The following is a 57,671-nucleotide window of genomic DNA, read 5'->3' as shown; positions in this document are numbered from 1 at the left end:
AACGAAAGCCAATTAACCATGATTGTTAGTGATGATACCCCTGGCGTGATCACTGACATCAACATAGAAATTAGCGAACTGCCAAGCGTTACAACAGGTATTAATAATCGTGCTGAAGGTTTGATAAATATCACCACAAATGGCGATCCTATCGTAGATATTAAGTTCAACCTGTTAGATGGTAGCTTAGTAACTGATGAAGATGGCAATACTCTTACACAAAATGGCCAAGATATCCGCTGGGTTATTACAAATGATAGCGCTACGGCTGAAGGCCAATTAGATGATGGTACAGTCATATTCAGAATGTCTTTACCTGAAAATATTCAGATCAACCCAGAAAGCAGTGCACAAGTTGCTTTTGATATGCGACTTCTTAGCCCAATTGATAATAATACCGGTGATGGCACCTCAACAACAATCGATGTCGGAATTATTGCGATCGATAGTGATGACACTGAAATCAATGCCAATATCAATATTGATATATACGATGGCGAATTCCCAAGCCTCCCGAATGCGTTGAATATTAACGTTAATGAAGGCGAATTAGTCGATAGCAATAGTGTGTTAAATAGTGCCGAGTTAGAAATCGATAACGGCAGTGACGATGTGGTCAATATCGCTCTTGTCAGTGGTTTCGCTTTTGATGGTTACACCAGTAACGGAGAGTCTATTGCACTGAGTAGTAATGCCGATGGTAATGGTTGGTATAACGCTATTCGATCAGGGGATAGCAATACTGTATTTAGGATCCGATTTAATGCCGATGGCAAAGTCGAATTCGAGCAATTCGAAGCTGTCGATCACCCATCAGCCGATGGTGAAAATAACCTGACGATGAGTTTTGAGGTCATCGCCACCGATGCTGATGGCGATCAGACAAATACTCAAACCATTAATATCAATATCCAAGATGATGTGCCTATTCAAAAAGACTCATCACTGACCTTTACCGAAGAAGATAACACTGACTACAGTGTCCAACTGTTTAACCAAAAACAACAGGGTGCGGATGGCGCAACCGTCAGTAAGTTTATCTATGACGGTCAAGAATACTCAGCGGGTGACTCAGTTGAGCTTTATACTGACACTGGCGTCAAATACGGCACCTTGACTATCTCTGCCAGTGGTAATGCCGTGGTGAGCAGTAAAATCTTTGATTATAACCAACCTTTATATAGCGAAGTCGTTCAGGTATATGTCACTGATAAAGACGGCGATACTGTAATCGATAACCTCACTATTACAGCCAAAGATAAATCAGGTTCAATAAGGCTATTAAATGCAAACTTTACTGAAGATACTGCAGGCAGTGTGATTGTTTCAGCCTTCCCTGGAGATCTCGATGAAGGCGAAGTGATTCAAAGTATCATATTTGATATCGATACTTTAGGCGGAGGCACACTGACATTAGATGGTATTCCGGTACCAACAGATGCCGATGGTAATTACATTTTGGAAGGCGCCAATTTATACATTAATAATTTTGGGGTGGCGATCCCAAGCGGCGACTTACAATATCACCCAGCCGAAGATTCATCCGATGCGACTCAATCTCTTGAGTTTGCTATCACTGTTAACATTAGTAATAAACCTTCTATTACCACCCTATTCCCGGTGACTGTTGAGTCGGTGGCCGACACGCCAGAATGGGATGTTAGTAGCCAATTTAGCTATGACATTAATGAAGATGCTGGTGAAGTTGATGTTGATTTATTGGCAGCATCTAAAGATTTAGTCGCAGCAGATGCACAAGGATCTGAAGTCATCACTTATGTGGTCTCCAATATATCACTTGGGCTCAGTTTAACCGTACTTAATAGCAGCGGTGCTCGAGTAACTGTCGCTAATGGGCAGATCTTAACCGCGGACGAACTCACCGAATTAAAAGCCACTGTTGGAGATAATCTAGCGGGTCAATTTAGTTTTGATATTCAAGCAACCACCACTGAACCAGATAATGGCGATACCGCGGTTAGCACGATTGAAACAATTACCTTAAATGTAAGTCCAGTCGCAGACCTACCTACTCTCACTACAAGAGATATTGTAAGTAATGAAGACAGTGCCATTATTATCAGTGACATAATTAGTGGTGAGCTTAGTGATAACTCAGGTTCAGAGTCATTATTTTTTGAAATAATTTTACCATCAGGATGGATAGTTGATGCACCATCCGCCCATTATGCGGCTGGCGGTTACTGGTTTGTTTCTGCTGAAGACTTAGCTGGCTCTCCTCCAGCCACCATTATCCCATTGGCAGATGCGAGTTCGGCAAATTTCGGTGATATTACGATACAAGTACGAAGCTTTGCTCAGGAATCCACTCAAGATGGTATTGATCCCATCGATACCATCGTTCAACCAGATCCTCACTATAGTGAAAGCCAAACGTTAACAATTAGCTTAAGGGGTGTTGCCAACGACGCCCCCACAATTACCTCTGACCCAGCAGTATGGGAATTAAATCCTGATGGCAATATTAATAGTGTCGTGCCATTCAATGAAGATACCGATATCCCGCTCAGCTTTACCCTAGTGACGTCTGATGACGATGGCTCTGAAACGCTCAGTATTCGCTTAGTGGGCTTACCAGAAGGTGCCAGTTTCATTGATGCAAATGACCAAACGGTTAACTTACCTGTAGTTGGGTTTGAAGCTGGCGAGCCTGTATTCAGTGTCACTGCAGACTTATTGTCAACATTATCAATTCGTCCCCCAGAAGACTTTAGTGGCCAAATCAATCTATCTTTATTTATTGAAAGTACCGAACTAGACGGAGATACAGCGGAATATGAGCTGAATCTCAATATTGATATAGCACCTGTGGTTGATGAAACCGCAACTTCACTTCGCACCACCAGCTATGGTCGAGAAGATCAACCTGTTGTACTGAGTCTACTGCCTGCTTTAATGGCTGATATTGACGGTAGTGAAACTATTTCAGAAATGACTATTTACCCTTCTAGTGAAGGGATGATATTGCTATTCGATGGTTCAGAAATTCCAGTCAGCGAATTTGGCTTATTACTCACTGAATTAACCGATGAGAATAGCCCAACGCTCATTGAGCTTCTTTCTTCTGGTCGACTTGCCGTGTTACCGCCGCAAGATGCCGATGGTGACTTTAGTCTTGATGTCACTTATCAAATTAAAGATACCTCAGAGACTGGGGAAGTCGTTTACCAAGATATTGATACTCAACTCACCGTTGTCGTCGATGCTGTGGTCGAAATTATCACTCGATTGCAAACCAATGACCAAGTCATCCAAAGCACAGACGGCACTCCGCTTGTTCTCAGTGACGAAGTGGTATTCTTTGATGCTGATATCGATGGTTCAGAAGTACTCGATTACATAGTCGTTATCATGCCTGATTCAGATGGCTGGTTTGTCACTCACCCAAATGGTGCAATTCATGATGGTGACGGACGCTGGCTCATTCCAACTGATGGCATGACCAGTGATACCGTTCAAGAGCAATCTTTGAGTATTCTTGAAGGCATGACTATATCCAGTGATCACATTACTGGACTTGAAACCATTACAGTCGAAGCGCGGGTATTGGATAGAGACGATCCAGAGATAATCTCAACCAATATTTTTGTGATTTTTGACCAACCAACATCCACATCTACCGCTTCAACGGTGACCACGCTTCAAGCTTCTACTATCGATGCTATTGAAGATACAGTGATAAATTTTGCAGGTCATTTAAACTTGTCTATTACCAATGATGGTAATGATGTCATCAGCTTTAGAGTGCTTGCTAGCGACCTACCTGAAGGTGGTTACTTTACCGGTACAGATGTTATCGCGCTTTATGATAATAGTGGCGTCAATATCATCGAATATGTATTTACCAGCGCTTCTTTATCCAATTTAAAACTGCACAATATTAGTGATGATTATGCTGGTGACCTGACCATCCCCATCAGAATCATTGCTACTGATTCACTTAGCGGTGATACCGTTATTGATGAAAGCCAAAGCTTTGATATTAATGTCACTCCAGTTGCTGATGGGCTTAGCCTTACTGCGACCGTCGACACAATGAATGAAGATCAGCCTGTATCGTTAGGTTTAACGCTGTCATACATTGACACTGATAGCACTGCAGATACTGGCGGGGTAGAGACCGTCATCTTGGACGATCCTGCTAATGTATTTACGATTCAGCTATTGGATGGCGGTAGTTTGGTTGATCCAAGTGGGTTGTTCCAGCTCAAAGCCGGCACTACTGACACTTGGGAGTTCACCGGTAATACCCAAGCGGGATTGAACAGTGCGCTGACCTTTATTAAATTCTCCCCTCCAGAACATTTAAGCGGCGACTTTAGACTAAAGGTTTCTGGTAGTGTCATCGATACTGCCGATATTGATGGTGGCGATATCACCGACTCTCTTGCATTCAGCGACACGATTACTATCAATGTATTACCAGTCACTGATGCCGCCGATATCCCGGTAGATACTGTTGTTATTTTAGGCACTGAAGATACAGATATCGCCTTAACAGGTCTTGACAGTAATGTTTTGGGATTAATCGATTTAGATGGCTCCGAAGTCATGTACATCACCTTAAATGGCGTCCCTGACGGGGCGACTGTTTATTATCAAGATGCTGGCGGCACGTTACACATTTTACCAAATGATGGTCCAGATGGAGGTCAACTCGATGGCTCACCCACTAATTATTGGACTGTTACCCCCGATCAACTCGATAGCCTAGTGATAAAGCCTCCACAGAATTTTAACGGTGATATGCCACTGACACTTTCTATCATCACCCAAGAATTAGGCACTGACGACTATGTCACAACCCATATGGATTTGATGGTAGGAGTAAGCCCAGTTGCAGATGGTGTGCAAATTGTTTCACCACCACAAGCGCAATATGATGCTGTTGAAGGCGATATCATCGATATCGATTTAGATGCTGAATTAATCGACCTTAATAGTCATGAAGTCTTGTTTGTCGAAGTGATTATTACCTCTGCAGATGCTGCAGCACTAGTTGAATTGTCAGGGATCCAAATTGGCAGTCAATTTGTTGCCTTAACCAGTGATGGAAATGGTGGCTTTACCGCCAGTTTATCTGTCGCGGCTAGTGAAATTAACACCGTAAGTATTTTGCCTGGCGAATTAGCCTTTGGCACATTAAATGTCGAAATGAATGTTTCTAGCATTGATTCTGCCGAGGTATTAAGCACTCAAGAAACCGATCAAAGCAGTGCTCAAACGGTTAATTTTGATATTGAATTAACCCCTGAAGTTGATGCACCTATTTGGACTCAGTTAGCAGACATCGATGCAACCACAACCAATAATATCGCCCTCAACCTTGGGCTTGAGTTACAAAACCCAGCACCAGGTGAAACCGCAACCTTAACCATTTTAGGCGTGCCAGACGGTGCAACTTTATCGGCGGGAACATTACAAGGAAATAAATGGGTGGTACCCATTGCTGATGTTGCCAGCTTAACCATCAGCGGCGTTACCGCAGGAACCAGTTTTGAATTAACTCTAGACCCAACAGCCACCCTGAATGGTGAATCTGCTGACGGAGTGTTAGAAACGATAACCGTAACAGTGGATCCTGCCGCAATAATGAGTAGTGCAGCAGTTATGGCTAACTTTGGTGCCTTAAATGCTAATGCTCCTATGATTGCTAATGAGCTAATACTGGCTAATGAACCTGTGCAAGATAATGCCAAGGTTTACGATGTTCAGTTTGAAGATTTACAGCAAGAAGTAATGCAAGAAATGTATCAACGAATGCAGCTTGAGCATATGCAACAGTACGACACTCATTATCGTTATTTACTGCCTATAGACCCTATTGACTCGATATTACCAATAGAAATAGGACTAACTGATGCCGAAGTAAGCCCAAGCGCCTCAATTGAAGACATTGCACCTTCTACTGTGCAGCAAACGAGTATTAAATTCGAAGCGATACCTGCAGATACTGAGCACATGCAGCCACGTCATATAGCTGATAGCGCTAAACCTGAGTATGGCTATCAAGATCCAATAGCAATTGACGATGCTATTCAGCCACAACTTGTGCCGACAGAACCGCTTCCTGTAGAAGTGTCTTTTACTGAAGTAGCTTCGCTATTGCCTGAGCAGGTTTCTGTATTAACACCTGAACCGGAGTTAATGAGTGTTATCAGCGCAACTCAAGATCCTGAGCTATTACTTGTGAGCATAGATCCCCATGTAGGAGACAAATTCGTTGAGCAACCTGGATTTGGTTACATACAACCTGTTCCTGAAACGGTTACGCAAACGGCTTCTCAAACTCTTGCAGCACAAATAGTAAAAGATGGTTCAGAAGCAGAAGGACATACTTTAGCTTCGCTCACCGATGCCATCAAAGAATCGATATCAAACCAAGATTCATTAATCACTAACGTTGAAAGTGAAAGCTTTTTGAATCAATCAGAACTCGATGAAATAAACCAATTAGCACAGCAACAAGCGCTATTGAATCAGAGCTAAACATGAAATAACCATAAATTTAAAAATGCAGTAAAGTGATTAAGCTAACCCCAGAAAATACGGTTAACTCACTGATAAGAAATGATGCAAAGGATAAGCAGTCAATAATGTCAGAAAATAAAAGCACTACTCAGCAAGTCAGTAATAATGAGTCATTAATCAGTTTACTTTCACTGATTAAGGAACATTTTGGCCTGCCTATTACGCTAGAAAATCTTTCTCAGATTGTGGCTTCTTCTGCCAGCAACAAAAATATGGGGGCATTAGCAGAGCAAGTGCCTCAACTGCTCAAACAGATTCAAATTGATAGTGCCTCACAGGCAATTAACTTCAAACATATCGCCTTACCAGCCGTGTTAATAGATCAAACTAATCAAGTCTATTTTGCGATTGAAAAGCAGCAAGGCGCTTTATTACTGGTTGATACTCAAGGACAACACACACAACTGGATGAAAGCCAGTTTGCAGACCAATTCTCAATAAAAAAGGCACAACAGAAACCACAGTGTTGGTATATCAAACCCATAGAGCAGCTCGATGAGCGCGGAACAGAACACCACAAAGATAACCGTAGACATTGGTTACTGGCAGCATTTGATGAAGTAAAACCTTTCTATGGCAGCTTTTTAATTGGCTCCTTAGCAATCAACATGTTGGCACTCGTCACACCACTGTTCACGATGAATGTGTATGACCGCGTAGTGCCAAATCAAGCTATCGACACATTATGGGTGCTTGCCAGTGGTGCCTCTATTGCCATCGTATTTGATTGGTTACTGCGTCAAGCACGAACTCGATTAGCTGATGTTGCAGGTAAACAAGTCGACATAAAACTGTCGTCGACACTATTTGAAAAAGTCATAGGCATGCGCCTCGAAAACCGTCCTGCATCGTCGGGCGCGTTCGCTAAACAACTGCAAGAGTTTGATAGCATCCGTGATTTCATCACTTCTGTAACGCTAGTCACCGCGGTTGATTTACCCTTCACGCTGCTGTTTTTATTACTGATAGCTTGGTTAGGCGGAGTCATGGTTTTTGTACCACTGACTTGCATGGTTGTGCTTATTCTACTCAGCGTATTTATGCAAAAACGCCTATCAGTCACTATTGAAGAGTCCTCAAAGCTCTCAACACAACGTCAAGCACACCTAGTTGAAAGTCTGAATATGCTGGCTGAAATCAAACAAAATAACGGCCAAGCTAAAGCGTCACGTATCTGGAATGAAACGGTTAGTAGTCTTGCTGACTGGCAAAATGAATCTCGTATCAGCTCTAACACATTAAGCCACAGTGTGATGAATTGTCAGCAGCTAGTATCTATTGGTTTGATCATCACAGGGGTTTATCAAATACACCAAGGAAATTTGAGTATGGGTGGCTTAATCGCCATCGTGATGCTGAGCGGCAGAGCATCAAGTGCCATCAACCAAATCGCTATGTTACTTCTTAAATATCAGCAAACTCGCTCAGCAATTACTTCGGTGGAATCAATATTAGAGCTACCCCAAGAAAACCAACATCAATCACTTAATGTGGCGCAGTTTCCATTTAATGGCAGTTTAAACCTTCGTAGTGCGAGCTTTAGTTATCCAGAACAACCACTGTCAGCATTTAATGACGTATCACTTGAGATAAAAGCAGGTGAAAAAGTGGGTTTCTACGGGCCTGCTGGAGCGGGTAAATCAACTCTCATGGCATTAATTGCAGGTCAATATCAGCTCAGTGAAGGTCAACTATTTTACAATCAATTGGAAGCCCAGCAATGGTCAGTGGCAAGGTTACGTGAGCACATTGGCTATATGGGGCAACAACCCAGTTTAGTTTACGGCACTGTACTAGATAATTTGCTTTACGGGATAGGTCAAGTCGATGAAACGCTTCTCGCCAAGACGATGATGAGCACGGGTATCGATAAACTCATGGATAGATTGGGCAGCGGGCTCAACAGCCAAGTGGGTGAATTTGGCCGTCAGTTATCAGGTGGGCAACGTCAAGCCATTGCACTATGTCGTACCCTACTTCGTCAGCCCACATTGCTCATTCTTGATGAACCGACTAGTGCTATGGATGAACGCAGTGAAAATCAAATTATCAGTAGTTTAAAAGCCAATACTCAAGACTGCACCTTATTGATTTCGTCTCATAACCCCAAAGTACTCAGTCTCTGTGACCGCATTATTGTCATGGACAAAGGTGTCATCATTGGCGAGAAATCCGCAAGTGAATTACTTGAGCCAACTAAGCGCCGCATCAAAGCCGTGAGTGTCAAAAGTCAATCGGACAGACACGCAGATAACACTAATATGAGTAAAAACAGCGAGGTGCAATCATGAGCGCCAACATGCATATCAAACACCTCGAAGGTGCTAAACGCGCCAACATTGTTATTTTGCTTACCTTTGCCCTCATTTGTGCCACCATCATTTGGGCCGCTTTTGCCACTTTAGAAGAAGTTGTCGTCGGCCAAGGGAAAGTGGTTCCAGCGACCGCAGTACAGCAAATCGAGAGCCTAGATGGCGGCAGTTTGAAAGAAATCCTAGTGAAAGAAGGTGACACAGTAACTGCTGGTCAAACTCTTCTGGTAATTGATGAACTGAGATTTGCCTCAGCATTTCATGAAGCAAGACTAAACAGTTTTGCCCTTAAAAATCAGCTCACTCGACTCGAAGCATTACTGCAAAGTGTCGCAATTGATGACAACCAACCTTTATGGTTTTCACAAGTACAAGTGACACCACAACAATTTGAAATTATCGATCCTGCAGCTAATCGCCGTGCACAAGCCATTTATAGCTCGCAACTATCACAATTAATATCTCAGCTAGATCAAACCGCACAAGTCGTTGAGCAAAAACGCCAAGCCAAAGAAGAAGTGAATATCAATATTAACGCCCAACGCAGCGGCCTTAATATGGCGAAACAAGAGATACGCATGACCCGTGAAGCGGTAGGTGAAGGCGCTGTCGCTGAGTTAGAGCTATTAAAGCTTGAACGTGACGCAGTAAGACTCCAAGGGGAGTTATCTGCATCACAGGCCAGTGAAAGACAGTTGCAAGCGGCAATAAGCCAAGCTGTGGCTGAAAGACGCAATGTGGCCTTGGACTTTATCAATCGCGCCACTGATGAGCGCAATAAAACCAGTAATGAATTATCAGCACTCACCGAAAACATGAAAGCGCTCGCTGATCGCCTAGAGCGAACCCAAATTACTACGCCAGTTGCTGGCAGCGTCTCCAACATATTGGTTCGTTCAGCCGGCCAAGTAGTAGAGCCTGGACAAGTAATAATGGAAATTGTTCCTCAAGATGATCAACTCATTATTGAAAGCCAAATAGCCCCTAAAGATATCGCTTTTGTCCGTAAAGGCCTAAAAGCCATGGTTAAGTTTACTGCCTATGACTTTGTCATATATGGTGGTATCAAAGGTGAAGTGATTTATGTAAGCCCTGATGCACAGCAACTTGAAGATGGCACGACTTATTACGAGGCCCACATTCAAACGGACGAAACCCAACTTAATGGCTGGCCCATTATTTCTGGTATGCAAGCATCAACAGATATATTAACAGGCAACAAAACTGTACTAAATTATTGGCTGAAACCGCTATTGCGAGCCCGAGCTAATGCGCTAAGAGAACCGTAAGGTAAGATAAAAAGGTAAGGATACTATGCAAAAACTGCTATTCATTTCTGCTTTAGTGATATCAACTCAAGCCCAGTCGCTGACGTTGGAGCAATCGGTTGCAGAAGCGATAAATCACCACCCTAGATTACAGCAAAAGTACGCCAGTTTTGAAGCGGCTGTTAGATACAAAAAAGCAGCGGTAGGCGACTACTTACCCCAAGTGAAACTCTATGGAGGGGTCGGCTATGAAGAGGTTCGCTATAACAGTGGCCAGCGAGTTGATACTGATTTAAACCGCACCGAACTTGGCGTAAAAGTATCACAGCTACTATTTGATGGGTTTAGAACAACCTCTGAAATTGATCGTCTTGAGTTTGAGCAAGAAGCTGAACGTTTTGGGTTAATTTCAGAAGCTGAAAACCTCTCCTTAGAGGTTGCCACCGTTTATTTAAACCTGATGGAATCTAACCGTATTGTTGGTCTCGCAGAGCGACATATTCAAGAGCATAAAGATATCCTCAAGGATATTATTCTACGCCAGAATAAAGGCTTAAGTAGCGAATCTGATGTCGCTCAAGTAAAAGCCCGAGTCGCGACCAGCCAATCAGGTTATCTTGCAGCTCGAAATCAACAAATGGATTTACAAGCGCAATATTATGATCTTGTCGGTCAATTACCGGTTGATTTACATGACGCAAAACCGGACTTTACTTATGTACCAACCTCATTAAAACTCGCGCTAGAACAGGCCGTTAAAAATCATCCAGAAATTGATGCCGCGATTAACGACACTCAAGCCGCAACGTCTCAATATGAGCGTGAAAAAAGTGACTACTGGCCTAAGCTATCTATCGAGTTACAAGCCAATAAAAATGACAATATAGGTGGTATCGAAGGCCCTGATGAAGATGCCCGCGCAATGTTAATGCTCAGCTATGATCTCTACAATGGCGGTTCCACTAATGACCGAGCAGAAGCCGCAGCTTGGCAAGTTCAACAAGCAAAATCGATTCGTCAGCAAACAGAGAAACAAGTCATCGAAGGCACACGACTCGCTTGGAACGCCTATGAGTTTGTCGGTCAACAACGTAAGTTTTATCAAGTCAACGTTGACCAAGCTGTTCAAGCTGAACAAGGCTATCAACGTCAATTTGAACTAGGACGTCGCTCTTTACTCGATGTATTAGATGCAAAAGTAGAGGTGTACCTTGCACGTAAAAACTACCTCAGTGCTTATTATAATTACCACGTTGCTTCATACCGATTAATCAACGCCACAGGCCAGTTGATCGAATCCTTTAGAGTCGATACCCCTACCCAATGGCAAGAGGAGAAGTAATATGAAAGTCATTAATATACTGCCACTGTGTTTACTGACCATGACACTTAGCGCTTGCATCGAAACTCCTCGCCCTGCTCTTGTTGAGCAGCAAAGTCGTGATTTAACCGATATCGATACTGATGGTGTCATCACCGCACGCGATCTCTGTCTGACCACCCCTGATGGCTCTGTGATTAACAATGATGGCTGCGAAAGCTCAACCACAGTTGATAAAAAAGCCAGCCGCGTCGTGATGTTTGAATTTGATAAACATACCTTAACCACCTATGAATCAGACCGATTGGCTAAAATGGTTAATGCAGTTAAACACTACACTGATGCTAAAATTTACCTGATTGGTGATACTAGCCCTGAAGGAAGTGATGCTTATAACCACGAACTAGCTAAAAAACGAGCTGCGGAAATTACTCGATTAATCGTTGCCCAAGGGATCAGTGAGGATCAAATCACATCACAAGTGTATTTCGAATCAAATATGATCCCTGCATCAATTAGAGGTCGTGAACATCGCTTAGTGGCGGTAGCAAAGTGGCAAGAGTCTGGAATTGAAAAAGCATGGCATATTTTCTCCACCGAAAAAGCTGCCAAACCTAAGCTAAAACCTGCTACTGGCATATGATATGAATATAAAATCTTACTCATCATTATCTAAATATGAGTGATTTTAGGAATAATGGGCGAGTTCAAAGTTATCTTTGAATTATTGCCCATCTGAGTGATCTAGCTAACACGTCGAGCATATTCGACTTCACTAACTTACGCCGAAATGATTGAATTATTGTATTCTTCATTCATGAGGCTTTATCATGCATAAAACCGTTAAAACATTACTAGCCACAACCGCTCTATTTTTTGGTAGCCATTTGGTTACAACTACAGCCATAGCAAATAGCGGCTGTGCATTTGACGAAGAGCAATCAGGCTTCATGGCAACATGTAGCGAGGAGAAACAAGAAGTGATTATCACTGGCATTGTTGAAATTTCAGCATTAGAACAAGATTTACCTGGCTATGCAGACGAGTATGAAAACTACCAAGCAGATGCGGCTACAATTACAGCGCTTAAAGCTGTGACCACCCCAACAAATGTTGTGGTTATTATTGGTACTTGGTGTCCAGACTGTCATCGTGAAACGCCTCGTTTCATGCGCTTGATTGAAGAAGTTGCCAACCCAAACATCACCGTCACCTACATTGGTGTTGATCGCAGCAAGCTTGATCCAGAAGGGTTAGCAGCTAACTATGAATTCAGCCGTATTCCTACCTTCATCGTAGAACAAGACGGTAAAGAAATTGGTCGTATCGTAGAAAGTCCTGAAGTGACACTAGAGCAAGATTTACTGAACATCGTTAAGTAATTCATGTCTTAGCGGTAATAAAGCGACATAAAAAACGGGAGACTCATATGAGTCTCCCGTTTTTATTTATCTTGTTTCAATCTTAACTGCTAACAGCTAACTGCCTAGCTCACCTGCAACCACTCTGTCCGCCAGCATTTGCAGTACCCCTTCACGAAGTGCCCCACCTGATAAGTTGAGCGACTCAATATCCAATAGCTCAAACAAGGCTATTAAAATGGCAATGCCTGATGCAAACGTTGGCGCTTTTTCTTCAGATAATCCCTGAATATGATGTAAGCTCTCATTTTTTTGCACTAATACTTCATCGCGAAAACGATACAGTACTTTCAAAGTGATGATTTCAGAGAGTTCGCGATGATTTAGCACAGACACAACGGATTGTACTGCACCTGAAGCGCCCACAACCCCTTGCCAGCCAAGTTCTCTCAATAATTCAGTATGGGGAAGTAATGCATTTGAAACAGCTGCTTTAGCTTGTTTGAAGTGATGATTTTGATAAGGGACTTGATTGAAAAATTGCTGATTAAAGCGCACGCAGCCAAAATCTAAACTGGTTTTAAATAGCACTTCATTGCCATTACCAATAATAAACTCGGTACTCGCGCCGCCAATATCAATCACCAGCCGCTGACCATTACCTTGGGTGGTTGCTGCCATGCCTTGGTAAATCAGCTCTGCTTCACGCAGGCCGCTAATCACCTCAATAGGATGACCTAAGATGGGTAAAGCACGTTGATGAAATTCATCCGCATTAGAAATAACGCGTAGGGTTGCTGTTGCTAAAACAGCGACGTATTGCTGAGATACTTGATGCTTATCAAGCATATCAGCAAACATCTGCAAGCAATCTAAACCTCGTTGCAAGACATCTTCAGCTAAGCGATTATCCTCGCCAATACCTTCAGCCAAACGCACTTTTTGCTTATATTTAGCAATAATCGTTGGTTGGCCATCCAATGTTTGGGCAACCAACATATTAAAGCTATTTGAGCCAAGCGTTATCGCGGCGTAACAAGGTAATGTAGCTGAACCAGTCATTTACGAGTGTCTGCGATTCCTTTGTGGTGGACGACCACCGCTGCGGTGTGCACCGTTACGATTAGCACCATCACGACCACGAGTCGTTGGGTGTTTACGATGAATACGCACTGGAGGCGGTAAATCTTCAAGTAACGCTTCACGGTCATAATTCGTCACTGGAATTGAGTGATGAATATAGGTTTCAATTGCAGGTAAGTTCAATGCATATTCTTCACATGCAAAGCTAACCGACACACCTTTTTGACCAGCACGGCCAGTACGGCCAATACGGTGAACGTAATCTTCACAGTCATCTGGTAAATCATAGTTATATACATGAGATACATCAGAAATATGCAAGCCACGTGCAGCAACATCTGTCGCCACTAACAAATCAAGTTGGCCAGATGTGAATTGCTCAAGAATACGAATACGTTTCTTTTGCGGCACATCGCCCGTCAGTAAACCAACACGATGACCATCACCTTCTAACCATGACCATACCTTTTCACAGCTGTGTTTGGTATTTGAGAAAATAATGGCTTTTTCAGGCCAATCTTCTTCTAGTAAGGTCAACAACAGACGCATTTTATCTTCTGTTGATGGATAGAAGATTTCTTCTTTAATGTTCTTAGACGTTTTCTGCTCAGGGGCAATTTCGACTTTTACAGGATCATTCATATGATCGTAAGCAAGCTCTTGCACCTTCATCGACAAGGTTGCCGAATAAAGCATGTTTAAACGTGACTTAGCATCAGGCATACGTCTGAATAAGAAACGAATGTCTTTAATGAAACCTAAATCAAACATGCGATCTGCTTCATCAAGTACTACCGCCTGAATTGAGTTCAGACTGATCACACCTTGACGAACGTAATCGATAATACGGCCTGTTGTACCAATTAAGATATCAACACCAGCATCAAGCACTTGACGCTGTACATCGTAACTTTCACCGCCATAAACGATACCGACTTTAAGGCCTGTATGTTTTTCTAGTAATTTGGCATCTTTTGCAATCTGAATCGCTAATTCGCGAGTCGGCGCCATGATAATTGAACGTGGCTGATTGATTTGTCGCCCTTCTGGTACGGCAACAGATAAAAGGTGGTTAAAGGTAGCCACTAAAAAAGCCATTGTCTTGCCAGTACCTGTTTGTGCCTGACCTGCAATATCTTTTTGTTGTAATAAAATGGGGAGAGATAACGCCTGAATTGGCGTACAAAATTCAAAGCCATTTTCGTTTAAAGCCTGAATTACCTCTGGTTTCAAAGGGAAGTCAGCAAACTTTTGGGTAGATAAATGTGTTTCGCTCATAGCTCAAGCATACTCGTTAAGTGTTGCAAAAAAAGACTCAATCGTTTGAAATAGCCCACACGTTTACTTGAAAACTATTTAACCGCCCCAATATACATGGTAAGCCATTAATAAACTAGCAATGGTGCCAAATCTGGAGATTTACATGAGCGATAAAATTGTATACCTAAGCGATGACAGCTTCGAAAATGACGTCATTAACTCAGAATTGCCTGTATTGGTAGACTTCTGGGCTGAATGGTGTGGTCCTTGTAAAATGATTGCCCCAATCTTAGACGACGTAGCTGAAGAGTACGCAGGTAAGATTACTGTAGCTAAACTTAACGTTGACCAAAATAATGTATCACCAGCTAAGTACGGCGTACGTGGCATTCCTACATTATTAATGTTCAAAGGCGGCGAGTTAGTTGCTACTAAAGTAGGTGCACTTTCAAAGACTCAATTAAAAGAGTTCATTGACGCACAAGCTTAATCAAGCCTCTCATTAAAATCACAGCTTATCGGTTTAAAGTTGAATTTTATTCATATGGAGCTAACACAGTTAGCTCGATATTGTTTATAAACTAACAATATTTAGTTAACTCAACCGACACTCCATACGGTAAAGCTGCGCATTTTAAGCTTGAATAGTGATTATCGGCACAATATGTGAACAATTTGTGCCGTTATTTCGCTAAAATTCTGGACGTGCAGTCTATATAGTGCTAATTTATTCAGCAGATTTTCCAACTAAACTCCTACTCGCTTATCAATCACACATTTCAATATTGTTATACCCTATGATTGATTGCGGTAAGCATCGTCGCGTAATACAAGACCCCCAACATGAATTTAACTGAATTAAAAGACACGTCTATATCAGACCTAGTTTCACTAGCAGAAAGCATGAAATTAGAAAATATGGCCCGTGCTCGCAAGCAGGACATCATTTTCTCCATTCTGAAAGCCCACGCCAAAAGCGGTGAAGATATCTTTGGTGGCGGCGTATTAGAAATCCTCCAAGATGGATTCGGATTTTTAAGAAGTTCAGATGGTTCTTATTTAGCTGGCCCAGATGACATTTATGTCTCACCAAGCCAGATCAGACGCTTCAATATGCGTACCGGTGATACCATTTTTGGTAAAATCCGCCCACCAAAAGACGGTGAACGCTATTTTGCTCTGCTAAAAGTCAACGAAGTTAACTTCGACAAGCCTGAAAATTCTCGTTCTAAAATCTTATTCGAAAACCTTACCCCACTGCATGCTGAAGATCGTCTGCGTATGGAACGTGGTAACGGTTCTACTGAAGACATCACTTCACGTATTCTTGATTTATGTTCTCCGATTGGTAAAGGTCAACGTGGTTTGATCGTTGCTCCGCCAAAAGCAGGTAAAACATTACTACTGCAAAACATGGCGCAAAGCATTACCCATAACAACCCAGAAGTGGTGTTAATGGTATTGCTAATCGACGAACGTCCTGAAGAAGTAACCGAAATGCAGCGCATGGTTAAAGGTGAAGTTATTGCTTCTACTTTCGATGAGCCAGCATCACGTCACGTTCAAGTGGCAGAAATGGTTATCGAAAAAGCCAAACGTTTAGTTGAGCACAAAAAAGACGTAGTCATTTTATTAGACTCAATCACTCGTCTAGCACGTGCATACAACACAGTAATCCCATCATCAGGTAAAGTTCTTACCGGTGGTGTTGATGCTAACGCACTTCATCGTCCAAAGCGTTTCTTCGGTGCAGCTCGTAACATCGAACACGGCGGCAGCTTAACTATTATCGCAACAGCACTAGTTGATACTGGTTCTAAAATGGATGAAGTTATTTACGAAGAATTTAAAGGTACAGGTAACCAAGAGTTACACCTTTCTCGTAAAGCAGCTGAAAAACGTGTTTTCCCAGCGATTGATTTCAACCGCTCAGGTACGCGTCGTGAAGAAAAACTTACCACGCCAGATGAACTTCAGAAGATGTGGATTTTACGTAAAATCCTTAATCCAATGGATGAAGTCACCGGTATGGAATTCCTTATCGATAAATTGGCAATGACCAAAACAAACGATGAGTTCTTCACTGCAATGAAACGCGCTAAGAGCTAATAGGTTTTTAAAACAAAATTCAAAAATGCCGTTAACTCCATTGAGTTAGCGGCATTTTTTATGGAGCATTTTTAGTGAAAGGATTTTAGTGGATTGATTTTTAATGAATGAAATAACGTCTATAAAATCGCACCGCAAACTTTCAGACTGTTTTTAAATAATAAAAGCCGCTTAACATTACTGTTAAGCGGCTTTTTTATTGCGTCTGATTTATATCAAACTCATCTATTTTTTGAGCAAGCTAGCTGATATAACTCTGGCCTGCGTATACCACGAAGTGTCTAAGTGCCAATACACCAAGAATAGTGCTACACGATACTGTGACCAAGAAGCCTTTAGTATGGCGCCATGACTTAGGTGATATTGTGCTAGCCAGTACTGGTACCACTAAGCCTAAGCCAACAACCCCTATCCAAAATACACTCGCCCACGTACCTGTGGTAATCGCCGCTGTTGCCGCTTGTGCCGCTGGGCCTGAAAAGTTAAGTCCAACAAACAATAAGACTAAACATAAGGCTTCGTTAAAGGCCACTGGATATTCAATGCGGTGAACTTGTTCAATGCAGTCAGATTCTTTCTTACTGAAAAACAAAGTTGCCACTAAAACATTACCTGCTGAACCGACCGACAATGCTGATGCCAAGAACAATGCAGGTAATACTGCCGTATTCAAAATCGGATAGCTAATCAATGCTGAAAGTAAGAAGCCGGTGTAAATCCCGACGCCTATAGCCAGTACAAAAATCAGTTTGTTCAGACTATTCTCAAGTTTACGACAAATGTTAACCACACCTGATAACCAAGGGGCATATTTGAGTAATTGCTTTTCAAATATCAAACCGGAAAATACAAACACCAGAGGGATATAAAACAATAACGCTAACACCCCCCAAGCCATTACCGAAGTAAAGTTGTAATTCAGTAGAATATGGTAAAACTCAAATGGCTTAGTCAAATCAAGCATTAACAGCGCCATACCGACACAAATAGATATCGGTCCAACAACGGCTGCGGCCTTGATAACGGGTAAGCCTTCAGTGGGCAAGCCACGACTTTGTCTATACCATTTAAGCCCGATAGCCACCATCATAGAACCAGCAGATAGACCTGCCATAAATAAATAAACAGCGATTATCCAGTTCCAGACAACTGGATCGTATTGCTCCATTGAGCCCCAGATATTATTCATACTTTGATCCCTCCTTTACGGCTAGGAATACGGTAAACCCTTGGCTTTGTGCCTAAGTTCACTTTATGTTGGTAATGATTCTTGGAGTCCAGTAATTGGCTCACTTCTGAAGTTAAATCATTGGCATCACCAAAGGCCAACGCTTGAGTAGGACACACTGCGACACAAGCAGGGTCTTCCCCACGGGCTAAGCGGCTTTCTTTACAGAAATCACACTTATCAGGTACACGAGTTTCAGGGTTAATAAAGCGCACTTTGTAGGGACATGCAGCGATACAATATAGGCAACCTACGCATTTCTTTTCATTGATAGACACAATGCCATCATCATTAACGTAAGCCGCTCCTGTTGGGCACACTTTGACACAAGGTGCGTCTTCACACTGCTCACACGACACGCGATTGTATTTAAAATGAAGGTTTGGAAAATTGCCATAAGGCCCTTCGATTCGTACCTGAATTCGGGTCACCGACTCAGGGACATTATTTTCACTGCGACAAGCGACATTACACGCTTGGCAGCCAATGCACTTGTTTTCATCGTGCACAAGGACATAACGTTTAGTCATAATGAACTCCGATTAAATCTTGGCTATTTTGACGCCGGTTGTATGTAAGTTCATACCTGTAACCGGAGACGTAACGTGAGGAAGTAAGTTGCCGCAATGAATACCTTTACCGGTAGCACGTGCAAGCTCTTTGTTTTTGGAACCGCAGCCCATATAAGCAAATACAGTGTCAGGACGAATACCTGGCGTAACCAGAGCATGACCCTCTTCACTACCTGTATCGTTATAAATGCGAATTTTATCGCCGCTAGAAATACCCATTAGCCCTGCGGTAATAGGATGGATCCATAGGGCGTTATCAGACATCAAGTTGGCAAGCATTGGTACATTTTGGGTTGCACCATTGGTGTGAACCGCCACTTTACCTTGGATGAAAAACAGCTCGTCGGCTTTTTTCATATTCACTTCGCGGTATTTAATCACTCCGCGACCTGGTGCCATTTTCTCTACTTTGCTCGAGCTTAATTCAATTTTTCCTGACGGCGTTTTAAAGCTCATATGACTGGCATAAGTGGCATCTTCATCAGGGGTAATAGCATTGGGGTATTCAGACACAAAGGTATTGACCATGCTTGGTTCGCGCAGCATTAACGGTTTACCGTAGCTAACCCAACCATCACGCTTAATCTTGTCTAATAATTTAACGTCTTTGTTCACTTGGAACATTTGTAAGGTTTGCATGTTATCCCAAGGGAAATACTCGCCTTGTCCTAACTTGTCTGCGACGTCTTTCCAAATTTGCCAGCTAGGCTTAGTGTCACCAATAGTATCGACCACGCGTTGACGTACATAGTAAGCTGGGTTTTTACCTGACTTATCTTTGATCTCTTCATCACGTTCAAGGTAAGTCGATTCAGGAAGGAACACATCGGCATAAGCTGCACTTTCAGTGATGTATAAATCACAGGCCACAACGAAATCCAGTTTCTGCATCGACTCAACAATACGCGCTCTATCTGTCATGGTTTGCATTGGATTCGTACGGCTCATCACCCAGCCATGAAGCTGATAAGGAACAGCATTAAGTGTCGCGTCTAGTATGCTTTGATAAACGCCGCCAGATGACCATAACAATGAGTACTGTTCATCCACCATATCAATGCGTTTAGCATCAATTTTTGGCAGATTTTTAACCCCTGGTTTAGACAGCGTAGGCGCTACACTTTCGCCAGCAAACTTATTATATTTCGATGCTTTTTTACCGAAATACAATCCGCCTTTTCGCTCAATATTGCCCACTAATACGTTGGCAGCATATAAAGCGCGGCGCATTTCAAACTCTTCAGTGGTGAATGAAGCACGGTGACCGAAATCCACTAACGCATGAGGCGCTGCGGCGGCATATTCGTGAGTAATGCGGCGGATATCTTCAGCAGGTACATCACTGATGGCTTCAGCCCATTCAGGGGTGTAGTTTTTAACTTCTTTAGCAAACTCATCAAAGCCTTCAACGTAACGCGCTACAAAGTCTTTATCGTATAAGTCATCAGCAATAAGCGTGTGACACATAGCTAAAGCAACCGCGACATCGGTACCGGGTTTAATGGCGTACCATTCGTCAGCTTTGTCTGCCACGATAGAAAAGCGTGGTTCAAATACCACTAGCTTGGCGCCTTTTTCCATTTGGGCGTTCATCATGCCGCGAGTTTCAGACATGTTGATGCCTTCATACAAGTTATGGCCGAAGTTGATGATGTACTTTGAGTTGCTTAAATCGCGTTTAATCTTGCCGCCGAATATGGCTTTGGCTGCAACCACATAACCCGCTGGACAGGTTGATGCATGAGTAAAGGTATTAGGGCTACCAAAGGTTTTAGCAAGATGAAAAAGATGACCTTCAAGAGAACCAGATTTTGATGAGAATGCTACCGACTCTGCGCCATGCTTAGCTTTAATTTTATTGAGATTTTCAGCAATCAGACTATAAGCTTCATCCCACTCAATTTCAGCCCACTTGCCTTCGCCGCGTTCACCCACTCGTTTAAGCGGCTTAACAATACGCTGCTTATCGTAAAGTAAACTATGACCTGCACCACCGCGAGCACACACAGCGCCACCGAATGATTTGGCATTTTTGTTACCTAAGATAGACACGTTTTTGCCGTTAACGACACGGGCAGAAATAGGACAACGTGTAGAGCACATTTCGCAGCTGCTCGCCACAGACTCTTCACTTCCTTGGACAGTGACACTGCCTAACGCAGCAATCGAGCCTGGCAGCGCAGCCAATGCACAACCTGCGGTGCCTGCTCCTGCGCCTTTGATAAAGGTTCGCCGATCTAGTTTCATGGTACTTCTCCCAATTGACAACGATTCCCAAGATCCTTAATCGACGTACTTTCAATCCAATAAACTGAATTGCATCGCGGTTAAGTAGTTCTAAGGTTTTCATCATTCTCAAACAGGAGGAGTCAATTGAATATTGTGGTAAACCACATTTCGATATTACGGTATCTTGGTTTGTGACTATGTTCACGGTTTAAAAAACCACCAACACAGCCATTATTTTTTAGCTATTGTGGTAAACCACATTTCGAGCAAACACATTTCGAATAAACATAAAAAAGACTGCCAAAATGGCAGTCTTTAATATCGTAAAATCATTATCTTACTTACATCACATTTGGTGAATAATCTGACGTGAGCGATCTTAAGTCAATAACCTTACTTGCGTAATCTAGGAATCAAACAAGCTCAAATTAACTCATCACTTTTTGCTCACAGCCTCTTTTTTTCAGACTAATTTTTGCAATACAGCCAGATTGAACATCTTGACGATTTTTAAGACTGAAAACACCATCATGCTCTTTAATCACTTCATTGCAAATCGCTAACCCTAGCCCTAAACCATTTTCTTTCGTGGTGTAAAAGGTTGCCATTAAGGCATCGGAGGTTTCTGGTAATCCAGGACCATTATCAATAATAGACACATCAACTTGATGCTCTTTAAAGTCCATTGCGATGACAATTTTTCTGCGCTTAACCTCTTGCGTTAAGTTAGGGTCACTGATTGCATCAATACTGTTTTTGACCAAATTGATCAGCACTTGCATCAAACCCACCCTGTCAGCAGTAATAAAAAATGGCTCTCCTTTAGTGCTATTTTCGATACTGATGTCATGCCTTGCTAATTCAAGTTTTAATAATGAGACGCTTTCATCCACTAAACTTAAAATATTAACGTCCACCATCACTGCTTCTTTACGCTTTAATAGTCCACGGATGCGATGTACCACTTCCCCGGCTCGGGTCGACTGTTGATGAATTTTAGTCAGTAGTTCAGTGGCTTTTTGTTGATTAAATGGCTGCTGACTTTCTATCCGCATTAACGCGCCTTCGCTGTAACTGGTTATTGCTGCAATCGGCTGATTTATCTCGTGGGCAAGCCCCGCACCAATCTCACCGATAATCGCAGCACTTTGGAGCTTCTCTAAGGCGAGTTCTTGCTGTTTTAACTGACGCTCAGATTCAATTAATGATTCACTTTTTTGATGAAAGCGGTATTCAATCCACAAGTGATAGATAGTCGCGACAAGAAACAATAATATAGCTAAACCGCCCCAGTGGCGGTTGTCATTTAGCCAGCGCAGTAAGGTATCCCAGCGATTCACTTCCGAGTTTTCGACATGTAATTCACTGAATAATTGAATCACAGCTAATTGGCTTATTGGCGATGTCCAACCCTTCAGCTTTGCTTGTATCGCTGCAGGATGCTCCGAAGGTAAATCCATAAGTGCTTGAGTGATTTGCTTACTGAGCTCAATATCTACGCTTTCGTTAGCCGCAAACGACCAATTAGGGTAAAGCTTGGTACTACACTGACAATCAAAACCTTCAGGGCGGCTAGGGTTTAATATGCGAAACTCATCCTCTTTGATAAGCCCACGTTCCACCATATCTTCAAAGGTACATAAGGGCGTGATTGCCGCATCGACATTGCCATCACGCACTTGATACAGGAGAGGATCGAGAGGAAACCCGAGGAATTTAATGTCTTTAAAGTAGTTATTGGTGTCCATCCCCAGTTTATGCATTAAACCTATTGTGGCTTGATATCCGCCTAGTGCATGAGGGTCGCTGGCAGCAATGGACTTCTGTTTTAAGTCATACAGGGTGCGATAATCACTATCAGCTCTAACGATAATTGCCGAGCCAATCGCCGATGTTGCCCCGTTATGTCGTCTTGAGCGCATAGTGGCCAGCCAAGACAAAGGAAACTGATTAGAAAGGTAAAGGTATTGGCCTGGGTTGGTGATAATAAATTGGATTTTACCGGTTTCCATGGCCTGATTTAGTGCCACAAAATTGCCAGGATAAACATGAAAGTTTGTATCTGGCACCTGCTCATTCAAATAATCCATCATGGGTGTCCACCGAGAAATCGCTTGCTGGTCGCCCCAATTAGCTAACACGCCGACATACAGCTCTTGTGGCTTAGCATAAACAGGTGATAAAAAACTGATGGCTATAAGAAGCAATAATATCCGCAGCACAGTATAAACCTTCATTAGAAAAGTATAATAAGCTTACGACGAGCCACTCTGGCGCAACGTGATGCATTTCATGGTTTGTGTAAAATAAGTTCGCTTATCGTTTCAAACTGAGATACTTATCAATTAAGCATTCGTTTCGAGTAAGGAATTACTGTGCAGCAAAATACTATGGGGCCTGTTTATCTAGTGGATGATGACGATGCCATCATCGACTCAATCACCTTTTTAATGGATGGCTTTGGTTATCAAATCGAGAGCTTTAATTCTGGTGACCGCTTTTTAGCGAATGTTGATTTATCACAGGCTGGTTGCGTTATTTTAGACGCCAGAATGCCAGGCCTCAGTGGCCCAGAAGTGCAACAATTACTGGTTGAAGCAAAGAGCCCACTATCGATTATTTTCCTCACAGGTCACGGTGATGTGCCTATGGCGGTGGATGCCTTTAAACAAGGTGCGTTTGACTTCTTTCAAAAACCAGTTCAAGGCAAAGTGCTAGCCCAATCCATAGAAAAGGGGCTGCAATACAGCACACGTCAACATTGGAAAATGGATAACTTAGCCTTAATTGATAGCTTGTCAGAGCGCGAGAATCAAATCTTCAAACTGGTTATTGCTGGTAATACCAACAAACAAATGTCGAATGAATTATGCGTAGCAGTCAGAACCATCGAGGTTCATCGCTCAAAATTAATGGAAAAGCTGGGTGTGCAAAATATTGCCGAGTTAATGAAGTTAGCGCCCTTGGTTTAGTTATCTAGTAATGTCTTCAATGGGTAAAATTAGAAACTCGTTTTTGGACATAAATGATTTAAAAATCAGTAGGTCTGAAGTTAGTTCTTTCTGTGGACACACTTCTGCTTTTGCCTAATTTCAGAATTGTTCTGATTATTTTTTCACCACCACTCTCGATAGTCTCTATAGTTGCAATATCTTGCTTTGTACTACTCAAAAACTCAGCACGGCTATGCTCAATTAAAAAACAAAGTAACCATCGCTCTAGTTCAGGTGTTGCTGTGATATACCATGGCCAAGGGTACTCATCCGCCTTCTGCGCTAATATAACTAGGCAATCTGATACCGTGAGTGGAACGACGGTTAAAGGTTCACCATTTACGCTAGTGAATATATTGCACGTATCTGGTAGTAAGATAGCTTTTTGGGGAGAACGAACAAGCACCCATTGGTTATCAAATAGTGGCTTCGATAGATTTCGATACACTTCATGATTGTTGAAAATACTTTCATAAATAAATTGAACATGCTCAGTATCATTAGCTTTTTCCACACCATAGTGTTGCTCTATGATTGGTTTTAACTTTTTATTATGTGACTCGATAAACACTGGGTTTCTAATGTATTGAATAACTATAAAACCAACCAACGCCAGCTTCTGTGGTGTATTGAGAGGCTCTACTTTTAAAACTTTTTGTATGGGGATAGCAGCATCTCCTTCAATTAACCCGAAGTATGCCTCCAACTTATTCGAGTACAGATTTTGAACAAATCCCCACGTACCAAATGAAGTATCTTTGTAATTAACTGTTCCTTTCGATATTGAATTCTTTCTGATTAGCCCTTCCTCTGACCAATACCTTTTAATAAATGATTTTGGGATAAAGTGATTATATGTCACCTCATTAATCTTTAATGGCTTAGATACAGGGGGAGTATTCTCTTTTTTAAGGGCAGATCTTGTTTTTAGCTTCCAACGGTTATGATATTTTTCTAGCCATACATTTTCCGCTAGAATTTTTCCAGTATTCAAGATTTTTTGTTTTCCGATGTCACCTAGACAATGCTCTCTCTCAACTTCTAAATCAATGTCATTTGGTAGTCGTTCTGATGTTTGTGCTTCAATGACCTTAGATTCAATGTGATGCCTCAACTTAGCAAATTCGAGAATCATCTCTTCTCGTAAGTTAATGTGAAGTTCTGTTATTTGCGGTTTGGAGATTCTATCCATCTCATGAAATATCTGATCGACTACCTCTCCCCAAATATCGGCTAATGCTTGACCTTGTTTTTCCTTGGTATCGGGAAATAATTCACATAAGCGTTTTTTCATAAAACCTCTAACGAATAACGTTCAACACACTTATGATTATCACATAGAAATGATTGAGGGAAATGGGAATAATTATCTAGCAACATTGTGAGGCTTGTAACTCATTTTGGGGCATAAGTGAGTTACGGGAACCAACACTATAATTCATTTATATTTATTCAATTATCGAAGACCATCACTTCAATCTAATCCGTTGCCTGCCGCAGGCTTATGTGCAGATACAACTGCGAGACGCTGCAAGTACATCCCTGTAAGCTCTGCCAAAACATCCATGTTTTGGAAGCTCGCTGCTGCATCTGCACTGGGATTATTGTCTCTTCGATTTGACTGTATTGTTGACAACTTAAAAAACTAAAAAGATCAGGGATCTATTCGGTCTACAAACGAAGTTCAAATTGAGCATTCAAGCCTAAGAATAATTTCAGGAAATAATTATAGTTACAAATGAACCTGCGGGCTCAATAGCCTCCGTTGGAAGTGTCCGAATGCGTTGAGCTAATTTGCGTGATGGAGGCAGGACGCCGACATAGCCTCAGATTGAGCCATGGACGGCGAATCTGAGGCGATAGCAAATTCGCTCTATAGCATGAGGAAGAACACTTCGCCGGAGCGGCAAGGGATATCGAAAAGGGAAATGCTGTTGTTTCCCTTTCGTCGGGTGTGGGCGAAGCGCCACGATTTTGATTCAATCCAAACGGAGTTTGGAAATGAAACTACTGAACCACCACCTTCAGCAACTAAATATCTACTAGGTTCTCTCCTAATTAGTGATAAAATCTCCCCATCAGAATTACCGAAAAACTAGGTATTTATAGAAATGTTTATCCATCATGTTAACGACATCGACTGGCTAGTGATTACAGCTTTTGAAGAACTGAAAACGATGTTTATCGAAGAAGCAGGTGCTATCCCCTCTTACTTCTCAAGCGCCAGCGAATTGAGCTTGATTGATCAAGCCAAGCGCAGTTATGGATATTTGCCTTCATTCAGCGGCGTAATCACTGATACCGGCACATTTCAAAGTCAGGATAACGAAGAAGATTTGAACCCACAGCTTGCCTGTTTAGTTGAGGGCCGAGGTCGGGTGTTTATCTATCACGGCGGTTTTGTGGCTTTTGTGAATGACGAGCAAACCTTCATTACCCGAATGGACTGAAAATGATTCTATAGGCTGAAATCGGCATCCATAGCAAGAAAATAGCGCATCTCTACCAAGGAATAAGACAAAGCTTATTTCATATGCCAACCGTTAATTAATCAAATAGTTAACAGCCAAACCAATCAATAAAAAAGCCGCTAAACTTTTATGTTGAGCGGCTGTTTAGCGGCTTTTTTAATATTTACCTATGACTTAACAGCTCACAATCGTTTGCGCCATTTTACGTCTCAGGTAAGCAATTTGCTGCATGTGCGGTAAGTCTTTCGGGCAAGCATCTTGGCAGCCTAATAAAGTCATACAACCAAACACGCCATCTTGATTACCAATTACATGATAGAAATCTTCAGCGCTACGGGTATCACGGCTGTCCATTTCAAATCGAGCAATTTTCATCATCCCAACCGCGCCAACAAAGGTGTCTTTCATTTGCTTGGTGGCACACGCTGACACACAAACACCACATTCAACGCAGCGTTCAAGCTCATATAATTTAGCTGCTTCCGCTGGATCCATTGGTGTTTCTAAACGATGAATATCGATATCGTTAGCATCGGGTTGCAGCCAAAGCTGCAGGCGCTCTGCCAGCTCGCGCATAAACTTACCGGTATTCACTGATAAATCACCAATCAGCTCAAAACCAGGCAATGGCATTAACTTGATTTTCCCATCAGGGAAGTTAGCGGTTAAGGTGCGACATGCCAGTGTTGGCTTGCCATTAATCACCATGGCACAGCTGCCACAGATACCTGCACGACACACAAAATCAAACTGCAACGATGGATCTTGCTGCTCACGTAACAAGTTCAATGCAATAAACACTGTCATACCTGGCGCTTCGGTGATCTCATAAGTGACCATTTTTGGCTTATCGTTCGGATCTTGTGGATCATAACGAAAGATTTCAAAACTGATAGTACGTGGGCTGCTCATTACTTCTCTCCCGACACTGCAATCGTGTCACTTAATCTTTCATTACGAGGGCGTAATGTTTCAGGTAAATCAAATGGCATAATGGCCGCTTGTTTTTCAAAACGATCAGCATCATCACCCAGCTCTGCAAGAATGCCTGCAATTTGTGCTTCACGGGTCGCTGTATCAGGATGCGCTACGGCGTTATCGTTACCGTAACCACGGTACCCCGGCGGCAGCTCCATCTTCATTACATCTAGCTGCTCATAACTTAACTCAGGCTCTAACGCGTTTTCATCAGGCCAAGTTGATAATGTGCGGTTTAACCACTCTTTGTCATTACGCTGCGGGTAATCTTCACGGGCATGTGCACCACGGCTTTCTGTACGCGCATTTGCGCCACAAGCAACGGTTAATGCAACTCGCAACATACGCGGTACACGTAATGCTTCCACCAGCTCAGGGTTGGCATGACGTTTCTTACATTTAAGGCCGATATTTTTACTGCGTTTAAGGAGGTCTTTTAATTCAGTAACGGCTTTTTCAAGTTCAGGGCCATTACGGAAAATACCGACGTAACTCATCATAATGCGCTGCATGGCTAGCTTGATATCGAATACGTTTTCAGTGCCTTTGCCCACTAATAACTCATCAATTTCTTGCTGCATCTTGGTCATGCTGGTTTCAATTTCGCCAGTGTTGATTTCAAGGGTATTTTTTTCACAAAAATCGGCCACATACTTACCGATGATCATGCCACCAACTACTGTTTCAGCTAGTGAGTTACCGCCTAAACGGTTAAAGCCATGCATATCCCAACAGGCCGCTTCACCAACACTGAACAAACCTGCCAATTGCGGACTTTCACCGGTAGCATTGGTGCGGATACCGCCCATTGAGTAATGCTGGGTTGGTCTAACTGGGATCCAATCTTTCGCAGGGTCGATGCCGAGGAAGTTTTCACAAATCTCTTTTACTTCACGTAAGTTGGTTTCAACGTGCTTACGACCCAGTAAGGTAATGTCCAGCCATAAGTGTGGTCCGTAAGGGCTATCGACTCCCTTTCCTTTACGCATATGCTCTGTCATGCGGCGCGACACTACATCGCGTGAAGCAAGCTCTTTTTTCTCTGGCTCATAGTCAGGCATAAAGCGATGACCATCTTTGTCGCGTAGCAATCCACCGTCACCACGACAACCTTCTGTGGTTAAAATGCCCACAGGCACGATGGCTGTTGGATGAAATTGCACTGCTTCCATATTACCTAAGGTGGCGACACCCGTATCAAGGGCTAATGCTTGGCCAACTCCTTCGCAAATAATCGCATTGGTCGACACTTCGTAAATACGGCCATAACCACCTGTGGCAATTGTGGTGGCTTTACCTATGTAAGCGCGAAGCTCACCAGTGACAAGACAACGTGCAATCACCCCATGACAACGTTTGCCGTCATGGATTAGCGATAAGGCTTCAATTCGTTCATGGACCGGAATGTCCATTTCGATGGCTTTGTTATCTACGGCATACAATAAAGAGTGACCTGTACCATCTGCGGTGTAACAAGTACGCCATTTTTTGGTGCCACCAAAGTCACGAGCATTAATTAAGCCATGGGCTTTTTCAGCTTCAGTAATAGTGACTTTTTCAGCATTGACGACCACTTGGCGATCGCCAGCAGTAATACGAGACCAAGGCACACCCCAGTTTGCTAATTCGCGTACCGCTTTGGGCGCACAGTGAGCAAACATGCGTGCCACATCTTGATCGCAGCCCCAGTCGGAACCTTTCACAGTATCTTGGAAATGCACATCTTCATCATCACCCATACCTTTTACGGTATTGCCAAGGCTTGCTTGCATGCCACCTTGGGCAGCTGCAGAGTGAGAGCGTTTAGCTGGGATAAGCGATAACACTACGGTATCTAAACCGCGTTCTTTTGATGCAATTGCAACGCGCAAGCCAGCAAGACCTGCACCAACGACTAATGAGTCTGTATAAATTATTTTCACGGGTACTCCTTAAATTCGATACGAGGTTAATGGCTTATATGACTCATTAACCTAAAACTCTAAGCCTTTAACTCGGTACAAAAGGAGTAACGGGTAGCTCTAATGATTGACCAATAACGATATAAGTCATCAAACTAGCAATGCCGATAATCATCAAATAAACCACCATCACTTTGGCAAGTTTTAATGCAGCCATACGCTTAGTAGTAATGCCCCATTTCACTGCGACGCGATATAAACCAAACATGGCGTGAATAACCACAGCTGGCAGTAGCAATACGTAAAGCATCCATACATCTTGGTGATAAACACGCTCAGCTGATAGATGAGGGCCAATAGCAGGGTTAGTGATCATGTCGTATAAGTGCACTGGCGCGAGGAAGAATAATAAGAAGCCAGTAATTAACTGCCAAAACCAAATTTTAGTGTCTTGATGCGGCATAATCGTCATTTGACTGCGCAGCGCTCGCCATTGTTGAATTTGCGCAGGAAAGCGTCTTAATGCAAATGCCGCATGAACAACAACGACTAATAGCATAAATGCTGAGATGAATTTGGTTAGCACAGGGAAACCATGACCGGTTTCACTGAAAATCCCGCCTTCTAAAAAGTGACCTACATGATAGAAGGCCTCTTTACTGATCAAAATGCTCGACTCAAAGTGCAAGTGCATAATGATGAAAAATCCCAACAGCAATCCGGTAGCACTTTGTAATTTATCGGCTCTGGCTGCCCAAATCGGGTTCAAATACCCTTTTGACGAAACGTCATGAATCTTTTGTGTTTGAGTTTGCGATGAAGCAGTCATAGTTTCCATGCCTATATGACATATTTCTGGTGAAATCAGCTTATCAGCTATCCTTATTTATCCTCGTTTCAGAAAATTAAATCGTGATCAAGCTCACTCTGCATTCATCGTCTTTTAGAACTTGATCACAATCACATATTGTTCAAATTTAAGAACTCAAAATTTTACTTATCTTTCATTAATTTATAGTGATATTCAAACAAGGATCGTCAGGCATTGATTTCACTTGGTTATTAATAGCTTAAAGATTAATCAGTCAGTAAAAGTGCTAAAACAACCCTTTCAGTGCATATAAGCAATATTTCCATATCAAATGCTGCTGTTTTAGCCGCCAAGCAGGTACAATACGCCATTAAATTATTCTCATAGGAAAAACTCCATGCCTTGGATTCAACTTCGCATTAGTACTAACAGCGACCATGCCGATGCGCTCGGTGACATTTTAATGGAGCAAGGTTCAGTATCAATAACCTATGAAGATGGTAAAGACACCCCGATTTTTGAGCCTAAGTTAGGTGAAACACCTTTATGGCAAGACACGATTGTCATTGCCTTGTTTGACGCAGGCACCGATTTAAGCCCAACGGTGAGCTTTTTAGAAACGCTGCCTTATTTAGGTAAAGGTTTTAAGCATAAAATCGAGCAAATTGAAGACAAAGATTGGGTTCGTGAGTGGATGGACAGCTTCCACCCAATTAAATTCGGTCAACGCTTATGGATATGTCCAAGCTGGCGCGATATTCCTGAGCCAGAAGCAGTAAACGTCATTCTTGATCCTGGTTTAGCGTTCGGTACAGGTACCCACGCTACTACCGCTTTATGTTTAGAGTGGTTAGACGGTTTAGATTTATCAGATAAAGAAGTCATCGACTTTGGTTGTGGTTCAGGCATTTTAGCCATTGCAGCCCTAAAACTTGGCGCAAAGACTGTCACTGGTGTCGATATTGATTATCAAGCCATTGATGCATCGACTGCCAATGCCGAGCGTAATGGTGTTGCAGACAAACTGGCACTGTATTTACCAGAGAACCAACCAGAGAATCTGCAAGCTGATATTTTAGTTGCTAACATTCTTGCGGGCCCACTTCGCGAGTTAGCACCACTGATTGCAGAGAAAGTGAAAACTGGTGGCAAACTTGCTTTATCAGGTCTATTGCAAGAGCAAGCAGAAGAAATCTCACAGTTTTATAGCCAATGGTTCATCATGGATGAAGCGGCTCATAAAGAAGACTGGACACGTTTAACAGGCACACGTAAATAGTATAAATTTCCTGCAAAAGACGTGTAATTTATAGCTGAATGATAAAATTTACATTCGTTATACGCACGTCTATCTCAACTATTACCTTGCTGTAACACGCATTAACTCGCCAAAATAGCATTTCTTTGAGCTAAATCGGCATAATTGTGTCAATTCGTTGCCTGAGATCAAAAGTCAAGTAAAAAAGTTTTATTTAGGTCATTTATTGACCTTTTCAAGCCAGCCAAAAAGGGCTAATATAGCGCCCCTTTGACGAGCAAGGTGATTAACTCAATGCAAATTGGCCCTTATCAACTGAGCAATCAGCTGATCGTGGCACCAATGGCAGGTGTCACCGATCGCGCTTTCAGAAATCTCTGCTTACGTTATGGCGCAGGTCTAGCCGTATCAGAGATGCTTTCGTCTAATCCTGAAGTTTGGGATACCGACAAGAGCCGCCAGCGCATGATGCATTCTGGTGAAGAAGGTATTCGCTCAGTACAAATCGCAGGTGCAGATCCTGAGTTAATGGCAAATGCAGCCCGGTTCAACGTTGAACAAGGTGCGCATATCATTGATATCAATATGGGTTGCCCTGCAAAAAAAGTAAATAAAAAGCTCGCAGGTTCAGCATTAATGCAAGATCCCCAGCTAGTGAAAGTGATTTTACAAGCTGTTGTTAGTGCAGTTGATGTCCCTGTGACACTGAAGATCCGCACAGGTTGGCAACCTGAACATCGTAACGGTGTTGAAATTGCCCACATTGCAGAAGATTGTGGTATTGCCTCTCTCGCCGTTCACGGTAGAACGAGACAATGCATGTATAAAGGTTTTGCCGAATACGACACTATTAAAGCAATAAAACAAAATGTCTCAATCCCTGTTGTTGCCAACGGAGATATCGACAGTCCAGAGAAAGCTAAGTTTGTCTTAGATTACACTGGCGCCGATGCTTTGATGGTAGGACGAGGAGCCCAAGGCAGACCGTGGATTTTTAGAGAAATCCACCACTACTTGGAAACAGGTAAAAAATTACCGCCAGTTGAGGCGAGCGAGCAACGAGAAATCATGCTCGAACACCTTAACAAATTGTACGAATTGTACGGCGAATACAAAGGTGTCCGATTTGCCCGAAAGCATATGGGATGGTACCTAAACCAAGAAGAACAGCGACAGTTCCGTGCTGACTTCAATCGGCTTGAAACCGCTGAACAGCAATATTCCTTAGTGGAATGTTACTTTGATGAATTAGTAAATTTTTAATATAAAGAGCAGAATAGAATGTTTGATCAGACAACTACTAACACAGAAGTTCACCAGCTAACCGTAGGTAAGATTGAAACCGCTAACGGTACTATCAAGCCACAACTATTACGTGACGCAGTAAAGCGTGCAGTAACAAACTTCTTCTCTCAGTTAGACGGTCAAGAAGCGTCTGAAGTATATGAAATGGTTTTAAGTGAAGTTGAAGCACCATTACTAGACATCATCATGCAACACACTCGTGGTAACCAAACACGTGCTGCGAACATGTTAGGTATCAACCGTGGTACTTTACGTAAGAAATTAAAAAAATACGGCATGAACTAAGAAGCGATTCTTAATTTATTGTATTTAAAAGGGTTAATCAGCAATGGTTAGCCCTTTTTTGTTGATATAAAGTGGTTAAAGCACACTCAAATTCTAGTGCATAGAATGATAGTTTTTCTTTTATATAAGGAAAGCTAAAAACTATATACTTAAGCGTAAATGTTTGTCGAATTATAATTCTATTTAAAAGTACTATCAAAACTACTACGCCACTTACACATAATTGTTAACATTTTCATTAAAACCCGATAATACAGAACCTTACAAAACCTCTTCAATCTTCAGCCATGCTTGGCTAATGTAAAAAAAGATAGATTGCTAAGGTAGCAACTAACAAAAAGATGCAGTTGTATCCCCCAGCAAACACTCCTTAAGCAAGGTTTGCACATAAGCCAAAAGTCTTGTACATTCCATTAACAACAATAGGTTAACCACTATTGTTCGATATTTACAATGGAATGTAACTCTTAAGGAAATCATGAAAAAATTTACCCTTACTTTTATCGCAGCAGCTCTTCTTGTTGGCTGCGGTGGCTCTGACTCTACTTCAGAAACTCCCAAGCCAACTCCAACACCTATACCTTCACCAACTGCAATTTCCGATATAGGAATTGCCCAAAACAACCTAGCAGTAACACTCGATGTGCTGGCCAATGACACCGATAACAGTGGCAATGGTCTTACTATCACTTCTGCTTCAGAACTCGATTTTGGTAGTGTTGAAATAGTAGACAACAAGCTGGTTTATACGCCGGAAGAAGACACCACAGGAGTTGCTTCGTTTACTTATGAACTTACTGATGGCACTAATACGGCAACTGGTGATGTCTCAGTCACGGTTAATCACACCATGACCATCTCTGGCCAAGTGACCGATAACCCTATTGCTAACGCTGAAGTAACCGTTTCATTAGGCGGCGAAAGCCACATGGCAACAGCTGATGTAGAAGGCAACTACTCGCTACCTCTGACCATCAATAACCTTGATGAAATGATTAAAATCACCGCGATGGGCTCAGCTGAAAACGAACAACAAAATGTTGAGCTCATTTCTATTGTTGGCCAAACGGGGGCTTTACTAAAACAGCTTGATGATCAGCGTATAATTGGTACTGAACAGACCAAAGCACTTAACGCCACACACTTATCGACAGCCGCTTACTTAATTGCAATGAATCGAAACGGAAAAACAAAATTCACATCATCTGAAGAATTTAAAGCGGTACTTGAATCTGCTCCTGCAGAACAGATCCTTGAAACTGCCGGTTTCATTAAGTTGCTGGTGGACAATAGCGCCTTTGATATCCCTGAAGGAGAAACCACCGTTAGCTTGTTGAGTGACGAAAAGATGGACACGCAGCAGACCATCAAAAAGTACCTGACTGATAACGAATTGCTTGATGAAAGCGGCAACCCAACAGAAGCCTACTCACAAGCGCTAGAAGAAGCCATTGAACAAACACTAGCTGATCCAAAGGTTGTTGATAGCTTCAGCAATGAAATGTTCATGGACAAATCAATGACCTGGCTTGTTGGCGCTCAGCCTGGTTGGTTGGAGTTTAGTGGTGACAGCATCAATTTCAATGCCAGCGGCAGTGGCTCGCTGTACAGCAAGAGCTACTTCTCCGACAACGAACTACCGATTGCCAAAGGTTTTGAATGGTCAATCGAAAACGGCAAGGCAATGCTTCAGTACGACAACAAAAGCCATGTATCATACGAATCCTTTCAGTACCCATACACAGATCTTAAGGAGCGATATGGATTCTCTGATGAAGTCGTTCAAGCGTTTGTCACCGCACACGACCAAGGACTATATTACGACAGTCAAATAGCACTAAACTTTCGTGCCACCAGCGACGTCATCACACTACTTCAAGCTAATGACTACTCTTACCAAGTTAACATCGACGCTACTGAAGAAGTGAGTATCGAAATGCCCGAGCAGTTCTCATGGGTAGGTGACAATCCTAAAGTAACGATGACGAACCAATCACAACAGATACTTCAGCACACTTACGAAAATCAATTTGCGGGATTCACCCTTGAAGACTTTAACGGCAAATGGGTACTCCCAATCGAAAGTGAGTTTTTAGGCTTCCCAAACTATAACCACTCTACAGACGAGTATGATGCCAACCCTGTCTCTGGGGTAAAAGCTGACATCTTTACCATTAACAACGGCCAAGCCCAAAGCCAAATCGGTGAACAGTCTTTCGTTATAACACTCAGCGATGAAGTGCTGAAGTTGAAAAATGGCGATACCCACTTTGAATATCTACCATATGCGAATATGGGTGATGAGTACCTAGTTTTAGTCTCCAAGTATCAAGGGAACGCATTCCAATACTCTACTTCTGAACGAATGGTCAAACACACGGCTAGCGACTTCGTCGTTGGAAACCAACTGGTGACAGAACTTCCTGAAATGTCACTATCAAATATCAATGCCTACCAACCTTCATATTGGGATGGCGATCAACTTGCTGTTAGTGGTATCTGGGGGCGCCTATTTAAAGCAGATGGTACTTTTAATCATGGGATCTATGGGTTGGAACCTGGCGACTGGAGCAATACGCTGCAACAGAACACTGATAAACCAATGTTTGAGTTAGGTTTCCTAGAAGGTGCATGGACAAGTGCCGGGAATAAAGTTGACCTCCTTATTTCGCAAGATTATATTTTGAGAACACGCCATCGAGAGTGGGAAGTCGTTTCAGTTGATTCAGAATCTGGTCGTATGATCGTAATTGAATACTCAAATTGGCATGTAGATATGAATGGGGACGGAGTTCTAGAAGATGCTGAGCGCTACACTATCATTCCTCCGAGAGTCAACTATGTTTCTACTATTGATCTAAGTGAGTGGGGAGAAGCTTGGAAAAATTCTCAAGATTTAGGCTCTATGCAAACCAACACTACAACACCAGCACTTAACTCTAAACCAATTGCATCAAAGGTGAGTAGCTTAGATAAACAGTCCGTCAAGAAACTATTTGTGGAACCAAACAACTGACAGAATAAGTAATGATGTAACACTTTAAAGCAAAAAATAATAAATCCGTAAGCTTGCCAAGGCTGCGGATTTTTCTATTTGATAAACAGTCTTTTTGTTACTCAAATCAGTTTTACCAACTCAAATTACTTCTTAAGCTTAAATCGATATCGCTTCATCACAAGGTTCTCAATCACCCAATACACACCAGATAAAGACAATAACAGCATCATTAATCCAAATACCCAGCTAAACGGGTTATTAAAACTGCCTTGATGTGAATAATCCATAAAGTGCAGCTTAAACATCAAATCGGCTAAATCAGTGTGGTCATTTTTATGGCCAACCAATCGTCCATTAACGCCATTAATGTAAATTCGGGTATTCAAATCATCATTAATGCTGACTTGCCACAGTGGATTACATTCTTTGGGCCACTCTTTAAAACGTGTAGATAATTGCCTATGACTCTTTATCTCGCCTGAACCTGTATAACTTTGCAAAGCGATTGATTCAGCCAAGTCGGCATCAATAAGGACTTCTTTGCCGCTATAAGCATCGACCAATACTTGCTGTTGGCAATTGTGTTGATAGCGCTGCACTTGCTCATCGAGTAAATACACCGGCCGGTTATTAAGCACGATAGTACTCACCTGCTCCATCGGTTTAAATCGCTCAAGAATTGAGGATAATGGCTCTAAATCATGGCTGCTAAATGAAGTTAAATCGAGCGGCGCTATACTGCGATAATAATGGCTGCCTTTGAGGTTTTCACTTGGCGTGATATTGAAATAAATCCCAGTCCCTAGCCAGATTAATAATTGAATACCAACAATTGCTCCCAGCCAATAGTGACAAACCTTTAGCCAACGTTTTATCTTTTTAGTTTTCATTAGCTATACCTCTTACGGCGCTGCCACAGCAGAATAACGCCAGAAAACACAGCAATGAAAGATCCAATCGCGCTATAGAACAGTAAAGCGTTATCGATGGTTTCACCGTCGTCATAATCCATGATGTGCCATTTCCAAAACAAATCGAACCAACGCCAATATTCATGACGCTTTGTCACCACCGATCCAGTTTGCGCGGAAATGTATAAAGTCGATTTAGCCATGTCATCAAATACCAGCTGCCAGACGGGTAAATATCTTGAAGCTAACTCAGATGGGGCTTTCGAAGTGAGTAAATTTGCAGTTGCGATACTTGCAGAAGGTGAAATTGCGCCTTGATGCTGTAAAGTGTGGGCTATCGTCTTTGCTTGTTGCTCAGAAATAGCATCCAATTGCATGCCAGATTGCGCACTAATTAATACTGACTCACCTGGCAGGTTAATTTGATATACAGTTTGCTGCAGCAGTGATTTTAGGGTGACTTTTTTAGCCTCAGGAAAATCCTGATAGACCTGCATTATGGGATAAGACACGGAAGATGCTGATACTTTATCGGTTTGCTCAACGACTATATGGTCGCTACGAATAAAGCCCATATCCATCAACACAAAGTAGCTCCCAGTAAAGCCCCAAATGACTAGAGGGATGGCAAATATCAACATGAGCCAGCGATGAACAAACTGAGCAGAAGAGATTTTCTTAAATGTTCTTTTAGGGTTCAAAGTCAAAGCTTGCCTATTTTTATTGTTCTTTATGGCGTGTGGTACACTCTTTATTCAAGTAAATCAGCTAACTTGTCACATCAGCACATGCTAACTTACCTCAAACTTCCAAGATTTAACAACACCTTCGCTAAATTGCATCCAAACTTCACTTAACGATATCAACAATTTCAACCAACAGAAGCCCGGTTTGATTTACTGCTTACGGGTCAAATGTGTTTAAATGTGCATGACTAAAAATAGAATAAAAATAATAGAGATAAGAATTAAAAAGGATTGAGAATGAGTCGATTTAGCCAACTGCAACTGGGCGCTGTTGCTTTTGTTTCAGCAACAAGCATGTTTATTGCACCTGCAAATGCAAGCTACCCCGCTTTACCTGAAGGCGTGTCCAATAACGCGGTTGCTAAAGTAAGCACAGTAAAAGGTGATTACTTATTAAGTTTTACCGGACTGGCAGATGGGAAAGATTACCAAGCGGTGCATAACAAAGTCTGGGGCGTTAACCTTTCTAACCCTGACTCACAATGGCAACCAATGAAAGCTTTACCCTTTGTAGCCCCTTTAGCTGGTCGCTTGGCTTCAATCGCCATTGGACTTAAAGATAAAGCTTACGTTTTCGGCGGCTATACCGTTGCTAAAAACCATGAAGAAATCAGCACTGTCGACAACTATCGTTTTGATGTGATAACCAATCAATACCAACGCATCGCAGATATGCCTGTGGCCGTTGATGATACTTCTGCCAGTATCTATCAACAGCGCTATATCTATTTATTTGGCGGCTGGCATAACGATGGCAACGTCAATTTAGTCCAAGTATACGACACGCAAACAGACACTTGGGATCAAGCAAGTCCTATCCCTGCACCCGCAGTTTTTGGCCAAGCTGTTGCAATGACTGATAATAAAATCGTCTTATGCGATGGAGTAAAAGTACAAGCCAATATTGGCAAACGTCGTAACTATCAGTCATCACCCGTTTGCTTGTATGGCGAAGTGAACCCTGACAACCATTTGCGTATAAGCTGGCAATTATTGCCTCACTACTCAGTGACTGACACTCAGACAGTGGCTAATACTCAGACTGTGGCTAAAACTCAGAAAAGTCAGCCTGTATCAGACGTAACCCCTGTGGCACATTACCGTATGGCTGCAACTGGAATAAAACATGAAAATGGCGGGCAAGCTGTCTTTATTGGGGGGAGTAATAATCCTTATAACTACAGCGGTATAGGCTATAACGGCGAACCTAGTGAGCCAAACAATCAACAATACACCTTTGATTTTACCAGTATGCAATGGCTTAAGCCGATTCAGTTAACCACACCAAGCATGGATCATCGCGGCTTAATATGCCATCAAGGCTCATTACTACGAGTCGGTGGAATGCTATCGCACCAAAAACTGAACTCACAGATACTCTCGACTCCTTTGCGAGCTGAGCAATCTTGTACTCAGTAAGAGATATTTCAGTTGATGTTTTGTGATCTAGTTAGCATTTAGCTATAGATTTGATTGCCCCAACAAAAGATGTATTTAAAATATATGTATTGAATTAATTGCATCTTTTGGAGTCAACATGTCATCAGCTATTTTTGAGCAATTACAAGCCTTACCAATTCCAGCTTTGATCGATTACCTTGAAGCAACCCATCATCAATACGTTCGTGAAACCGCGCCACTTTTAGTTGAGTACTCCCAAATAATGGTACAAGCCCACGGTGAAGACCATGCTGAAATTAAACCGTTAGCCATGCTAATTGGTGCATTAATCGCTGACTTGATGCCGCATTTAATGAAAGAAGAACAGATTTTATTTCCGGCGATGCGCCGCCTTGCCGCAGGTGAAGAAGTTAATGGCTGCTTTGGGGATATTGGCAATCCAATTAATGCAATGGAGCACGAGCATGACCATGCTGGCACTGTGTTAAAGCAGCTAAGGGAATTAACCAATAACTATGAAATCCCTGAAGGCGTATGTAGCACTTGGCAAAAATGCTATGAAACTTTGGCAGAATTTGATGCTGATTTACAAGTCCATATTCATACAGAAAACGAATTACTGTTTCCTAAAGCGCTGGCAATTTAACCCATACCGTCTTTGAAATAGCTATAACAATTTACTTCATCAAGTCCTCGGCTCTTGCTTCCCCCAGCAGAGCCTTTTTTAAACAAAAAATGCACCACATGGGTGCACTTTTAATTAAGCTATTGATTCTAAATTGCGGTCAGTTGACGACTAGGCGAAACATGATCCAATTTAAGGCTCTTCCATACTCCTGCATTTTGCTTTTGTTGGATGAGCTGCTCAATAAGCTCACGAATTTTGGGTTCTGCATCAATAAACTTATTCATATTCCCACCACCACTTCGGGCATCATAAATGGCTTCACCATCTAAACTACCTTGTTGGTATACTTTAATTTCCGCATACACCATATAAAGTGCTAAATCCCAACGCCAATTGGCAGTATAGGTTGCTGCATAATCACAACCATTTGCTATTGTCAGTGAATCTACCACTCGATAATTGATTTGCTTATCTGTGAAGACTTTTTCCATTTCAGCTAAAAACCCTTCCCTGACACTCCTATTTTCCACAATACAGACTTCAGCTGTATTATTCATTTCTACAGGATTGACATCTTGTTTGATGGTACACGCAGATAACAGGCCGACAAACAGCGCAGTTGAAATAAAAACTTTCATATTCTTCCTTGATTTAATGAGAACTCGATAAAATTCAACCGCATTATGTTATTATATTTCACATCTTATTATCAATACATAAGCACTTATAATTATTAGATAAACTGCTCAATTTCTCTCAGTGAATCTACTTCGATATGAGGCAAAATATGGCGAGCTTGTTGGTGATTAGCGGCATTAAGGTTCAACCACAAGCTTTGGCAACCCGCAGCCCTCGCGCCTAGTACATCGCTGATGGGATGATCGCCAATATGGAGTAAATCGCGGTGTTCTATTTCAAGATGCTGGCAACTCAAGTCAAATAAATCGCTGTAAGGTTTCATCCTTACTCCGTGACCTGGATGAACAACAAACTCTAACACTTCACTTAATCCCACTCGGCGCGAATCTACGTTACCGTTAGTAATACCCACTAGCGGATAGTGCTGACCTAAGGCTTTAAGTAGATTTAGTACTGTTTCATCAACGGTAAAATCGCTACGGTGAAAGCAAAAACACTCTAAGCCTTGTTGTGCCCCTTGGCTGGCTTCAATTTCAGTGTAACCCCATTGAATTAGCGCCTGGCGTAGCACTTCGTAACGTGCTGCAGTGGTGTCGTGAGCAAGTTCCTCATGCACTGCAATGACCTTTGCCTTTAACTCTCGCCATTGGGTGTTCCCCCAGTTATCAGGGACATTAAACTGTTCTTGCATAAACAAAGACAACGCAGATTCCGCTTTAATAATGTGCGGCGCGTTATGGTACAAAGTATCGTCTAAATCAAAGCTGATGGCCTTAAAGGGCCGAAGTCGCAAATATTGTTTCATTATTTCCCCTTGGCTTTTTTCGCTCTAGGATGAGCGCCATCGTAGACTTTTGCCAAGTGCTGAAAATCGAGACTGGTATAGATTTGGGTGGTGGATAAGTTCGCATGTCCCAATAATTCTTGCACTGCTCTTAAATCTGCACTTGATTCAAGCATATGCGTTGCAAAGGAATGTCGCAATTTATGCGGGTGAACTTTTGCAGATAAAGATTGCTCTTGGCCCCATTTCTTCATACGTAATTGAATACTACGATGAGATAAACGTGTCCCTTTTTGGCTAACAAATAACGCATCACCCGCCTCGACTTTGGCTAAATCAGCGCGGCACTCACACCAAGTATTTATTGCCTCTATGGCCATTTTACCAATGGGGACGACTCGTTGTTTACTGCCTTTACCCATGACTTTTACTTCGCTTTGGCTGAAGTCGATATCATTAATATCTAAGCTCGCAAGTTCAGCTAACCGTAACCCACTAGAGTAAAACAATTCCATTATTGCTTTATCACGTTTACTTAGCGGGTCATCTGCGTTGATGTCCAATAAGTGGGTAACAGCGTCTAAGTCCATGTTCTTTGGTAATGGTTTCGCTTGTTTCGGGGCATTAAGGGTTTTAGCAGGATTAACCTTAATCGCTTGTTCACGGATTAAAAATTCAAAGAATTGTTTGAGCGAAGACAGACATAAAGACAATGAACGCGGGCTTAAGCCCTTTCGGTGTAACTTGGCTAATACGGCTTGCAATTGATCACGAGAGACACTGAGCCAACGCTCATTATGGGGATCTAATGAGGCCCCTTTGGGTAAATCGAAAATAATCTCAGCTGCGCGTTGTAGCTCATAACGATAATTTCGCACTGTGTGTGCTGATAATTGCTTCTCAGAACTGAGGTAGCGCTCAAAAGTAGCTAGCCAACTGCGTTGTGCCATTTCTAACTCCTTTATTGTAAGCGCTTATGGTCACTCAATACGGGTATGACTCTTTTTATCCAAGCTGTGAATTAAAACTTTGGCAGCATATGATCTAACGAGTCACGAATTTGCTGGAAAAAAAGATGATCCATACTTGGATGAAAATGGGCGGCATCAGCAGAAGCAACACCAAAAATCACTTGGCCATTTTCATCAGATAACTTAGTTAATGCAACTGAGCCAACCTCTGAGCCAAATAGACGTTTTGATTCTGACTGAGTAAGACGGCCAAAGTAAAACCCTTGCTGAATGCGTTGTCGCCAAATTTTAGCCAGCTCACTATCAATATCGTGAACAGTTATAAGCCTCACATGAGTAAAACCAAATTGGCTTTTTAGCTTTTCAGTTAAAACTTGTCTGAGTTGGCCTAAATCTTCGCACTTAAGAAGTTTCATCGATAAATCGCTATTAAAGCGAAATATTTTTTCGTTCTCTGTAGCAATTTTCATTAAAGAAGTAATTTCTTCTTCAAGCTGAGAGACGCGACCACGGAGCATTTCTTGACTGCGCTCAACTAAAGATACTGAACCTCGCTCATGGTGCGTTAAACGCATCGCCACTAAAAGCTCAGGGTAACGATTAAAAAACTCAGGATTGTCGAGCAAGTATTCACGGATCATGAGCTCATCTAGCGGAAGATCTTCCATCTCTAGATTTGTGCCTAACGAAGCTGCTGATTGTGCATTTTCAGCTAATAGTTTCTTGGTAATGATTGCGTCGCTCATAACTGGATTTGTCCATCAAATACATGTTCTGCAGGCCCAGTCATCCATAATGGTTTTCCTTCACCTTCCCAGTTAATGGTCAAGCGGCCACCCGGTAAATCTACTTTCACCTGTCTGTCTAATTTATTTTGCATAATTCCGATAGCCACAGCAGCGCATGCACCAGTGCCACAAGCCAGTGTTTCAGCAGCGCCGCGTTCATAAACCCGCAATTTGATATGGCCACGATCAACAACCTGCATAAAGCCCACATTAACGCCTTTAGGGAAGCGTTCATGTTTAGTCAGCATTTGGCCTATTTCTTCAACTTCAGCGGTATCAACATCATCCACATCAAGCACACAATGAGGATTACCCATTGAAATAGCACCACACAAAAACGTTTGTTTAGGGGTTTGCAATAAATAGGTTTTTTCTGGGCGCTTGGCACGAAAAGGAATTTTACCTGGCTCAGTTACCGGCACACCCATATTAACGGTGACGTTACCGTCGCGCTCAAGTCGTAAGGTCATTTTACCCGAGCTGGTACTGACTCGAATTTTATATTTATTGATTAAGCCTTTGTTACGAACAAAGCGTGCAAAGCAACGCGCGCCATTGCCGCATTGCTCTACTTCTCCGCCATCGGCATTAAAAATTCGATAATGGAAATCTAAATCGGGATCGTATGGCGGCTCAACTAACAATAGTTGGTCAAAACCAATACCGAAATTACGGTCGGCCAAACGGCGAATTTGATCAGGCGAAAAGAACACGTTTTGTGTTACGCCATCAACCACCATAAAATCGTTACCCAGACCATGCATCTTGGTGAAGTGGATCAAAAGAGTTTCCCTTATCGAACTAAAAAATAAACTAACCGCTACTTAAAAAAGCACTGTCACTCTTAAGGCAGTAAATGCTCACCTTGCCACAATTGCTCAAGCTTTTCACGCTCACGTATGACTTGGTTTTGATCTTTATCAACCATCACTTCTGCAGGTTTCGGGCGAGAGTTGTAATTGGACGCCATCACGAAACCGTAAGCGCCACTTGAGCGCACAGCCAATAAGTCACCTGCTTGTACATTCAGCTGACGGTTTTTACCTAAAAAGTCACCGGTTTCACATACAGGGCCTACAACGTCATATTCATAACTTGGTGCTGAAGTAAGCTGTACTGGAATGATGTTTTGCCAAGCACTGTATAATGCTGGACGGATTAAGTCATTCATCGCGCCATCAACAATCGCAAAACGTTTATCGCTGTTTTCTTTCAGTGATAACACTTCCGTGACGAAGATGCCTGCATTAGCTGCAATAGCACGGCCTGGCTCAAAGATTAATTTAAGTGGGCGGTCACCTAAGCGTTCAAGTAATGCCGCAGCGTAAACATCTGGATGTGGTGGTGTTTCATCATCATAAGGCACGCCTAAGCCACCTCCAACATCAAAATGCTTAATTTCGATGCCATTGCCCGCTAATCGATCAATAAGTGCCAACATACGGTCCATAGCATCTAAAAAAGGCTGCATTTCAGTCAGTTGAGAACCAATATGACAATCAACACCTTTAACAGCTAAATTCGGTAAAGCATGTGCGCGAGCAAATACTTGCTCAGCTTCATCCATGGCAATACCAAACTTATTTTCTTTCAAACCGGTAGAAATATAAGGATGTGTCCCTGCATCAACATCAGGATTAACCCTAAGTGAAATTGGGGCAACCTTGCCTAATTTACCCGCCACTTCATTCAATAACTCAAGCTCAGCGCTTGATTCGACATTAAAGCAGTAAATACCGGTGTTTAAAGCCTGCTCCATTTCTGCGGTTGTTTTACCTACGCCAGAAAACACCACTTTTTTAGGGTCGCCGCCTGCAGCGATAACGCGAGCAAGTTCACCACCTGAAACAATATCAAAACCACTGCCTAATCGAGCCAGTACATTTAATACTGCTAGGTTTGAGTTCGCTTTAACCGCATAACAAATAAGATGAGGATGATCGGCAACCGCATTATCAAAAGCGTTCCAATGACGCTCTAAGGTCGCGCGCGAATAAATATATAACGGTGTGCCATGGGTACGAGCAAGTTCAGCAACAGAGCAGCCTTCAGCAAAAAGTTGATCTTGTTGGTATGTAAAATGATCCAAAATGCGATTCCTTTAAATTCTTTTGTATTTTTTATGTCGACTCTTGAGACTGCTCTTGAGCTTCTTGTTGGGTTTGTTCACTAGTAGGCTCTTGCGATTTTCGCTCTTCCTGATTAGTTTCTACGTCAGGTGATTTATATAATGGGCCTTGTTGTCCACAGCCAATAACGAATAGGCTAGCAAGCATTACTAATAAAAACAGTCTCATTTTTCTCAACATCTATGCATCTGGGGAGTTATAGCCTTATAATCGCATTCATAACCTAGGAAGTACAAGGATAGAAATACATGGCTATGACAGATACTGAATTCCATCAATTGGCAGATGTGATGTTCAACAAGATAGAAAATGCCATCGAGACCGCCATTGATGAGCAAGATGCCGATGTCGATATCTTCGCAAGCGGTAATGTACTGCAGTTAGAATTTGAAGATGGTTCGCAAATTGTCATCAACAAACAAGAGCCTTTACATGAGTTATGGATAGCCAGTCGCACTGGTGGTTATCATTTCGCTTTTGTTGACGGCAAATGGTTTGATGAGCGCAACAACAGTGAATTTATGCCTTTTGTTATTGATGCTATCACCAAGCAAAGCGGTATTGCACTCTCACTATAATCTTAGTCTGTAAAACGTAATTTTTTATAACAGATAGCGATAAGGCAAAACCGACAATGAATTGAGTTTAAATATCTGAACTCAATTCATTTATCGCGATCCCAAATGGCACTACGGTCAACTCACCATCAATCCTTTCTAATTTAAAAAACTGCGGCATATTAAAATAATGCAGTGATGACTCGTCTCGCTCAAACGCAAAACTATGACTTTCTTTTTCAACCAGCTCTTTCATGGTCATATCATCAAAAATTTGATGCATTAATTGATTCGATTCATCAATAATAAATACATCTAGTGCATCTGGACGTTGTCTTAGGAAGTACTGTTTTGCCCCTTTCGAAATATATAATTTGATCACGCTAGGGATACTTCGATAAGGATCTTTCTTTAACACTGCAGTTGGTGCTGTTAATTCTGGTTTTTTAAATCGCTTAACTTTTATCGGTGCAACTTTTACCTCATTCCCTGTTAGCTCTTTATAAACTAGGCCCATTGAGTTAAAAAACAATCCATAACGTTTATCAGACAGCTCAACGGGATGCATCAACGCCGATGACGCTCTTGCTTGATGACAATATCTAACGCACAAATTAAACATGGCTAATAAAGCGTCGTTGATTTGTTTTTTGAGGCGTTCAGCGCAAACAACAATCTGAATATCAACTTGCTCAGGCATCCCTTTTAAGCCCAAAGCAGTAAATGCCAGCGCGTCCAATAACCCTTGTTCACCTTTAAATCGATGACATTGCCACTCTCCCCAACTATTGAGACAAATTAACTCGATTGTTGAAAGCATGTTTTGCTGCTTTTTCCCTAATGAAAAAACATTGCCATTCATATAATCGACCATAATTTCTTGGCCTTGCCATTTCTGAGTCGGATCGCCATCAACATTCGCCACCACAATGACTTTTTTATAGAAATATGGCTGACACAACTCTGCTTTCGAGACTTTACTTGGCGCTGCCATTAAAGGAACTAAACGACAGGCTAAATCAGTTAACACACTTGAGCGGTGTTTCTTACGACCATATTCTTGCCATAAGGTATCATTGGTAGAAATGCCATTCATTGCCGACCAAGCAATCAGCGCTGTAGGCGTATCCGCTTTAATGATCGATGACTCACCTAACAACTGCCCAGATTTAAGCGGCTGACGATAAAGATAATATCGCGACTCTTTAATGCTATGAATAATGGTCATGTTGGGTTCAAACACTGACCGACTCCATAACTTATTTAAAGGTAATAACTGATGTTCATCGTCACTAAAATAAGTATGTAATTTACGTGCCAGCATACCGAGCTCTTCAACTCTGAATCTGTCACTTAATGCTTGCTTTGAAGCGAACTCCAATAGAGTGCGATAACTGATTAACAGCAGCTCATTAAGTTGCTTGTTAAACCACTTTAATTGGCCAGAGTGCCAATGCTGACTGTTGTCTAGTGTTTCTAATAAGCTGGGCGGCCAATTCCAATCATTGGCTAACTGCTGCATTTTATTTCGGCGCCAATCGCTGCCGACACATGCATTCGTTAAATTAACGCCACATTTAAGGTAAAAACAGCGGCGAACAATCTCTAATCGCCTAATATCACGCTTGCTGAGTAAGTAGTTTTCAATACGTTGATATAAAATCAAATAAGCGTCATTTGATTCTGAAAAATCGCCTTGCTCACATTGCTGCCAAATTTGGGCAGTAATAAAATTCGACTCTGGATAATCTGCGGCATAGGTTTCGAGCAATAATACTTTCAGAAGTGCTTTATGAGGTTTATTTAAACCTTTATATAGTTGCCACAATGACGCGCCAAAGTATTCAGTGGCGGGCATGGTTTGCACATCACCCAAAAACAAAGTTGATTCATCTTGTTTTGAATTTGGCCACCAAGCTACAGTTTTGCCAGCGAGGCGAATATGCGAGCGATAAAACTCTTCAAGTAACAGCCAATGCTGAGTGCTACCGCTATGCTCTTCACCCAGTGAGCTATAACAATTTTCAAAGGCACTGCACTCACGAAATTGCAGCGGGTGAACTAAGTAAAAGTTAACTTCAAAATCAAAAGAGGCAAACCATTGGGTTAATGCAGTGGTTTTTTCTGTTATTAGGGTTAAATCTGCATTACTCAAGTTCGCTTTGTAAACCAGCCATACATCAACATCACTTTTGGGGTTCTGGCCAAAACTTGCTGTACTACCCATTGAATAAACACCTTCAAAAGCGCATGGCTCAGCGGCGTTTGAAGTTAACTTAGGTAATTTGAATATATCGCAGGCTAGATTCGTTTTGTCAGAGTCTTGAAATTGATTAATACCAAAAGGCGTTAATGCCGAATTGCCACCTGGCAATTGTGGATGATGATGTTGAATAAGGTAAGCAATGAGGTCAAAAAGCTTTTGCTGTTTCGGTGACAACAAAGATTGAACTCGTTCATAGCGAACAAGGTTGAGCTGATTTGCTATTTCGGTTGAGCCACTTACTTTCTCTATCAAGGCTTCCATCCTTGTACTATCACCTTACGGCTAATTTGAACTCGCTTTACACCTAATGACTTGCTTAAATTAGCGTTAGATTCATTAGTAATAACTTTTTCATGTTATCACTTTTATTAAAATACGCCAGTAAATGAGATCTACGTCACAAAAAATTTATGTGCATAGTTCAAACAATCGCTATCGGTTTGTTACATAAGCCAACAGGCAATGTTAGCATTGTCGCAATTAAGTCTATCGATGGAACTCTCTGGCATGTCTCAAAATGTTATTCGTATCGCTACTCGTAAAAGTCCACTGGCTATGTGGCAAGCTGAATTCGTTAAAGCTGAGCTTGAACGTATTCATTCAGGTTTAACTGTTGAACTTTTACCAATGAGCACTAAAGGAGACGTTATTTTAGATACGCCTCTGGCTAAAGTGGGTGGTAAAGGTTTATTCGTTAAAGAACTTGAAGTTGCCATGCTTGAAGATCGCGCTGATATCGCTGTTCATTCAATGAAGGATGTACCAGTAGATTTTCCAGAAGGATTAGGTTTACAGGTTATCTGTGAACGTGAAGATCCGCGTGATGCATTTGTTTCTAATACTTACAAAACGATTGCGGAACTACCACAAGGTGCTGTTGTTGGTACTTCTAGTTTGCGTCGTCAGTGTCAAATACGTGCAGCTCGTCCAGATCTTGTCATCAAAGACTTGCGCGGCAACGTTGGTACTCGTTTAGCTAAGCTAGATAGTGGCGACTACGATGCCATTATTCTTGCAGCTGCTGGTCTAATTCGCCTTAAGTTAGATGAACGTATTGCTAGCTTTATCTCTGCTGAAGATTCTCTACCCGCTAACGGCCAAGGCGCTGTAGGTATTGAATGTCGTATGAATGACGAACGCGTAAAAGCCCTACTCGCTCCACTTGAGCATTTAGAGACTCGCTACCGTGTATTAGCTGAGCGTGCAATGAATACCCGCCTTGAAGGTGGCTGTCAGGTACCAATCGGTGCGTATGCTGAAATCGATGGTGACACGTTAAGCTTACGTGGCTTGGTCGGTAACCCTGATGGAAGCCAAGTTATCGAAGGTGCTGTTTCTGGCCCTAAAACTGATGCAGTTGCATTAGGCGAAGCACTGGCTGAAGATTTATTAAGCCGTGGCGCTAAAACTATTTTAGACGCTGTTTACAACAAGTAATCAGGCCAAGTCAAAATATGAAAGTCTTGCTAACGCGCCCTGAAGGGCGTAATCAAGCGATGGTGCAACAGTTAAAAAGTAAAGGCGTCGACTGTATTGTCACACCTTTACTGGCTGTTGCTCCAACTCATTTCCCTATAGATGCTCATCAACTATCAACATCTGACTGCATTATTTTTATTAGTACCAATGCGGTTCATTTTGCAGCTTTATCACTCAATAATCGTTTTCCAGAATGCCGATATTATGCGGTAGGACAAGCGACCGCTGATGCTCTTCGTCAATTTAATATTCACGCTGAAGTAGCCCCACAAGATAGTCAAGATAGCGAAGGTCTGTTGTCTCTTAACTCATTAGCTGAGATAAGAAATCAACAAATTGTCATTATCAGAGGCGTTGGTGGTAGAGAAACTATTGCGGAGCAATTAACATTAAGACAAGCCAAGGTTAACTATTGGGAAGTTTACCAAAGAGTTATGCCAAAGCTAGATCCACAAAGCGTTTGCAGCCAATGGCAAACCGCTAAGATTGACACAATCGTAGTCACTAGCGGCGAAGTCCTTGTGAATCTAATTAATCTTGTGCCAAAAGAGTTATTTGCATGGTTGCAATCATGTCATATCATAGTCCCTAGTCACCGAGTGGAACAAAGGGCGAAAACGGCTGGATTTTGTCACGTCACCAATGCTAATGGCGCGAATACTGAAGCTGTTTTACAAGCGTTATCTCTTTAATCAATAAAGCAAAGTCAGCTATTTGCGATATTGTTTAATCCTGCCAGACTTGTACCCTATCACTCGATATTTATGTCGCGCAGTAAATGGTCGCACTAGTCATTAACCACGCTAGGCACTCAAGGACAGCTCATGGAAAATAATAAGCAAGATTCAAGTCATTCAAATACTAAGGATTCCGCCGTTGAATCAGTGAATAACGAGGTTGAGTCTTCAACTGAGCTTGAAAAGAGCACGGCATCTAGCACTAAAAATACAACTCATTCTACCAATCAAACAGCATCGACAGTTGAAGCAAACTCATCTTCCAACGACGATGTAACGGTATCCCAAAGCCGCAAAAGCTCATGGTGGGTTAGGTTAAGCATTCTGTTTTGTCTTGTTATCGCACTATGTGGTATTGGTATTAGCTACTTGTTATTTATTGAACTAGAAAGCCAAAAACTAGAGCTTCAGACTCAATATCAACAAACCCAAGCTATCAGCAATGAAGTGACTGACGCACTGATTGAACCTAAAAGGCGCATTGCTGAATTAGAAATTCAACAACAAAACGATACTTTGGCTTATCAGCAACAAAATCAGTTAGCCAAATCACATCAGCAGCTGCAAGAGCGTGTGGCAACGATTGCTCAGCGAAATCCAAACCATTGGATGGCATCTGAAGCAGAATATTTAGTACGTATGGCAGGTCGAAAATTATGGCTTGAAAATGACCCCAAAACTGCTGCAAGTTTATTAAGTTCGGCAGATGATCGCATTGAAGCAATGAAGGATCCGGCTTTATTACCTATTCGCCGGGCTCTTGCTCATGATTTGGCAAAAACCAATGCCATTAAAACCACTGATGTTGCCGGTACCATCTACACCATCGACGGTATTTTAAATCAGCTAGACAATTTACCTCTCAATCGAGCTAAAGCCCAATCGGCTGAAGACTTGGCCGAGCAACATGTGATGACTGATTCATTAGATGACTGGCAAAGCAATCTTGCTAAAACATGGCACTCTGTGACTGATGGTTTTATCACGATTCGCAAGCGCACAACTGATTTAGAGCCATTACTGGCGCCGGATCAACAATGGTATTTAATTGAAAACATTCGTAATAAGCTATTACAAGCGCAACTGGCTTTATACCAACATGATGAAGTGAATTATCGTCAATCTATTGGTTTTGCTCGTACTTGGATACAGCAATATTTTGATCTTGATGAAGCAAAAACTCAGGAAACAATGACAGCCTTAGATGCACTGATTACCGTAGAAATCGAGCAAGTTAAACATACTAATTTTGAATCTACTAGGCTGTTACAACAACTCATCACCTTCGGCTCATTGGTTCCTGAAGAGGAACCACAGCTATGATTAAAATTCTTGCTTACGTAATCATCATCCTTATTGGATTCTGTATTAGCCCTTTTATTATCGGTAATACAGGTTATGTCTATATTGCCGCTGGTGAATACCAAATCGAAACCAGTTTAGTTTTCGGACTCCTAGGGCTAATATTATTTTACTGCGCATTACAGTTAGTTGAGTGGTTAGTGATCTTACTACTTAATGTCGTCATCAATAGTCGCTATTTACCAGAAAGGTGGCGCCGAGAGGCTGCCAAGAAATATACAATGCAAGGTGCACTTGCCTTAGCAGAAGAAGATTGGCCGAATGCTGAGAAAGCCATGGCTAAAGGTGCAGCTAAAGGCGAACTCCCAGCTTTAAACCTCTTCGCTGCTGCAAGAGCTGCCCATCACCAACTTAATACTGATGCCCGTGACAAATACTTAGCTGAAGCAGCTAAAGATCCGCTAACTAAAACGGCGGTAAATACCTCAAAAACACGTTACTTGATCCAACAGGGCAATCTGATTGAAGCCAGAGCTGAGCTTGATGCCTTAGTCCCAACAAGTAAAAGTAAGACACCTGTACTCAAGTTAGCGCTTGATCTTTATCAGTTACAACATGACTGGCAAGCTTTGAAAATCCTACTTCCGGCCATTAAAAAACGTCAAATAGTATCTGAAGAAGAATACTTAAAAATTGAACACCTCACCAATACAGCATTGCTTAAAGCTGCTACGAAACTGAATGAACAAGAATTAGAGAAGTGTTGGCACTGGCTTAGTAAGGCTGAACGTAACCAAGCTAAATTAATTGCTATTTATGCACGTGGTCTATGCCAATATAATCGAAAAAAGGACGCCTTAAAGCTCATTACTAAAAGCCTTAAAGCTGAACTTGATCCTGCAATACTATCTGAATTACCGTTATTGCTTGATGCTGAAGATGAAGAAATAAGAAAATTATTATACCGCTTTGAACAAACCCACGAGCATGATGCTCAATATCAAATTTGTTTAGCTAAGTTAGCGCAACAAAAACGCGATATTAAATCGGCTAAGACTCATTGGTCACAAGCCTGTGAAATAGCGCCGAAGCGTGAATATTGGTTAGCATTGGCTCAAATGCAGGAACAACTTGGTGAAAATACCGCAGCATTACAAAATTATCGTAAAGCAGCGAATTCAACTGAATAGTATTCACTAAACCGAATAATTAACTAAATCAAAAACCTGCCAATGGCAGGTTTTTTTTTAACAATTTCGATCTAAACCCTCGTTTGAATCGTATAAAAATTGATTAATTGGAGTAATCACTTCAATTCGTACTTTATTATTAAAACTGTAACATTTCTCAGTAATGACTTAGTTGTATTGATTTACCAAGGAAAAGTTAAATTTAATATCTTTTCATTAGTTTAACCTCATTTCGAAACGGGTCAAAAAATTGACCACCGATACATATAGCGCTAAAATTGTTATATTGCGGTTAATGTTTCTCGCTAATTTTATAACGACAAATATGGCAATGTGATTTTTTATGCATTAATTGTAAGTGCATTGCTAATAAAGGTTTTGGAGCTAAATATGAGTTCTGTTGTAACGACTAAAAATGGTGTTTTGAGTTCAGCAAATGGTGAAGTATCACTTACCATCAATGATCAAACCAAAAATATTATTCCTGGGGATAAAATTCCTGCAGGTGCAGAACTCAATTTTGCAGATGGTTTAGCTTTTGTCGTCACTTTTGAAGATGGCACTATTTTGAATGGCGACCAACCTATTACAGACCCAACAGAAGTTAGCTCAACAGATGATACTGTAGCTCAATTCTCAACAGAGATGAGCCCAGAAGAATTAGCCGAAATTGAAGCGCTTCAGGCCCTGATTCTTTCAGGTGAAAATCCTACCGAAGAGCTCCCAGAAACAGCAGCTGGTGAAACAGCGGGGAATGAAGGAGGCAGCGACTTCGCTTCTCTTGCTCGAGAAGGTTCTGAGACGATAGCGACGGCAGGATTTGATACATCTTTTGAAGCTCCAGACCCAATAACAGCAAACTTATCCTTAGGTGATGAAGGCGTTAATGCCTTAATCAATAACAACTTTAATGTTGCTCAGTTCACCGATAACTTTGTTAATGGTGTTTCTTTCACTACTTCTTCAGGTTTGTCTGGTTTTACCGGTGATTTCGGTGCTCCAGGTTCATTTGCATATTTACCCGGTGACACTATTACCTTTATGGTTGGTGGTGTAACCATTGCCACATTCAGTGCCGATGTAATTCAAGGCGATATATTATTTTTGCAAGATATTGCTGGGACATTATTGTCCGACACTAATATGGATTACGTTGAAAACATGGCAATTTTTTTACAAGCCTTGGACAACGATCTCACTGATGGTGTGGATGATGGGGTACTCAACACGAATAGTTTGGTGAATATTGAAGATAGCTACGCCACCAATATCAATATTCTGTTATCAGTTCATGAAGCCTTAGCAAATTATATTGACCCAACCACAGGTCAGCCTCTAAATATCGCCACTGCCGGTAAAGAAATGATTTCACAGGTTCTTGCTGAACTAGGGATTATTTTTACTCGTGATACTGAAAGACAAGAGAATGAACAGAATCTATTTGAAACTATCGCAATGGAGCATGTCGCAGATACTATTGATGATATTGCTGGCGATAGAACACCAGATGAACACGATGAACGTACGGTAGATACTCTCGAGGTTCCAGGTGGGCTAATTACCTACAACTATAACGAATTAGACGGCCAAATTACTTTTTCCGCTAATGATTTACTTGAAGGCGCAGTTGCTCAGCAGGTAATCGATCAGAACTTGTTAGTGAGTAATGTTCGCCTCAGCGCTGCATTTGAAGATATTGGTACTTTGCAAGATTTGGGAGATGGCAATTATGTCATCATCTTAAATGAAGGTATTACTCAATACGATCTGGAAGGGCTAAGTATTGATTACCGCGTAGAAGATTGGACAGTATTCAGAGACGTTACTTCAGCCACTCAAGACCAATACAAATCGCACTTATCTGCTGAAATCCCAGATGTACTCGAAGATGTAGGTTTTAACCAATTTACGTTAAACAGTGAGCTCACATTTGAAACGGATCAAGAACTGTTCATCACATTCACTAGTGAATTACTCAGTGAACAACTTGGATACCCTATTGCTGAATATGCCGATGATTACTTAGTTCCGCTTGAATACTCTAATGATGGTGGTCTTACGTGGCAGACAATGACCATTGGTGGAATAGACTCAAGTGGTGATTTAGCGAGACCAATTTTTAGTTTCAACCTTGAAGCCGGTAACGACAGCATCCTAATTAGAGTGCCTATTTTTGATGATGCATTCATAGAGCCAACTGAATATTTCAATGCGGTTGTATCTGGTGAAAATGTTTACGATGAAGAGCTAGAGTTCGCCATATTTGATAATGATGGTGAAGGCTCGGATTTACCGATTGTTGATATTGATTATGCTGTTGTTGTTGAAGGAATGGAGTTTGCTTTATTCACCCTTACTTTAAGCGAACCTAGTACTGAGACTATTACTCTTGATTACAGCTCAGAAGAATTGACGGCTTTATTTGGTGAAGATTTTACCAATGTCAGTGGCACAGTCACTTTCCTTCCTGGCGAGACAACCGCTTATATTACTGTGCCTATTACCGATGACTTGATTGTTGAGGATAGCCCGGAATTTGCGCTGATTAACTTATCTAATGTCACCAATGCTGTTTTAGGTGATACCCAAGCAACTTTGCGTATATACGACAATGATTTACCTGATAATACCGCCATCTCGCTAGATATCGATCCCGTCACAGGCGACAACATACTTACGCCAGATGAAAGCACAGGCACAGTGACCATTACAGGTACTGTGACGGCCGATGCTTCAATCACGACTGGTATTATCATGCTGACCATAAATGGTCAGGAATACCAAGCTATCATGCAGTCTGACGGCACATTCTCTGTCGAGGTAGACGCGGCGGATCTTGTCAATGACGAAGACACTGTTATTGACGGCATAGTATATGGTTACGGCGACAACGGCGCTAAGGGAACAGCGACCTCAACTGAAGACTATGATATTCCAACAATTGCGCAAAATGACGCAATCGTCATAGCAGAAGACACGGTTGCAGAAGGCAATGTATTAGATAACGATTCAGACACTGACGATGTTTTAACTGTTGTCAGCTTTGAAGTAAATGGCGAAACCTATAATGCTGGTGACTCAGTCACTTTAGAAGAAGGTGTGTTGGTTTTAAATAGCGATGGTAGCTATTCATTTACACCAAATGCGGATTGGAATGGCCAAGTTCCTGTTATTACGTACACAACTAATACCAATGTCACAGCAACTCTGACCATCGAGGTAACGCCTGTTGCTGATGGCGCTCCTGGTGTGGTTATTAATACTGATGCTAATAACGATGGCATTATCAGCGAAGAAGAATTAGCAGGTAATACTGAAGTTTCTGTAACGATTGATCTAACAACCACTGGTGCACAGCCCGGTGATACTTTAGTTGTTAACGGTCAGGAAATTATTCTTACCCAAGAAGATATTGATAATGGCTCAATAGATTTAACACTGCCAGCACCTGCTGAAGGTGAAACGATTGAAGTGGTAGCAACCATTATTGATAGTGCCGGTAATATAAGTCCTGAAGGTTCTGATAGTGCATTACTAGATACCGTACCTCCAGTAATCACGGTTATCGCGCCAGACAATAGTAATGATGATACCCCAACTATTACTGGTTCAACAGATGCTGAACCAGGCAGCACAGTCACTATCGTTGTCACTGACAATGAAGGCAATGAGCAAGTCTTAGAGGCAATTGTTAACCCTGACGGTAGTTATGAAGTTGATGTAGCTGAGCCATTAGCTGAAGGCGAATATATCGTCGTCGCGGTTGTTACAGATCCTGCTGGTAACTCTGCAAGTGCTAATGACACTGGAGATATAGACACAACGGCTCCAGAGATCACCGTGAGTGCACCTGATAATTCAACAGATACAACACCAATCATTACAGGTACAACAGATGCAGAACCTGGCAGTACAGTCACAATTATTGTCACTGATAGTGCAGGCCAAGAACAAATAATCGAAACCATTGTAAACCCAGATGGAACTTACAGCGTTGAAGTTCCTTTGCCATTAGCCGAAGGCGATTACACTGCAGTAGCTGGCGTTTCAGATAGTGCTGGTAATGGTGCCTTTGCGGAAGACAGCGGCGATATAGATCTAACCCCGCCAGTTATCACAGTTAGCACACCTGATGATGCAAGTGATAATACTCCTTTAATAACAGGAACAACTGATGCAGCTCCTGGCAGCACAGTTACCTTAGTTGTAACTGATAGTAATGGTGTTGAGCAAACCATTGAAGCAATTGTTGACCCAGACGGCAGCTATCAGGTTGAAGTACCAAATGAACTTGCAGAAGGCGATTACTCGGTAATTGCAGAAGTGACAGATCCTGCAGGAAATACAGCAACTGCAAATGATACTGGTGAAATTGATGCTATTGACGGTGCCCTAACGGTCGATCTGGTTATCGACGCCTCTAACCAAGGCGACATCACGGGTACTTCACAGGATATTCCAGACGGTGGCACAGTCACGCTGGTTATTACGGATATTGAAGGTAACTTCGTCACTATCAATGATGTGGCAGTCGGTGCAGATGGCACTTACTCAGTTGATGATGTAGACCTATCAACTCTGGTTGATGGTGACATCACAGTCGTAGGAACCGCAACCGATTCCAACGGCAATCCATTAAGTGCTAATGACACTGAGAACTTAAATGCAGTCGATGCAGAATTGACTGTCGACCTGGTTATCGACGCCTCTAACCAAGGTGACATCACGGGTACCAGCCAGGATATTCCAGCGGGTGGCACAGTCACCTTAGTTATCACCGATATTGCTGGCGCTGAAATTATTATTGAAAATGTGGCAGTCGGTGCAGATGGCTCTTACTCAGTTGAT

At 42.0% G+C, this 57,671-nt stretch carries 42 protein-coding genes and 1 pseudogene (1 of these 43 running past the window's edge); 22 read left to right on the top strand and 21 right to left on the bottom strand.

Features of this window, described 5'->3' with window-relative positions; all coding sequences use genetic code 11:
- The 6 genes from L2735_RS16865 to L2735_RS16840 form a co-directional block, all read left to right on the top strand.
- Positions 1 to 6,510: the 3' portion of a T1SS-143 repeat domain-containing protein gene (locus tag L2735_RS16865; protein WP_346348151.1), read on the top strand. The gene continues 2,430 nt to the left of window position 1, outside the view; the window shows 6,510 of its 8,940 coding nt (coding positions 2,431-8,940); the start codon falls outside the window, past its left edge; its stop codon occupies positions 6,508 to 6,510.
- 107 nt (positions 6,511 to 6,617) lie between these two features.
- Complete coding sequence (locus L2735_RS16860; protein WP_248985812.1) at positions 6,618 to 8,843, top strand: type I secretion system permease/ATPase; 2,226 nt, start codon at positions 6,618 to 6,620, stop codon at positions 8,841 to 8,843.
- Entirely contained in the window at positions 8,840 to 10,153 is a 1,314-nt protein-coding gene (locus tag L2735_RS16855; RefSeq protein ID WP_248985811.1) for an HlyD family type I secretion periplasmic adaptor subunit, read from the top strand. Before L2735_RS16860 ends, L2735_RS16855 begins: the two co-directional genes overlap by 4 nt.
- A gap of 25 nt (positions 10,154 to 10,178) precedes the next feature.
- The gene (locus L2735_RS16850; protein ID WP_248985810.1) at positions 10,179 to 11,474 is read left to right on the top strand and encodes a TolC family outer membrane protein; all 1,296 of its coding nucleotides are present in this window, start codon (positions 10,179 to 10,181) and stop codon (positions 11,472 to 11,474) included.
- A gap of 1 nt (position 11,475) precedes the next feature.
- Complete coding sequence (locus L2735_RS16845; protein WP_248985809.1) at positions 11,476 to 12,096, top strand: OmpA family protein; 621 nt, start codon at positions 11,476 to 11,478, stop codon at positions 12,094 to 12,096.
- Positions 12,097 to 12,283: 187 nt separating this feature from the next.
- Complete coding sequence (locus L2735_RS16840) at positions 12,284 to 12,835, top strand: thioredoxin family protein (protein ID WP_248985808.1); 552 nt, start codon at positions 12,284 to 12,286, stop codon at positions 12,833 to 12,835.
- Positions 12,836 to 12,931: 96 nt separating this feature from the next.
- Here L2735_RS16840 and L2735_RS16835 read toward each other — a convergent pair whose 3' ends face one another.
- Together L2735_RS16835 and rhlB are read right to left on the bottom strand one after the other, a co-directional pair.
- Positions 12,932 to 13,876, bottom strand: a complete 945-nt coding sequence (locus L2735_RS16835; protein ID WP_248985807.1) for a Ppx/GppA phosphatase family protein — start codon at positions 13,874 to 13,876, stop codon at positions 12,932 to 12,934.
- Complete coding sequence (gene rhlB / locus L2735_RS16830) at positions 13,877 to 15,175, bottom strand: ATP-dependent RNA helicase RhlB (protein WP_248985806.1); 1,299 nt, start codon at positions 15,173 to 15,175, stop codon at positions 13,877 to 13,879.
- Between the two features lie 145 nt (positions 15,176 to 15,320).
- Between rhlB and trxA the strand changes: the two genes are divergently transcribed.
- Both trxA and rho read left to right on the top strand, forming a co-directional pair.
- Positions 15,321 to 15,647: a thioredoxin TrxA gene (gene trxA / locus L2735_RS16825; protein ID WP_102529367.1), complete on the top strand. Its 327-nt coding sequence runs from the start codon at positions 15,321 to 15,323 to the stop codon at positions 15,645 to 15,647.
- Positions 15,648 to 16,000: 353 nt separating this feature from the next.
- Entirely contained in the window at positions 16,001 to 17,266 is a 1,266-nt protein-coding gene (gene rho, locus L2735_RS16820; RefSeq protein WP_248985805.1) for a transcription termination factor Rho, read from the top strand.
- Positions 17,267 to 17,507: 241 nt separating this feature from the next.
- On the opposite strand, the gene nrfD is transcribed toward rho, so the two are convergent.
- From nrfD to L2735_RS16800, 4 genes are all read right to left on the bottom strand, one after another.
- Complete coding sequence (nrfD, locus tag L2735_RS16815; RefSeq protein WP_248985804.1) at positions 17,508 to 18,455, bottom strand: NrfD/PsrC family molybdoenzyme membrane anchor subunit; 948 nt, start codon at positions 18,453 to 18,455, stop codon at positions 17,508 to 17,510.
- Positions 18,452 to 19,024, bottom strand: coding sequence for a 4Fe-4S dicluster domain-containing protein (locus L2735_RS16810; RefSeq protein ID WP_248985803.1), 573 nt, complete (start codon positions 19,022 to 19,024; stop codon positions 18,452 to 18,454). Before L2735_RS16810 ends, nrfD begins: the two co-directional genes overlap by 4 nt.
- Positions 19,025 to 19,036: 12 nt before the next feature.
- On the bottom strand, positions 19,037 to 21,313 hold the full coding sequence (phsA, locus tag L2735_RS16805) for a thiosulfate reductase PhsA (protein WP_248985802.1): 2,277 nt from the start codon (positions 21,311 to 21,313) through the stop codon (positions 19,037 to 19,039).
- Between the two features lie 410 nt (positions 21,314 to 21,723).
- The gene (locus L2735_RS16800) at positions 21,724 to 23,532 is read right to left on the bottom strand and encodes a sensor histidine kinase (protein ID WP_428848327.1); all 1,809 of its coding nucleotides are present in this window, start codon (positions 23,530 to 23,532) and stop codon (positions 21,724 to 21,726) included.
- Between the two features lie 153 nt (positions 23,533 to 23,685).
- On the opposite strand from L2735_RS16800, the gene L2735_RS16795 reads away from it, so the two are divergent.
- Positions 23,686 to 24,267: a response regulator transcription factor gene (locus L2735_RS16795; protein WP_248985816.1), complete on the top strand. Its 582-nt coding sequence runs from the start codon at positions 23,686 to 23,688 to the stop codon at positions 24,265 to 24,267.
- Between the two features lie 58 nt (positions 24,268 to 24,325).
- On the opposite strand, the gene L2735_RS16790 is transcribed toward L2735_RS16795, so the two are convergent.
- Positions 24,326 to 25,582, bottom strand: a complete 1,257-nt coding sequence (locus L2735_RS16790) for a DUF4238 domain-containing protein (protein WP_248985800.1) — start codon at positions 25,580 to 25,582, stop codon at positions 24,326 to 24,328.
- A gap of 180 nt (positions 25,583 to 25,762) precedes the next feature.
- Complete coding sequence (locus L2735_RS16785) at positions 25,763 to 25,924, bottom strand: hypothetical protein (protein ID WP_248985799.1); 162 nt, start codon at positions 25,922 to 25,924, stop codon at positions 25,763 to 25,765.
- A gap of 475 nt (positions 25,925 to 26,399) precedes the next feature.
- On the opposite strand from L2735_RS16785, the gene L2735_RS16780 reads away from it, so the two are divergent.
- Positions 26,400 to 26,738, top strand: a complete 339-nt coding sequence (locus L2735_RS16780; RefSeq protein WP_248985798.1) for a cytosolic protein — start codon at positions 26,400 to 26,402, stop codon at positions 26,736 to 26,738.
- 195 nt (positions 26,739 to 26,933) lie between these two features.
- Here L2735_RS16780 and L2735_RS16775 read toward each other — a convergent pair whose 3' ends face one another.
- The 3 genes from L2735_RS16775 to L2735_RS16765 all read right to left on the bottom strand — a co-directional run bounded on the left by L2735_RS16775 (position 26,934) and on the right by L2735_RS16765 (position 30,467).
- Positions 26,934 to 27,671, bottom strand: coding sequence for a fumarate reductase iron-sulfur subunit (locus L2735_RS16775; RefSeq protein WP_248985797.1), 738 nt, complete (start codon positions 27,669 to 27,671; stop codon positions 26,934 to 26,936).
- Positions 27,671 to 29,659 (bottom strand): fumarate reductase flavoprotein subunit, encoded by a 1,989-nt coding sequence (locus L2735_RS16770; protein WP_248985796.1) that lies wholly within the window; start codon positions 29,657 to 29,659, stop codon positions 27,671 to 27,673. The genes L2735_RS16775 and L2735_RS16770 overlap by 1 nt, the downstream gene beginning before the upstream one ends.
- 67 nt (positions 29,660 to 29,726) lie before the next feature.
- Positions 29,727 to 30,467: a fumarate reductase cytochrome b subunit gene (locus L2735_RS16765; protein WP_248985795.1), complete on the bottom strand. Its 741-nt coding sequence runs from the start codon at positions 30,465 to 30,467 to the stop codon at positions 29,727 to 29,729.
- Positions 30,468 to 30,846: 379 nt separating this feature from the next.
- Here L2735_RS16765 and prmA point away from each other — a divergent pair, with 379 nt between their 5' ends.
- The 4 genes from prmA to L2735_RS16745 all read left to right on the top strand — a co-directional run bounded on the left by prmA (position 30,847) and on the right by L2735_RS16745 (position 36,313).
- A complete protein-coding gene (gene prmA, locus L2735_RS16760) occupies positions 30,847 to 31,728 on the top strand; it encodes a 50S ribosomal protein L11 methyltransferase (RefSeq protein WP_248985794.1) in 882 nt (293 codons plus the stop codon).
- A gap of 273 nt (positions 31,729 to 32,001) precedes the next feature.
- Complete coding sequence (gene dusB, locus L2735_RS16755; RefSeq protein ID WP_248985793.1) at positions 32,002 to 32,970, top strand: tRNA dihydrouridine synthase DusB; 969 nt, start codon at positions 32,002 to 32,004, stop codon at positions 32,968 to 32,970.
- Positions 32,971 to 32,988: 18 nt separating this feature from the next.
- The gene (fis, locus tag L2735_RS16750) at positions 32,989 to 33,297 is read left to right on the top strand and encodes a DNA-binding transcriptional regulator Fis (RefSeq protein ID WP_055023591.1); all 309 of its coding nucleotides are present in this window, start codon (positions 32,989 to 32,991) and stop codon (positions 33,295 to 33,297) included.
- 478 nt (positions 33,298 to 33,775) lie between these two features.
- The gene (locus L2735_RS16745) at positions 33,776 to 36,313 is read left to right on the top strand and encodes an Ig-like domain-containing protein (RefSeq protein WP_248985792.1); all 2,538 of its coding nucleotides are present in this window, start codon (positions 33,776 to 33,778) and stop codon (positions 36,311 to 36,313) included.
- A gap of 125 nt (positions 36,314 to 36,438) precedes the next feature.
- On the opposite strand, the gene L2735_RS16740 is transcribed toward L2735_RS16745, so the two are convergent.
- The gene (locus L2735_RS16740; RefSeq protein WP_248985791.1) at positions 36,439 to 37,185 is read right to left on the bottom strand and encodes a peptidase; all 747 of its coding nucleotides are present in this window, start codon (positions 37,183 to 37,185) and stop codon (positions 36,439 to 36,441) included.
- Positions 37,185 to 37,913 carry a PepSY domain-containing protein gene (locus L2735_RS16735; protein WP_248985790.1) on the bottom strand — a complete coding sequence of 243 codons (729 nt, stop codon included), beginning with the start codon at positions 37,911 to 37,913 and terminating at the stop codon, positions 37,185 to 37,187. The genes L2735_RS16740 and L2735_RS16735 overlap by 1 nt, the downstream gene beginning before the upstream one ends.
- 276 nt (positions 37,914 to 38,189) lie before the next feature.
- Here L2735_RS16735 and L2735_RS16730 point away from each other — a divergent pair, with 276 nt between their 5' ends.
- A complete protein-coding gene (locus tag L2735_RS16730) occupies positions 38,190 to 39,371 on the top strand; it encodes a Kelch repeat-containing protein (protein WP_248985789.1) in 1,182 nt (393 codons plus the stop codon).
- 136 nt (positions 39,372 to 39,507) lie between these two features.
- A pseudogene (locus tag L2735_RS16725) lies at positions 39,508 to 39,999 on the top strand (hemerythrin domain-containing protein); the annotation flags it as partial.
- A 128-nt stretch (positions 40,000 to 40,127) separates the two neighbouring features.
- Here the strand turns inward: L2735_RS16725 and L2735_RS16720 are convergent.
- The 7 genes from L2735_RS16720 to lptM form a co-directional block, all read right to left on the bottom strand.
- Positions 40,128 to 40,619, bottom strand: a complete 492-nt coding sequence (locus L2735_RS16720; protein WP_248985788.1) for an Sbal_3080 family lipoprotein — start codon at positions 40,617 to 40,619, stop codon at positions 40,128 to 40,130.
- 95 nt (positions 40,620 to 40,714) lie between these two features.
- Positions 40,715 to 41,425, bottom strand: coding sequence for an HAD-IA family hydrolase (locus L2735_RS16715; RefSeq protein ID WP_248985787.1), 711 nt, complete (start codon positions 41,423 to 41,425; stop codon positions 40,715 to 40,717).
- Entirely contained in the window at positions 41,425 to 42,354 is a 930-nt protein-coding gene (gene xerC, locus L2735_RS16710; protein ID WP_248985786.1) for a tyrosine recombinase XerC, read from the bottom strand. Before xerC ends, L2735_RS16715 begins: the two co-directional genes overlap by 1 nt.
- Positions 42,355 to 42,425: 71 nt before the next feature.
- The gene (locus L2735_RS16705) at positions 42,426 to 43,043 is read right to left on the bottom strand and encodes a DUF484 family protein (protein ID WP_248985815.1); all 618 of its coding nucleotides are present in this window, start codon (positions 43,041 to 43,043) and stop codon (positions 42,426 to 42,428) included.
- Positions 43,044 to 43,117: 74 nt separating this feature from the next.
- Complete coding sequence (gene dapF, locus L2735_RS16700; protein ID WP_248985785.1) at positions 43,118 to 43,945, bottom strand: diaminopimelate epimerase; 828 nt, start codon at positions 43,943 to 43,945, stop codon at positions 43,118 to 43,120.
- A gap of 62 nt (positions 43,946 to 44,007) precedes the next feature.
- On the bottom strand, positions 44,008 to 45,252 hold the full coding sequence (gene lysA / locus L2735_RS16695) for a diaminopimelate decarboxylase (protein ID WP_248985784.1): 1,245 nt from the start codon (positions 45,250 to 45,252) through the stop codon (positions 44,008 to 44,010).
- A 31-nt stretch (positions 45,253 to 45,283) separates the two neighbouring features.
- Positions 45,284 to 45,460, bottom strand: coding sequence for an LPS translocon maturation chaperone LptM (lptM, locus tag L2735_RS16690; RefSeq protein ID WP_428848326.1), 177 nt, complete (start codon positions 45,458 to 45,460; stop codon positions 45,284 to 45,286).
- A gap of 80 nt (positions 45,461 to 45,540) precedes the next feature.
- Between lptM and cyaY the strand changes: the two genes are divergently transcribed.
- On the top strand, positions 45,541 to 45,870 hold the full coding sequence (gene cyaY, locus L2735_RS16685) for an iron donor protein CyaY (protein ID WP_248985782.1): 330 nt from the start codon (positions 45,541 to 45,543) through the stop codon (positions 45,868 to 45,870).
- A 67-nt stretch (positions 45,871 to 45,937) separates the two neighbouring features.
- Here the strand turns inward: cyaY and L2735_RS16680 are convergent, their stop codons facing one another.
- Positions 45,938 to 48,376 carry a class I adenylate cyclase gene (locus L2735_RS16680; protein ID WP_248985781.1) on the bottom strand — a complete coding sequence of 813 codons (2,439 nt, stop codon included), beginning with the start codon at positions 48,374 to 48,376 and terminating at the stop codon, positions 45,938 to 45,940.
- Between the two features lie 246 nt (positions 48,377 to 48,622).
- Here L2735_RS16680 and hemC point away from each other — a divergent pair, with 246 nt between their 5' ends.
- The 5 genes from hemC to L2735_RS16655 all read left to right on the top strand — a co-directional run.
- The gene (gene hemC / locus L2735_RS16675) at positions 48,623 to 49,552 is read left to right on the top strand and encodes a hydroxymethylbilane synthase (RefSeq protein WP_248985814.1); all 930 of its coding nucleotides are present in this window, start codon (positions 48,623 to 48,625) and stop codon (positions 49,550 to 49,552) included.
- Between the two features lie 17 nt (positions 49,553 to 49,569).
- Entirely contained in the window at positions 49,570 to 50,286 is a 717-nt protein-coding gene (locus tag L2735_RS16670) for a uroporphyrinogen-III synthase (RefSeq protein WP_248985780.1), read from the top strand.
- Positions 50,287 to 50,418: 132 nt separating this feature from the next.
- Positions 50,419 to 51,654: a uroporphyrinogen-III C-methyltransferase gene (locus L2735_RS16665; protein WP_248985779.1), complete on the top strand. Its 1,236-nt coding sequence runs from the start codon at positions 50,419 to 50,421 to the stop codon at positions 51,652 to 51,654.
- Positions 51,651 to 52,823 (top strand): heme biosynthesis HemY N-terminal domain-containing protein, encoded by a 1,173-nt coding sequence (locus L2735_RS16660; protein ID WP_248985778.1) that lies wholly within the window; start codon positions 51,651 to 51,653, stop codon positions 52,821 to 52,823. The genes L2735_RS16665 and L2735_RS16660 overlap by 4 nt, the downstream gene beginning before the upstream one ends.
- Before the next feature lie 390 nt (positions 52,824 to 53,213).
- Positions 53,214 to 57,671, top strand: a 4,458-nt coding sequence (locus L2735_RS16655; protein ID WP_248985777.1) for a retention module-containing protein, incomplete at its 3' end; no start/stop codon positions are given.

The sequence above is a fragment of the Shewanella olleyana genome (assembly GCF_023283825.1).
GTDB lineage: Bacteria > Pseudomonadota > Gammaproteobacteria > Enterobacterales > Shewanellaceae > Shewanella > Shewanella olleyana.
This window is presented reverse-complemented; position numbering and strand designations above follow the sequence as displayed.

Excerpts from the sequence above, each read along its gene's own strand:
- L2735_RS16860 (WP_248985812.1), top strand. The coding sequence starts at position 6,618 with ATGTCAGAAAATAAAAGCACTACTCAGCAAGTCAGTAATAATGAGTCA.
- L2735_RS16855 (WP_248985811.1), top strand. The coding sequence starts at position 8,840 with ATGAGCGCCAACATGCATATCAAACACCTCGAAGGTGCTAAACGCGCC.
- L2735_RS16850 (WP_248985810.1), top strand. The coding sequence starts at position 10,179 with ATGCAAAAACTGCTATTCATTTCTGCTTTAGTGATATCAACTCAAGCC.
- L2735_RS16845 (WP_248985809.1), top strand. The coding sequence starts at position 11,476 with ATGAAAGTCATTAATATACTGCCACTGTGTTTACTGACCATGACACTT.
- L2735_RS16840 (WP_248985808.1), top strand. The coding sequence starts at position 12,284 with ATGCATAAAACCGTTAAAACATTACTAGCCACAACCGCTCTATTTTTT.
- L2735_RS16835 (WP_248985807.1), bottom strand. The coding sequence starts at position 13,876 with ATGACTGGTTCAGCTACATTACCTTGTTACGCCGCGATAACGCTTGGC.
- rhlB (WP_248985806.1), bottom strand. The coding sequence starts at position 15,175 with ATGAGCGAAACACATTTATCTACCCAAAAGTTTGCTGACTTCCCTTTG.
- trxA (WP_102529367.1), top strand. The coding sequence starts at position 15,321 with ATGAGCGATAAAATTGTATACCTAAGCGATGACAGCTTCGAAAATGAC.
- rho (WP_248985805.1), top strand. The coding sequence starts at position 16,001 with ATGAATTTAACTGAATTAAAAGACACGTCTATATCAGACCTAGTTTCA.
- nrfD (WP_248985804.1), bottom strand. The coding sequence starts at position 18,455 with ATGAATAATATCTGGGGCTCAATGGAGCAATACGATCCAGTTGTCTGG.
- L2735_RS16810 (WP_248985803.1), bottom strand. The coding sequence starts at position 19,024 with ATGACTAAACGTTATGTCCTTGTGCACGATGAAAACAAGTGCATTGGC.
- phsA (WP_248985802.1), bottom strand. The coding sequence starts at position 21,313 with ATGAAACTAGATCGGCGAACCTTTATCAAAGGCGCAGGAGCAGGCACC.
- L2735_RS16800 (WP_428848327.1), bottom strand. The coding sequence starts at position 23,532 with ATGAAGGTTTATACTGTGCTGCGGATATTATTGCTTCTTATAGCCATC.
- L2735_RS16795 (WP_248985816.1), top strand. The coding sequence starts at position 23,686 with ATGGGGCCTGTTTATCTAGTGGATGATGACGATGCCATCATCGACTCA.
- L2735_RS16790 (WP_248985800.1), bottom strand. The coding sequence starts at position 25,582 with ATGAAAAAACGCTTATGTGAATTATTTCCCGATACCAAGGAAAAACAA.
- L2735_RS16780 (WP_248985798.1), top strand. The coding sequence starts at position 26,400 with ATGTTTATCCATCATGTTAACGACATCGACTGGCTAGTGATTACAGCT.
- L2735_RS16775 (WP_248985797.1), bottom strand. The coding sequence starts at position 27,671 with ATGAGCAGCCCACGTACTATCAGTTTTGAAATCTTTCGTTATGATCCA.
- L2735_RS16765 (WP_248985795.1), bottom strand. The coding sequence starts at position 30,467 with ATGACTGCTTCATCGCAAACTCAAACACAAAAGATTCATGACGTTTCG.
- prmA (WP_248985794.1), top strand. The coding sequence starts at position 30,847 with ATGCCTTGGATTCAACTTCGCATTAGTACTAACAGCGACCATGCCGAT.
- dusB (WP_248985793.1), top strand. The coding sequence starts at position 32,002 with ATGCAAATTGGCCCTTATCAACTGAGCAATCAGCTGATCGTGGCACCA.
- fis (WP_055023591.1), top strand. The coding sequence starts at position 32,989 with ATGTTTGATCAGACAACTACTAACACAGAAGTTCACCAGCTAACCGTA.
- L2735_RS16745 (WP_248985792.1), top strand. The coding sequence starts at position 33,776 with ATGAAAAAATTTACCCTTACTTTTATCGCAGCAGCTCTTCTTGTTGGC.
- L2735_RS16740 (WP_248985791.1), bottom strand. The coding sequence starts at position 37,185 with ATGAAAACTAAAAAGATAAAACGTTGGCTAAAGGTTTGTCACTATTGG.
- L2735_RS16730 (WP_248985789.1), top strand. The coding sequence starts at position 38,190 with ATGAGTCGATTTAGCCAACTGCAACTGGGCGCTGTTGCTTTTGTTTCA.
- L2735_RS16720 (WP_248985788.1), bottom strand. The coding sequence starts at position 40,619 with ATGAAAGTTTTTATTTCAACTGCGCTGTTTGTCGGCCTGTTATCTGCG.
- L2735_RS16715 (WP_248985787.1), bottom strand. The coding sequence starts at position 41,425 with ATGAAACAATATTTGCGACTTCGGCCCTTTAAGGCCATCAGCTTTGAT.
- xerC (WP_248985786.1), bottom strand. The coding sequence starts at position 42,354 with ATGGCACAACGCAGTTGGCTAGCTACTTTTGAGCGCTACCTCAGTTCT.
- L2735_RS16705 (WP_248985815.1), bottom strand. The coding sequence starts at position 43,043 with ATGGAAGATCTTCCGCTAGATGAGCTCATGATCCGTGAATACTTGCTC.
- lptM (WP_428848326.1), bottom strand. The coding sequence starts at position 45,460 with ATGAGACTGTTTTTATTAGTAATGCTTGCTAGCCTATTCGTTATTGGC.
- cyaY (WP_248985782.1), top strand. The coding sequence starts at position 45,541 with ATGGCTATGACAGATACTGAATTCCATCAATTGGCAGATGTGATGTTC.
- L2735_RS16680 (WP_248985781.1), bottom strand. The coding sequence starts at position 48,376 with ATGGAAGCCTTGATAGAGAAAGTAAGTGGCTCAACCGAAATAGCAAAT.
- hemC (WP_248985814.1), top strand. The coding sequence starts at position 48,623 with ATGTCTCAAAATGTTATTCGTATCGCTACTCGTAAAAGTCCACTGGCT.
- L2735_RS16670 (WP_248985780.1), top strand. The coding sequence starts at position 49,570 with ATGAAAGTCTTGCTAACGCGCCCTGAAGGGCGTAATCAAGCGATGGTG.
- L2735_RS16665 (WP_248985779.1), top strand. The coding sequence starts at position 50,419 with ATGGAAAATAATAAGCAAGATTCAAGTCATTCAAATACTAAGGATTCC.
- L2735_RS16660 (WP_248985778.1), top strand. The coding sequence starts at position 51,651 with ATGATTAAAATTCTTGCTTACGTAATCATCATCCTTATTGGATTCTGT.